The 54,802-nt window shown below is 60.0% G+C and carries 58 protein-coding genes and 6 pseudogenes (2 of these 64 only partly in view); 36 read left to right on the top strand and 28 right to left on the bottom strand.

Annotated features, from left to right (window positions below; all coding sequences use genetic code 11):
* The 3 genes and pseudogenes from GWE18_RS25225 to GWE18_RS25215 all read left to right on the top strand — a co-directional run.
* Positions 1-561, top strand: the 3' portion of a protein-coding gene (locus GWE18_RS25225; RefSeq protein WP_275188390.1) for an iron reductase. 138 nt of this gene lie to the left of the window's left edge; the window shows 561 of its 699 coding nt (coding positions 139-699); its start codon lies off the left edge, out of view; it ends in the stop codon at positions 559-561.
* Positions 558-1,334 (top strand): cytochrome c3 family protein, encoded by a 777-nt coding sequence (locus GWE18_RS25220; RefSeq protein WP_275188389.1) that lies wholly within the window; start codon positions 558-560, stop codon positions 1,332-1,334. Before GWE18_RS25225 ends, GWE18_RS25220 begins: the two co-directional genes overlap by 4 nt.
* A gap of 12 nt (positions 1,335-1,346) precedes the next feature.
* Positions 1,347-1,718: pseudogene (locus GWE18_RS25215) on the top strand (DUF411 domain-containing protein); the annotation flags it as partial.
* 1,189 nt (positions 1,719-2,907) lie between these two features.
* On the opposite strand, the gene GWE18_RS25210 reads toward GWE18_RS25215, so the two are convergent.
* Positions 2,908-3,108: a hypothetical protein gene (locus tag GWE18_RS25210; RefSeq protein WP_275188387.1), complete on the bottom strand. Its 201-nt coding sequence runs from the start codon at positions 3,106-3,108 to the stop codon at positions 2,908-2,910.
* 386 nt (positions 3,109-3,494) lie between these two features.
* Between GWE18_RS25210 and GWE18_RS25205 the strand changes: the two genes are divergently transcribed.
* From GWE18_RS25205 to GWE18_RS25180, 6 genes and pseudogenes are all read left to right on the top strand, one after another.
* The gene (locus GWE18_RS25205) at positions 3,495-4,358 is read left to right on the top strand and encodes a multicopper oxidase domain-containing protein (RefSeq protein WP_275188386.1); all 864 of its coding nucleotides are present in this window, start codon (positions 3,495-3,497) and stop codon (positions 4,356-4,358) included.
* 28 nt (positions 4,359-4,386) lie between these two features.
* Positions 4,387-4,877 (top strand): annotated as a pseudogene (locus tag GWE18_RS25200) (cupredoxin family protein).
* A 74-nt stretch (positions 4,878-4,951) separates the two neighbouring features.
* Positions 4,952-5,209: a copper-binding protein gene (locus GWE18_RS25195; RefSeq protein ID WP_275188433.1), complete on the top strand. Its 258-nt coding sequence runs from the start codon at positions 4,952-4,954 to the stop codon at positions 5,207-5,209.
* Positions 5,210-5,282: 73 nt separating this feature from the next.
* Complete coding sequence (locus tag GWE18_RS25190) at positions 5,283-5,885, top strand: sigma-70 family RNA polymerase sigma factor (RefSeq protein ID WP_275188385.1); 603 nt, start codon at positions 5,283-5,285, stop codon at positions 5,883-5,885.
* Between the two features lie 56 nt (positions 5,886-5,941).
* Entirely contained in the window at positions 5,942-6,490 is a 549-nt protein-coding gene (locus tag GWE18_RS25185; protein WP_275188384.1) for a hypothetical protein, read from the top strand.
* 468 nt (positions 6,491-6,958) lie between these two features.
* A pseudogene (locus GWE18_RS25180) lies at positions 6,959-7,138 on the top strand (NYN domain-containing protein); the annotation flags it as partial.
* A 662-nt stretch (positions 7,139-7,800) separates the two neighbouring features.
* Here the strand turns inward: GWE18_RS25180 and GWE18_RS25175 are convergent.
* Positions 7,801-8,037, bottom strand: a complete 237-nt coding sequence (locus tag GWE18_RS25175) for a hypothetical protein (protein ID WP_275188383.1) — start codon at positions 8,035-8,037, stop codon at positions 7,801-7,803.
* Positions 8,038-8,094: 57 nt separating this feature from the next.
* On the opposite strand from GWE18_RS25175, the gene GWE18_RS25170 reads away from it, so the two are divergent.
* From GWE18_RS25170 to GWE18_RS25160, 3 genes are all read left to right on the top strand, one after another.
* Positions 8,095-8,574: a formate/nitrite transporter family protein gene (locus GWE18_RS25170; protein ID WP_275188382.1), complete on the top strand. Its 480-nt coding sequence runs from the start codon at positions 8,095-8,097 to the stop codon at positions 8,572-8,574.
* Positions 8,575-9,432: 858 nt separating this feature from the next.
* Positions 9,433-9,603: a hypothetical protein gene (locus tag GWE18_RS25165; protein WP_275188381.1), complete on the top strand. Its 171-nt coding sequence runs from the start codon at positions 9,433-9,435 to the stop codon at positions 9,601-9,603.
* 141 nt (positions 9,604-9,744) lie between these two features.
* Positions 9,745-9,924 carry a DUF1858 domain-containing protein gene (locus GWE18_RS25160; RefSeq protein ID WP_275188380.1) on the top strand — a complete coding sequence of 60 codons (180 nt, stop codon included), beginning with the start codon at positions 9,745-9,747 and terminating at the stop codon, positions 9,922-9,924.
* Here GWE18_RS25160 and GWE18_RS25155 read toward each other — a convergent pair.
* Positions 9,921-10,643, bottom strand: a complete 723-nt coding sequence (locus GWE18_RS25155; protein WP_275188379.1) for a Crp/Fnr family transcriptional regulator — start codon at positions 10,641-10,643, stop codon at positions 9,921-9,923. The genes GWE18_RS25160 and GWE18_RS25155 overlap by 4 nt on opposite strands.
* A 36-nt stretch (positions 10,644-10,679) precedes the next feature.
* Between GWE18_RS25155 and GWE18_RS25150 the strand changes: the two genes are divergently transcribed.
* The 5 genes from GWE18_RS25150 to GWE18_RS25130 all read left to right on the top strand — a co-directional run bounded on the left by GWE18_RS25150 (position 10,680) and on the right by GWE18_RS25130 (position 15,175).
* Positions 10,680-11,228 carry a pseudoazurin gene (locus GWE18_RS25150; RefSeq protein WP_342804295.1) on the top strand — a complete coding sequence of 183 codons (549 nt, stop codon included), beginning with the start codon at positions 10,680-10,682 and terminating at the stop codon, positions 11,226-11,228.
* A gap of 591 nt (positions 11,229-11,819) precedes the next feature.
* Positions 11,820-12,998 carry an NnrS family protein gene (locus GWE18_RS25145; protein WP_275188378.1) on the top strand — a complete coding sequence of 393 codons (1,179 nt, stop codon included), beginning with the start codon at positions 11,820-11,822 and terminating at the stop codon, positions 12,996-12,998.
* 37 nt (positions 12,999-13,035) lie between these two features.
* Complete coding sequence (locus GWE18_RS25140; protein ID WP_342804294.1) at positions 13,036-14,343, top strand: hypothetical protein; 1,308 nt, start codon at positions 13,036-13,038, stop codon at positions 14,341-14,343.
* Between the two features lie 17 nt (positions 14,344-14,360).
* Positions 14,361-14,864, top strand: a complete 504-nt coding sequence (locus GWE18_RS25135) for a DUF2249 domain-containing protein (RefSeq protein ID WP_275188376.1) — start codon at positions 14,361-14,363, stop codon at positions 14,862-14,864.
* On the top strand, positions 14,861-15,175 hold the full coding sequence (locus tag GWE18_RS25130; protein WP_275188375.1) for a metal-sulfur cluster assembly factor: 315 nt from the start codon (positions 14,861-14,863) through the stop codon (positions 15,173-15,175). Before GWE18_RS25135 ends, GWE18_RS25130 begins: the two co-directional genes overlap by 4 nt.
* Before the next feature lie 108 nt (positions 15,176-15,283).
* Here GWE18_RS25130 and GWE18_RS25125 read toward each other — a convergent pair.
* Positions 15,284-15,484 (bottom strand): annotated as a pseudogene (locus GWE18_RS25125) (helix-turn-helix domain-containing protein); the annotation flags it as partial.
* A 22-nt stretch (positions 15,485-15,506) separates the two neighbouring features.
* Positions 15,507-15,827 carry a hypothetical protein gene (locus GWE18_RS25120; protein ID WP_275188374.1) on the bottom strand — a complete coding sequence of 107 codons (321 nt, stop codon included), beginning with the start codon at positions 15,825-15,827 and terminating at the stop codon, positions 15,507-15,509.
* A 112-nt stretch (positions 15,828-15,939) separates the two neighbouring features.
* On the opposite strand from GWE18_RS25120, the gene GWE18_RS25115 reads away from it, so the two are divergent.
* Complete coding sequence (locus tag GWE18_RS25115) at positions 15,940-16,395, top strand: pseudoazurin (RefSeq protein WP_275188373.1); 456 nt, start codon at positions 15,940-15,942, stop codon at positions 16,393-16,395.
* Positions 16,396-16,807: 412 nt separating this feature from the next.
* Here GWE18_RS25115 and GWE18_RS25110 read toward each other — a convergent pair whose 3' ends face one another.
* The 8 genes from GWE18_RS25110 to fixL form a co-directional block, all read right to left on the bottom strand.
* Positions 16,808-17,542, bottom strand: a complete 735-nt coding sequence (locus tag GWE18_RS25110) for a DUF6544 family protein (protein ID WP_275188372.1) — start codon at positions 17,540-17,542, stop codon at positions 16,808-16,810.
* A gap of 22 nt (positions 17,543-17,564) precedes the next feature.
* The gene (locus GWE18_RS25105) at positions 17,565-18,416 is read right to left on the bottom strand and encodes a copper chaperone PCu(A)C (protein ID WP_275188371.1); all 852 of its coding nucleotides are present in this window, start codon (positions 18,414-18,416) and stop codon (positions 17,565-17,567) included.
* A 120-nt stretch (positions 18,417-18,536) separates the two neighbouring features.
* Positions 18,537-19,103, bottom strand: a complete 567-nt coding sequence (locus GWE18_RS25100; RefSeq protein WP_275188431.1) for a LysE family translocator — start codon at positions 19,101-19,103, stop codon at positions 18,537-18,539.
* Between the two features lie 99 nt (positions 19,104-19,202).
* Positions 19,203-19,466, bottom strand: a complete 264-nt coding sequence (locus GWE18_RS25095) for a hypothetical protein (protein ID WP_275188370.1) — start codon at positions 19,464-19,466, stop codon at positions 19,203-19,205.
* Between the two features lie 35 nt (positions 19,467-19,501).
* Complete coding sequence (locus tag GWE18_RS25090) at positions 19,502-20,206, bottom strand: helix-turn-helix domain-containing protein (protein ID WP_275188369.1); 705 nt, start codon at positions 20,204-20,206, stop codon at positions 19,502-19,504.
* Positions 20,207-20,322: 116 nt separating this feature from the next.
* Positions 20,323-20,757 (bottom strand): response regulator, encoded by a 435-nt coding sequence (locus GWE18_RS25085; protein WP_275188368.1) that lies wholly within the window; start codon positions 20,755-20,757, stop codon positions 20,323-20,325.
* 43 nt (positions 20,758-20,800) lie between these two features.
* The gene (gene fixJ / locus GWE18_RS25080; protein WP_275188367.1) at positions 20,801-21,418 is read right to left on the bottom strand and encodes a response regulator FixJ; all 618 of its coding nucleotides are present in this window, start codon (positions 21,416-21,418) and stop codon (positions 20,801-20,803) included.
* Positions 21,402-22,940 carry a sensor protein FixL gene (fixL, locus tag GWE18_RS25075; RefSeq protein WP_275188366.1) on the bottom strand — a complete coding sequence of 513 codons (1,539 nt, stop codon included), beginning with the start codon at positions 22,938-22,940 and terminating at the stop codon, positions 21,402-21,404. The genes fixJ and fixL overlap by 17 nt, the downstream gene beginning before the upstream one ends.
* Before the next feature lie 274 nt (positions 22,941-23,214).
* Here fixL and GWE18_RS25070 point away from each other — a divergent pair, with 274 nt between their 5' ends.
* Together GWE18_RS25070 and GWE18_RS25065 are read left to right on the top strand one after the other, a co-directional pair.
* Positions 23,215-24,042, top strand: coding sequence for a universal stress protein (locus tag GWE18_RS25070; RefSeq protein WP_275188365.1), 828 nt, complete (start codon positions 23,215-23,217; stop codon positions 24,040-24,042).
* Between the two features lie 27 nt (positions 24,043-24,069).
* Positions 24,070-24,495 (top strand): CBS domain-containing protein, encoded by a 426-nt coding sequence (locus GWE18_RS25065; RefSeq protein ID WP_275188364.1) that lies wholly within the window; start codon positions 24,070-24,072, stop codon positions 24,493-24,495.
* A gap of 278 nt (positions 24,496-24,773) precedes the next feature.
* On the opposite strand, the gene GWE18_RS25060 is transcribed toward GWE18_RS25065, so the two are convergent.
* Positions 24,774-25,091, bottom strand: coding sequence for a cytochrome c (locus GWE18_RS25060; protein WP_275188363.1), 318 nt, complete (start codon positions 25,089-25,091; stop codon positions 24,774-24,776).
* A gap of 201 nt (positions 25,092-25,292) precedes the next feature.
* Here GWE18_RS25060 and GWE18_RS25055 point away from each other — a divergent pair, with 201 nt between their 5' ends.
* The 13 genes and pseudogenes from GWE18_RS25055 to adh all read left to right on the top strand — a co-directional run bounded on the left by GWE18_RS25055 (position 25,293) and on the right by adh (position 37,924).
* A complete protein-coding gene (locus GWE18_RS25055) occupies positions 25,293-26,012 on the top strand; it encodes a helix-turn-helix domain-containing protein (protein ID WP_275188430.1) in 720 nt (239 codons plus the stop codon).
* A 94-nt stretch (positions 26,013-26,106) separates the two neighbouring features.
* Positions 26,107-26,265, top strand: coding sequence for a hypothetical protein (locus tag GWE18_RS25050; RefSeq protein ID WP_275188362.1), 159 nt, complete (start codon positions 26,107-26,109; stop codon positions 26,263-26,265).
* Between the two features lie 199 nt (positions 26,266-26,464).
* Positions 26,465-26,914 (top strand): hypothetical protein, encoded by a 450-nt coding sequence (locus tag GWE18_RS25045; protein ID WP_275188361.1) that lies wholly within the window; start codon positions 26,465-26,467, stop codon positions 26,912-26,914.
* A 98-nt stretch (positions 26,915-27,012) separates the two neighbouring features.
* Positions 27,013-28,662, top strand: coding sequence for a cytochrome-c oxidase, cbb3-type subunit I (gene ccoN / locus GWE18_RS25040; protein WP_275188360.1), 1,650 nt, complete (start codon positions 27,013-27,015; stop codon positions 28,660-28,662).
* Positions 28,663-28,673: 11 nt separating this feature from the next.
* The gene (gene ccoO, locus GWE18_RS25035) at positions 28,674-29,408 is read left to right on the top strand and encodes a cytochrome-c oxidase, cbb3-type subunit II (RefSeq protein WP_275188359.1); all 735 of its coding nucleotides are present in this window, start codon (positions 28,674-28,676) and stop codon (positions 29,406-29,408) included.
* A 12-nt stretch (positions 29,409-29,420) separates the two neighbouring features.
* The gene (locus tag GWE18_RS25030; RefSeq protein WP_275188358.1) at positions 29,421-29,585 is read left to right on the top strand and encodes a cbb3-type cytochrome c oxidase subunit 3; all 165 of its coding nucleotides are present in this window, start codon (positions 29,421-29,423) and stop codon (positions 29,583-29,585) included.
* 7 nt (positions 29,586-29,592) lie between these two features.
* The gene (gene ccoP / locus GWE18_RS25025) at positions 29,593-30,465 is read left to right on the top strand and encodes a cytochrome-c oxidase, cbb3-type subunit III (RefSeq protein ID WP_275188357.1); all 873 of its coding nucleotides are present in this window, start codon (positions 29,593-29,595) and stop codon (positions 30,463-30,465) included.
* A 98-nt stretch (positions 30,466-30,563) separates the two neighbouring features.
* Positions 30,564-32,027: a cytochrome c oxidase accessory protein CcoG gene (gene ccoG, locus GWE18_RS25020; RefSeq protein WP_275188356.1), complete on the top strand. Its 1,464-nt coding sequence runs from the start codon at positions 30,564-30,566 to the stop codon at positions 32,025-32,027.
* A gap of 16 nt (positions 32,028-32,043) precedes the next feature.
* A complete protein-coding gene (locus GWE18_RS25015) occupies positions 32,044-32,541 on the top strand; it encodes a FixH family protein (RefSeq protein ID WP_275188355.1) in 498 nt (165 codons plus the stop codon).
* A 12-nt stretch (positions 32,542-32,553) separates the two neighbouring features.
* Complete coding sequence (locus tag GWE18_RS25010; RefSeq protein WP_275188354.1) at positions 32,554-34,746, top strand: heavy metal translocating P-type ATPase; 2,193 nt, start codon at positions 32,554-32,556, stop codon at positions 34,744-34,746.
* Positions 34,746-34,889: pseudogene (gene ccoS / locus GWE18_RS25005) on the top strand (cbb3-type cytochrome oxidase assembly protein CcoS); the annotation flags it as partial. The gene GWE18_RS25010 and the pseudogene ccoS, both read left to right, overlap by 1 nt.
* A gap of 353 nt (positions 34,890-35,242) precedes the next feature.
* Positions 35,243-36,223 carry a GAF domain-containing protein gene (locus GWE18_RS25000; protein ID WP_275188429.1) on the top strand — a complete coding sequence of 327 codons (981 nt, stop codon included), beginning with the start codon at positions 35,243-35,245 and terminating at the stop codon, positions 36,221-36,223.
* Between the two features lie 183 nt (positions 36,224-36,406).
* The gene (adh, locus tag GWE18_RS24995) at positions 36,407-37,924 is read left to right on the top strand and encodes an aldehyde dehydrogenase (RefSeq protein ID WP_275188353.1); all 1,518 of its coding nucleotides are present in this window, start codon (positions 36,407-36,409) and stop codon (positions 37,922-37,924) included.
* A gap of 166 nt (positions 37,925-38,090) precedes the next feature.
* Here adh and GWE18_RS24990 read toward each other — a convergent pair.
* The 10 genes and pseudogenes from GWE18_RS24990 to GWE18_RS24945 all read right to left on the bottom strand — a co-directional run.
* Positions 38,091-38,186: pseudogene (locus GWE18_RS24990) on the bottom strand (cytochrome c family protein); the annotation flags it as partial.
* A gap of 211 nt (positions 38,187-38,397) precedes the next feature.
* Positions 38,398-38,961 carry a hemerythrin domain-containing protein gene (locus GWE18_RS24985; RefSeq protein ID WP_275188352.1) on the bottom strand — a complete coding sequence of 188 codons (564 nt, stop codon included), beginning with the start codon at positions 38,959-38,961 and terminating at the stop codon, positions 38,398-38,400.
* 283 nt (positions 38,962-39,244) lie between these two features.
* Positions 39,245-39,697: a pyridoxamine 5'-phosphate oxidase family protein gene (locus tag GWE18_RS24980; RefSeq protein ID WP_275188351.1), complete on the bottom strand. Its 453-nt coding sequence runs from the start codon at positions 39,695-39,697 to the stop codon at positions 39,245-39,247.
* 213 nt (positions 39,698-39,910) lie between these two features.
* Positions 39,911-40,318 (bottom strand): EF-hand domain-containing protein, encoded by a 408-nt coding sequence (locus GWE18_RS24975; RefSeq protein ID WP_275188350.1) that lies wholly within the window; start codon positions 40,316-40,318, stop codon positions 39,911-39,913.
* 943 nt (positions 40,319-41,261) lie between these two features.
* Positions 41,262-42,614 (bottom strand): oxygen-independent coproporphyrinogen III oxidase, encoded by a 1,353-nt coding sequence (hemN, locus tag GWE18_RS24970; RefSeq protein ID WP_275188349.1) that lies wholly within the window; start codon positions 42,612-42,614, stop codon positions 41,262-41,264.
* A 111-nt stretch (positions 42,615-42,725) separates the two neighbouring features.
* Positions 42,726-43,442 carry a 3'-5' exonuclease gene (locus GWE18_RS24965; RefSeq protein ID WP_275188348.1) on the bottom strand — a complete coding sequence of 239 codons (717 nt, stop codon included), beginning with the start codon at positions 43,440-43,442 and terminating at the stop codon, positions 42,726-42,728.
* A complete protein-coding gene (locus tag GWE18_RS24960; protein ID WP_275188347.1) occupies positions 43,402-45,204 on the bottom strand; it encodes a putative nucleotidyltransferase substrate binding domain-containing protein in 1,803 nt (600 codons plus the stop codon). Before GWE18_RS24960 ends, GWE18_RS24965 begins: the two co-directional genes overlap by 41 nt.
* Before the next feature lie 105 nt (positions 45,205-45,309).
* Positions 45,310-47,253 (bottom strand): acetate--CoA ligase, encoded by a 1,944-nt coding sequence (gene acs / locus GWE18_RS24955; RefSeq protein WP_275188346.1) that lies wholly within the window; start codon positions 47,251-47,253, stop codon positions 45,310-45,312.
* A gap of 83 nt (positions 47,254-47,336) precedes the next feature.
* A complete protein-coding gene (locus GWE18_RS24950; RefSeq protein WP_275188345.1) occupies positions 47,337-49,031 on the bottom strand; it encodes a cation acetate symporter in 1,695 nt (564 codons plus the stop codon).
* 5 nt (positions 49,032-49,036) lie between these two features.
* Positions 49,037-49,336 carry a DUF485 domain-containing protein gene (locus GWE18_RS24945; RefSeq protein ID WP_275188344.1) on the bottom strand — a complete coding sequence of 100 codons (300 nt, stop codon included), beginning with the start codon at positions 49,334-49,336 and terminating at the stop codon, positions 49,037-49,039.
* Between the two features lie 67 nt (positions 49,337-49,403).
* On the opposite strand from GWE18_RS24945, the gene GWE18_RS24940 reads away from it, so the two are divergent.
* Positions 49,404-49,772: a hypothetical protein gene (locus GWE18_RS24940; protein WP_275188343.1), complete on the top strand. Its 369-nt coding sequence runs from the start codon at positions 49,404-49,406 to the stop codon at positions 49,770-49,772.
* Positions 49,773-49,833: 61 nt separating this feature from the next.
* On the opposite strand, the gene GWE18_RS24935 is transcribed toward GWE18_RS24940, so the two are convergent.
* On the bottom strand, positions 49,834-50,415 hold the full coding sequence (locus tag GWE18_RS24935; protein WP_275188342.1) for an adenylate kinase: 582 nt from the start codon (positions 50,413-50,415) through the stop codon (positions 49,834-49,836).
* A gap of 385 nt (positions 50,416-50,800) precedes the next feature.
* Between GWE18_RS24935 and GWE18_RS24930 the strand changes: the two genes are divergently transcribed.
* Entirely contained in the window at positions 50,801-51,097 is a 297-nt protein-coding gene (locus GWE18_RS24930) for a c-type cytochrome (RefSeq protein WP_275188428.1), read from the top strand.
* A 213-nt stretch (positions 51,098-51,310) separates the two neighbouring features.
* Here the strand turns inward: GWE18_RS24930 and GWE18_RS24925 are convergent, their stop codons facing one another.
* Positions 51,311-52,033, bottom strand: coding sequence for a CBS domain-containing protein (locus GWE18_RS24925; RefSeq protein ID WP_275188341.1), 723 nt, complete (start codon positions 52,031-52,033; stop codon positions 51,311-51,313).
* Between the two features lie 164 nt (positions 52,034-52,197).
* On the opposite strand from GWE18_RS24925, the gene GWE18_RS24920 reads away from it, so the two are divergent.
* A complete protein-coding gene (locus GWE18_RS24920; RefSeq protein WP_275188340.1) occupies positions 52,198-52,929 on the top strand; it encodes a CBS domain-containing protein in 732 nt (243 codons plus the stop codon).
* A gap of 484 nt (positions 52,930-53,413) precedes the next feature.
* Here GWE18_RS24920 and GWE18_RS24915 read toward each other — a convergent pair whose 3' ends face one another.
* Positions 53,414-54,619, bottom strand: a complete 1,206-nt coding sequence (locus tag GWE18_RS24915) for an acetate/propionate family kinase (protein WP_275188339.1) — start codon at positions 54,617-54,619, stop codon at positions 53,414-53,416.
* Positions 54,620-54,654: 35 nt separating this feature from the next.
* On the bottom strand, positions 54,655-54,802 hold the 3' end of the coding sequence (locus GWE18_RS24910) for a phosphoketolase family protein (protein ID WP_275188338.1). 2,267 nt of this gene lie beyond the right edge of the window; only the last 148 of its 2,415 coding nucleotides appear in the window; the start codon falls outside the window, past its right edge; the stop codon is at positions 54,655-54,657.

Here is a 54,802-nt window from a genome sequence, read left to right as displayed (position 1 = left end):
CTGATGCTTCTTCTCCTGATCTATCCGGTCGCGAAGTACAGCCGAAACTTCAAAGCCCTCGTCACTCGTGTCGTGTCGATGCGGGCGCTCTTGGGATTTCATGTGTACGCAGGTATCGCCGCATCGTTCCTTGCGCTCCTGCATACGGGGCACAAGTATCAGAGCCCGCTTGGAATTGCGCTGATCGCCAATTTGCTCGTCGTGGTCGTCACCGGATTTGTGGGGCGGTACTACTTGCCGCAGACCGCAGCCGAAATCCGGGAGCGGCAATCTCGCCTCGCTACACTGCGGTCTACCTACGACCGCATAGCGCTTATCATGTCCGCGCACGAAGCAGCCGACGCCGATGGTCCTCCCATAAGTGCGTCGCAGGAAGTACCGATATGGCAGCTCGTCGAGGGCATTTCGGATCTTGAATACGCGATCGGGTCTCAAGAGGCCGTCAAGAAGATCTTCATGCAGTGGATTGGCTTTCACGTGCTTGCGGCGATTGCGATGTACGCGCTCCTGGCGCTCCACGTTGCCGGCGAGGTCTACTACGGGCTTCGGTGGCTCACGTGAGCGTTCGGGCGTTCATCTACACGGTCTTTGTGACGCTCGCCATCGCGGGTGTGGCAGCGGTATCCGTCGGGTTATACACGGATGGTTCTCTGGCGGTTTCGGGTTGGACGGACGCAGTCCTTCCCGGGCCACTTTCCGAGAAGCACGCGTTTCTGTCCGACAAGTGCGAAACTTGTCATGCGCCCACGAAGGGTGTCGAAGCTGCCGCCTGTATCGCCTGTCACACGACGGCCGCTGCGGATCTTGGCAAACAGGCGACGGCATTTCATGCAACGAGCAAAGAGTGTCGCGGCTGCCATCTCGAACATGCGGGGCGCGTTCGTCCGACCAAGATGGATCACACTATGCTTTTGCGCAGTGGAGCGTTTCCGCAAGACCGAAACACCTCCGCGCGTGCAATCGCTGGGCAGATGGTCACTGATCTGAAGGAGTTTCTGGGCGTACCGAATTCTGTCGAAGCGGAAAAGGCCGGCCTTGACTGCGTCAGCTGTCATAGCAATCGAGAACCGCACCGCGGACTATTCGGGCGCGAATGCGGGAGCTGTCACGCGCTTGATTCGTGGAGAATTGCGCAGTTCCTGCATCCTTCGCCCACCTCCAAGGAATGTGCGCAATGCCATCAGGCGCCGCCAAGCCATTACATGCACCACTTCGTGATGATGGACCAAATGGTCACGGGGCAGAAGCATGCAAGTGTAAATCAGTGCTTTCTTTGCCACCGCACCGATTCTTTCAATGACATAAAAGGTATCGGTTGGCTCAAACACCATTGAGGAGAGGACACGATGCAGGGTCTGTCTGGGACGCTTCGACTTTCGCGCAGAATAGTTTGCGGTTGCATTCTCGGGATGGCTCTAGCGCCATTACCGCTTCGCGCGGCTGCAGGTATCTTGGTTCACAAGGATCCCAACTGCGGCTGTTGCGGCGCTTGGGCGAAGCACGTTGGCGCTGCGGGGTTCTCCGTCAAGATTGAAGAAACGAGTGATCTGGACGCGATTCGGAACCGTCTCGGCGTCCCCTCGGATCTGGCGGCCTGCCATACCGCGGAAGTCGGAGGTTACCTGGTGGAGGGACATGTGCCTGCAGTCGCGATAAGCAGGATGCTTGAGGAACGGCCGAGGGCTGCGGGCATCGCGGTTCCCGGGATGCCACCGGGATCACCTGGCATGGGCGGTAAACCCCAAGGATATCCGGTCATCGTGTTCGGTCCGAGCGGACGGCGCACCTATATGCAGTTCGTCGGCTCGGAAGAGGTCGGCTAAAAAGGTAGGATGCGGAGCAAGGACCCGGCAAGTCTGAGCCACCGCAGGCGAGCAAACGAGCCAGCATATGTGCTCTTTGCAAGCAGGTTCGCGCGCGACTTCTACGCCGTCGTGCCGACCTGCAATCCCATTCCAAATTTGCTGTTGAGCCCGGGTTGGCGGTTCGTACGTATCTTGAAAGGCGGAAACGCGCATCACCCGTGTCTGCGAGGAAAGTCGGCGATCACGGCTTTCACTCGGGACGGCTACTATCTGTTTGCGAACCGGCAGTTTGCTCTTGAGCTGGACAAGCCTATCCAGGGAGACTCCAACAGCTAACCTCGCACCACCCCCTAGTTCGATGGCCCGCCACGTACGCAATCGCAGCGCATTGCCGACAACGCTGACGGATGAAAGCGCCATGACCACCACTGCAATGATCGGCGACAACAATAGGCCGGACAGTGGATACAGGAGGGCCGCGCGGCCCGCGGATGGGACATCCTTTACCGGGACGCGACGTTGATTTTCATCAACTATGGCGAGCAGATTCGCTTCTAAAATCAAATTTCGGACGGCAAGTGGCGGCTCTGGGGCGGCGCCAAGGGTCACGAACACTGGCCCGCCAAGCGGGTGAGGGAACTATGCCGAAAGGGAATCGACTCCTCTATGTCTTGGTGCTGCTGCTTGCTTCAGCTTCCGCGATTGACGCTCACGCCGGCGTGAGCATCTCTGACCGGCGTTACTGGCCTAACGAGGCTCGGGGTAGCCCTGGGCAAGCGATCGAAAAGTATCCCCACTCATATGTATGCCCTCATATGTATACCCCGGAATTGGTCTTGCCGCCGAGCCACGGACTGTCCCCCATAGGAAGGCAAAGCGGGCCCGCTGAATGCCCAAGCTGAATGTCCAAAGCGGGAGTTGAGCGGGCGGTAATTCTATTGGCGGTGTGCTCCAACAGGAGTTATAGTTCGGTGCTCGGAATGACGGGAATGGGATGATTGGCTTCAGAAAGCCAGCGCGCAGATGGTGGGGATGGCTTGTCGCCATCACGTATCTGCTTGGGTCATTGACCCCGTCCCTGGCCGTCCCACTTCCGGCCGACCTAGCCGAAGTAGTGGCTCAGCGCGCTCACGGGGCCGATCACGCCCATGAGCACGCACAAAAGCATCAGCACAGCCACGACCACCAGCATAGCCATAGCGAGCATAAGCGCGGTCACGGTGATGCCAAAGTGGTGCTCCACTCCCATGATGGGGCCACCCCGGCGGCAGGTCACGCCGACCACGACCCTTACGATCAGCATGGCAATTGCTGTGGCTCCGTGCTGTGTTTTAGCGCCGTGTCTCCTCAAGCGCCTTCGCTCCTCCAGTTCGCACCTCTGCAATCCCGGTGCGACTCCAAGCCGGATTCGGTCCGCACGGTCGAAGCGCTCGGTCCGCTGTATCGGCCACCCATAGCCTGAAAGCACGTGAATTGATGGGCTGCTGCGCTCCGGATCGGGGCGCGAGTACTCGTACATCGGTGCTTCTCAGGGGATTTTTATGCTGGCGCAAATGGTGGCGAATGACGCCGCCGCATTGAATGCATTCACGAGAACAGGGTCCAGACGCGCGATCATCCAGCGCACGATCCTGATTGTTTTGGTCGGCCCATTTCTCGCCGGCTGTGCAACGACCGTACCTCTGGTGGGTGCAGATCCTGCAGATCCGGGAGCCAACCGCCCTTGCGAGCGCGAGCGTCGTGTCCGGGCGTGTTCAGGCAGCGAGCATTCCCGAAGCCCCCACGATGGACAAGGTGACGAGTCAACCGCCACTTTATCCGACAAGTGGACCGGAATATCGACCCGTCGTCACCCTGAACGGTTGGTCGCTGCCCTGGCGGATGAATGGAGATTGGAAGGAATTCCATCTGGTGGCCGAGCCAGTCGTGCGCGAATTCGCCGAAGGCATGAAGGCCCATCTGTGGGGTTACAACGGCCAATCGCCTGGCCCCACGATCGAGGCCGTCGAGGGCGACAAGGTGCGTATCTTCGTGACCAACAAGCTCCCGGAATACACGACCGTGCACTGGCACGGCATGATTCTGCCCTGCGGTATGGACGGCGTCGGTGGTCTGACGCAACCGCACATCAACCCGGGCAAGACCTTCCTCTACGAATTCGAACTCAAGCACAGTGGCACTTTCATGTACCACCCTCACGCGGACGAAATGGTTCAGATGGCGATGGGGATGATGGGGATGTTCGTGGTGCTGGCGATGGGTGAAATGGAAATGCCACTTCCGGACAACACGCTGCCCATGATGACCGGATCAGGACAGTTCGGGCCGATCGAAATGGGCGGCATGTTCACTGTCATGAAAATTCGGGAGGGGATGGCGCGCGACGATTACAGCGATCCGGGACCGTACACGTTCCCGAAGGGCACTGTTGCATATCAGATCGAAACTCCGGCTGAAGAGCCGTTGCGTCAAGACGGCTCACCGAGGAGCGAGAGCACTAAGAAAAATATGAAAGGGATGAAGAGCACGAAGAACAAGGGAGCACGAACATGAAACCACTTTGGAGAATGGAGGATTGGAAATGAACTACATCCACACGGTCGCAGCTACCTTGATGGCCTTGTCGATATCGACGGTGGCGTGGGCGAATCATGGTGATCACCACGAAGGCCATCTTCACGGCGATGAGCTATTTTCCGCGGGCGAGCAGGGAGATCCCAAAAGTCAGCTCGCATTGTTCAGATCACAATGCGCGAGTTCGACGGCAAGATGCTGTTCGTCCCGCAAGAGGTGAACGTGAAGAGGAACGAGCAAGTTAAGTTCGTCCTTCGGAACAACGGCGAACTTGACCACGAATTCATTCTCGCGACGACGGCCGAAAATCTCAAGCACGCGGAAGCGATGAAGAAGAGTCCTAGCATGGAGCACGACGACCCAAATGGGAAGCGGCTCGCACCGAGGAGCTCGGGAGAAATTCTCTGGAGATTCACAAAGGCCGGCGAGTTTGAATTCGCGTGCCTTATCCCAGGTCACCGCGATAGTGGCATGGTCGGCAAAGTCGTCGTGAAGTGAGCCGTTTTGAAGAAGGAAGTCTGAGATGACGAAGTCCAACCTGCGCGTCATGCTGCTCGCCGCAGTTATCCGCAATTGCTCCAGTAGTCGCCCTCGCGCAAGCGAATCTCGTCGCGGGCGAGGTGAAGAAGATCGACGAAGCAGCCGGCAAGATCACGCTGAAGCACGGACCAATCAAGAATCTGAACATGGATGAGGAGGAAATGACCATGGTGTTTCGGGTCGCCGATCCCGCCGTGCTGAAGCAGGTGAAGGCCGGCGATAAGGTTCAGTTCGAGGTCGAACGCCAGACAGGCGGCCTCACAGTCACGAAACTTCAGAAGGCCAAGTAGGCAGGCGGGCTTGGCGATGCCGCTCAGGTATCGCCAAGCCGGTCATGCCGAATATCGAGCCGGAGCAATTACCATGGCATTGGCGCAGGACAAAGAGCTGGTTTCGACGACCGTTTCACCAACGGCCTCGGAACGAGCGGTGCGAGCCGCCCTGGTCGATGGCTACGATCGGCTCCGGAACTATCTGCAGAAGCACTTTAGCGCACCGACCGAAGCGGAGGAGGTACTGCAAGCGTTCGTCTTGCGGGCATTGGAACGCTCGGCCACCATTCGCGATGCGGATTCGGTGCGCGGATGGCTTAGTCGAGTTCTTGCAACGACCATAGCTGACTTCCATCGGCAGACCTCGAAGAAAAGGGCGAGGGAAGTCGCGTTTGCAGTCGAGCTGTACGATCGACTCGCCGCCAATCAAGGCAGCGAATTGGACGGGGCGGCGTGCGAATGTATTTATGCTCACCTACCCTTGCTGAAGGCGGAACACGCCGAGGCTATCAGGAGGATCGATCTGGGCGGTGAGCCGAGGGAGACGGTTGCAGCCGAACTCGGCTTGACCGTGAATAACCTTACCGTGCGCCTCCATCGTGCGCGCCAGGCTTTGAAGGAGCGGCTCGAAGGCGCCTGCACGGATTGCGTAGAGGAGAGTTTCTTCGACTGTCGATGTGGCGACCTGCGGTAAAGATCCACCCTAAATCCGAACGCCCGCCATGTAGCCGCAGTGAAGATGGAAAGATCATGACTCTGTCGGAGATGTTACGGGTCGACTTATCCGATTGCCTGTCGGAACAATCGAAGGACAACAGAGCGCAGGATGCGCCTGGCGCACCAGGAATCTCTCCGACGTGGGCCAGCAGCGCCAAGGACGCGGTAGGTAGCTCGCTGGGGCCGGCTCGTCTCTGGTTCACGATCGGATACGGCATCATCAACGAGGTTTACTGGCCTCGGGTCGATCTGCCGCAGATACGAGATCTTGGGTTCATCGTGGCTGACGGGAATGGCTTCTGGTCGGAGGTGAAGCGCGGCGGCAAGTACTCGCTGAAGGCCATTGCGCCGGGGACGCCTGCCTTCGAAATCGACCATCGATCGTGCACAGAACTTCGATACGAACGATTTGATCTGCGTCAATCGCTCAACCCGCCTTCGTTGACCAGTTCGAGTTCGTCTGGTCCTTCCTCGGCCAACAGAGCTCGCACTCGCTACCCCATCCACTTCTCAGCGAACCCAAAAGCACGACGCATCTCCGATAGCACATCGGGACCGATGTGCGAGAGGAGACGATCGTGATCGCCCCATTAATTTTATAGCTCGAACGATCCTAGCCATGTGATGCCCGGATGAACGCTTCACAGTCCACGCTCAGCGTAATGTTTGACCTAGTTCAGCGTCTATTATTGGAAGCCGTAAGTGATCTAAGTGATCGCAGTGCTTCTTGTGCGAGGTCGTGGAGAAGAACAATGCAAAAACTCCTCTTAGGAATTCTAATTTCGTCATTGGCAGCTGCCTCGGTGACGCAATTCGCTATGGCTGCGGGGCATGCAAACCAGAAAGACCGCGCATCAACCTCCAAGAAGGAGCAGCTTGTTCGTCCAAACGCGGCAGCGGTGCGGACTCCTCATATGCCGAGTGAATGGGGTTCAGGTTAGGTGAAGCGAGACCAACGCCAGCGGGGCACTAGCCGTCCTCCCGATAAGGATTTGGCCGACGATCTATTTACACCCACATCCGATGTGACCCCCAAAGACTCGACGAAGCCGCCGCGGTGTGAGGTTGACGGTAGTTTCAACGATTTCAAGTCAGCCACCGATGATCGCAGACGAGCTGCGTCGACAGGCTGACGACTTCGTGGGCCTTGTGGACTACGCTCCAAGATCGGCCAGGGATCCGCCTGGCCGTACAGCAGATCCGCGCGAATCGCGACATCACACTCAGTGATGCTCGTCAAAGCGACTCAAGATGGGAGCGGTAATCAGTCGTACATCGTGCTTACGGAGCGGAAGTGAAGGAGAAGGATGACGTGAACGCGAACTCGGAGCGCTCAGGCGTGCGTCATGAGGCACTGCAAATCGCTGCAGGTGCAACGCTCGTGAACAAGCGAAGCATTGGTACGGCGTTCGCGCTACTACTACTTGCAGCCTGGCCAACTCTGGCTTGGGCAGGTTTAACGATTTCGGATCGGCGTTATTGGCCGAGCGAAGCTCGCGGTGGGTACTATGAAATTCCGATGCCCGGCTTGGTCAGCGAGCCGAAAATCATGCCCTTCCAAGTTCCTGACCATCCTCGCAAAGAGCCGCGAAGAAGACGTCGCTAATCTTTGCAGTCGAGCGGGATACAGCTAGAGCCCGAAGCGGTCGGCTTTGAAGTCGAAGTACGGTATGGCGTGGCAATATTTCATGGCGATGCGATTCCGAAAAGGTACCATCAGTATCGACGCCAATCTCGACGGAATATTACAGCACGTTTGAGCATGCCAGTTCTTGCGCCGCGTTACGGCAGAGCCTATGCCGCAGGCGTATGCTGCCGGTGTGTATCGTGGTAGAGATGAGATAACCAACCCGCGAGGCATGTACGACGCGGGTTGATATCGCATCCGATTGCTATTTCGGTCCTATGTGGTGGGGCTCCCGGGGGCCGCCGCTGTAGTGATGGCTGCCGCTGGGCTTTGCTTGTCCGGTGGTCGTGCCGACTTTTCTCTTGCCCATGTGGTGGGGAACCTCGCTCTTGGGTCCGCCGCTATAGTGGTGGCCACCGTCGGTCTTGGTGGTCTGGGCCATCGCTGGCATGGCGATCAGCGAAAGGGCCGTCGCAGCAATTAGCAGAGTGCGGGTCGTCATGTCTGTTCTCCGGGTTGAGGAAGCAGCCGCATAAGATCAGATTGGTTCAGTCCCACGTTGCGCCAGATCAATAAGCCGAACGCCGGCAGCTTGGTATGGAGGAGGTACAGTAACGTGGCTCCACCGAAGCCGCCACGCAATGACCCCTCACACAATCCTGCCCGATGGGCAGCGCGATGTGCGCCTGGACTTATTCAGGGGCTGGCCAATTGGCTCTGCTACAGCGCGCGCACGACGACCGACAAGATCCTAGCGATCGTCCTCCCGATCGCGGCGTTCTCGGCCGCGGGATTTGAGCATTCAATTGCCAACATGTATTTGCTCACCTTCGCGCTGCTGACAAAATTTTGGGCGGCGACCATGTTCTGGGGCCTGATTGGAAAGATCCCATCCGCCTTCCCGCACCTGACCGTGTTCGGCGCACTCATGAATCTCGTGTGGGTGACGATCGGCAATATGATCGGGTGTGTGGTGGTCGGTATCACCTACTGGTTCAGCTATCTGCGAAAACCCGAAAGCGGGAGCCCACGGGGCTGAGAGGTTACCGCCATGCTTCCTGTCAGGATATCGCCGCTTCAGTCGGTCGATTCTGAGTGGCGCGCCACTTAGAACTCACCTGTGATCATTTATGCTACTAATCGCGGAACGACTTGTTCTATCAATCGCAAGAATCGGGTGTTGCGTCTCCCCGCAACCACTTTCGTTATAACTCACTCACCGTTCCGGTCTAACCGCCGGGACGGGCTTAGATTTTCTTCCACGGCGGGCGGGCGGACTAACGCCTTGAACTGTCCTCACTGCGCCCTTTTGAGCGACCCGCTGCTGTAATGCTATAAGGGGTACGGGCTTTTCGGCTCCGGGGAATAGGCAGCGAAGCTGTTCGCTGGGATCGAACTGATCCCACCAGTACGGGATGGGACGTTGGTCACGGGGCGCGGCCGTCCTGGGCTTATTCAAACCATTGCTACAATCACGATACGACCATGACGTTTGATTCAAGCGGAGTCGCTGCGGAGATCAGTACGGGCTCAATTTGGGTTGCCGTCGATCATCTTCATCACCGGCCACCGCGACGGGTCCATTCTGGCCCAAAGCAGCAGCCGTCCGGTCATCCGCTATGTACTGGTCAAGCCCCATGTCGAGGACAGCTTTTCCTCCCCTATCTGGGACGCGATTAGCGACGAGCGACCGTCCGCCCCTGAAACGGCACCTCCGGGACTCTACGTAGGGGCTTGTCCCTAAGGCATGGAGCGGAATTGCCGAGTTTGTTTTGTTGCATTTACCAATAGGCCATCCGCCGCACAGGAGATGGCTCACATGCGTACCAAATCGTTACTGGCGGTAGGCCGCCCGCTTCCCTCAAGCACGAAGTCCAGTAATCCCTGGAGTTTGATCATGGCAATTTTCGACGGTGCTGACGTCAATCCTCCCCGGCTTGCTTCCGGCCATGAATATAAGAGGGCGATGCCATGGCTTCACGACGAAACGCCATTTGCATGCGAGTTCTGCGGTGATCTCGTTACGCTTGAGAAGGCGAAGCTTCAGGACGATGTGATGCCCCGATAAGGCTTGGAACGACTTGCTCAAACGCTTCAAGAAGCAAGCGAAAGTCGCCCATACTCCCTGAGTGACGGGAACAGCACTCGCGGCTTTGTCGCATCGGACTACGCTTGCTGCATGCGAATGAATGCAGTGCTTACCGCTGAAATGACCGTCGACGAGGTGATGCGTCGATGGCCGTCCACGATCTACATCTTTCTGGACTTTAGGATGCGATGCATCGGCTGCCCGCTCGCCGTCTTCCACTCGATCGACGAGGCTCGCGAGGAACACGACGTCGACGTGTTCCTGCCGCAGGTTCTGGGAGCCATTGAAGTGCCCGCCTAGGGGTCGCGCTTACGTATCTGGATAGCTTCCTGGCCCTCAGCGAGGCCGTGCAGCCGGTGCGCGTCGCGCAGAACGATGCGCTGCCTTCCGCCCTCGACCAGTCCCTGGCTCTCCCACGCACTGAGAATCCGGCTGACGGTATGCAAAGTCGTTCCAGTCATCTCGGCGACATCCTGTCGGCTGATAGGAAAGTCGATCTCGACCCCGGCGTCCACTTTCCGTCCTGCCTGCTTGGCAAGACGGAGCAGCGCATGCGCGACACGTTGCTCAACTTGTTCATTCGACATTTCCATGACGCGGGCCTGCGTATCCTGAAGGCGACTTCCCACAGTCTGGAGCGCGCTACTTGCGAGGCTTGGGTATTTGACGATCAGGCGGTGCCATGAAGACGATGGCCAGGCGAGCGCGATGCTGTCCACGGCGGCGACAGCCGTGGCCGGATAGTGCGTTAGGTTCATGGCCTGTGCGACCCCGAAGAGTTCGCCCGCCGAGACGTAGCGGACCACGGTCTGCTGCCCTTGAGGCGTGGTCTTCTCAACGCGAAGATGTCCGTGAAGCAGGATGAAGAAGCGATCTGCTTCCTTTCCCTGGTCGAAGACAGCGGTTCCTTTGGGGTATCTAATCGAACGGGCTTCGCGCAGCAGCTCGTCTTGCTCGGCGGGAGAAAGCCCCGCGAACATAGGAAGGTTGGCGACCAGCGATCGGTCGACTGCGGCCATTGATATCCTCGTTCCAACGCGCCCCGGAGAGTATCCGTGGTCGACGCAAGCCTCAACGGCTTGCCAGCTCTTAACCCAGGATTCCGAGCGGAACTTGAGCTGGCGCAATCTCCAACGCGCGCGATGGGTTACCTGTTGCATGGGAACCTGGCAGACACCGGGCGCAAGGAAACGGGAAGCATGACAAAGATGGCCATGATGGCCGCAGCCGCGGTGGTTTTGATCCTAACCGGGAGCGCTCGGGCAGCGGAGGTTGAAGTTAAGCTCCTCAACAAGGGAATCGATGGCGGAACGATGGCGTTCGAACCTGCCTTCGTGAAGATCGCACCCGGCGATACCGTGAAGTTCCGGTCCCCGGACAGAGGCCACGATGCCGAGTACATCAGGGGCATGCTTCCGGACGGTGCGACGCCCTTCGTCGGCAAGCACGGCCAGGACATTGCCGTTAAGTTCGAGCGGGAAGGCGTCTATGGCGTGAAGTGCCTTCCTCACTATGGCATATGCATGGTCGTGATGGTCGGTGCACCTGCTAAAGTCGATCAGGCTAAGGCCGTGCGGCAGGTCGGCAAGATCGCGTCGAAATGACAGGCCCCTAGCGCCAGCCTCTCCAGTGAGTCGGATGGACGAGCACTGCTTCGTTCGTCCAGACGTTCTACCAGACGCCCGATTTGCGTCGGCACGGGAAGCCAAGGCATCGATCCCGACTACGCGGACGTCGCCGAGCTCGCAATCGTCGGGGGCAAGCGCTATCGGAAGCCAGCCGTCGCGCGGAGCAGAGCTGCATCTTCTGCCACCGCAAGCCACGGGGCCGCATTGATCTGGCTCAATTACCGAGGCGCCTTCTCGTCGTTCGAGCAGCAGGAACAGCACGTCGACTTGCTCTCGGGCAAGACCGTGATTTGGGTTGCATCCTCAATGCGGCGGATAAGATCGCCGGTGATGGTCTCGAGAAGCTTCCGTTCGACGTTGCTTTCGCCCCGGTCCCGCCCCCGAAATCTCTCGAATATCCGCATGGCATTCTCCATTGATGAGGGATTTGAGAATGCGGATCTTGAGCGAGGCGATCTTTGTCGAGGATCAAACACCTAGGCGAAGGGTATTGCAATTTGTGCTCGGACAAAGAGCCGCCGGTAGTGCCCGTCTACGATCGCAGTCCACAGAACAGGAAATATGTCCATGGCGACGATGCAGAAACTGAGAGCCTATCGGGGACCAGCGCTGTTCTCGCACGGCTTCCGGCCGTTCTTCCTCTTCGGCGCGATCTACGCCGGCGCGATGGTTCCGCTGTGGCTCGCGGCGTTTTCTGGCGACGTTCGGATTCCGACGGCGATGGCCCCGCGTGACTGGCATGTGCATGAGATGCTGTTCGGATATGTGGGCGCGGTGATCGCAGGGTTTCTTCTGACGGCCGTTCCGAATTGGACGGGCCGCCTTCCCATCCAGGGCGGTCCGCTGGCGATCCTGTTCGCGACCTGGCTCGCAGGTAGATTGGCGACGACGTTCTCCGAATTTCTGGGGTGGCAAGTCACGCTTGCGGTCGATGCGGCTTTTCTGCTGCTTCTCGCGGCTGCTGCGGCCCGTGAGATCGTCGCCGGACGCAAGTGGAACAATCTGAAGGTGGTCGGCATCGTCTCACTGCTCGCGGTCGCCAACATCGCGTTTCATGTCGAAGGTCACTACTACGGCCTGGCAGATTATTCCGCGCGAGCCGGCGTTGCGCTCGTTGTCACCTTGGTCTGCGTCATCGGTGGACGGATCGTTCCAAGCTTTACGCGCAACTGGCTCGCGCGTCGCGAACCCGGGCGGCTGCCCGTTCCTTTCGCGCGTTTCGACGCGATCACGTTGGTTGTCGGTGTCTGTGCCATGGTCGCGTGGGTGGTGGCTCCTTCCGGACGCGCGGTCGCAGGCGCCCTCGGCGTCGCCGGATTGCTCCACCTCGTCCGGCTGGCCCGCTGGACCGGCCATCGCACGGTGTCGGACCGGCTCGTCCTGATCCTCCATGTTGCCTACGCGTTTGTGCCGGTCGGTTTCATTCTGTCGGCGCTGTCAGCTCTTGATCTCATCGTATCCGGAGCGGGCGTACACGCCTGGACCGGCGGCGCGATCGGTTCGATGACGATCGCCGTGATGACGCGCGCCTCGCTCGGTCACACGGGGCAAGCTCTTTCGGCGTCCGTAATCACCCAACTCATCTACGTATCGATCGTCGTCGCAGCAATAACGCGCGTATGCGCTGCTCTCGATCCGATCCATTCGATCCCGCTGCTGATGCTCTCCGGAACTGCGTGGGCAGGGGCCTTTATTGGCTTCGCGCTTGCCTACGCCCCGCTGCTTTGCCGCGCACGAAAGCTCTGAGACCCCCATGATCGGCGCCAGTATATCACGATGGACAATGAGCTACTTTGCGACCGCGGTTGCATGGCTGTTCGTCGCGCTGGCAATGATGGTAGCGGGCATGGGCTTTCCCGCTGCCGACCTCACATCGCCTGATACCCTCGTCCTGGTGCACGTGATGTGCGTTGGATGGCTCAGTTTGGCTATGTGCGGCGCGCTCTTCCAGTTCCTGCCTGTCCTCGTCGCGAAGCCCTTGTTTTCGGAGAGGTGGGCGTTGCCGGCTCTGGGCCTCCTGTGCGCGGGTCTCGCTTCGCTGCTCGCGGGCTTCCTAGTATTGGGAGGCCGGCTGCCCGCCTGGCTCTGGCTGCTTCCGGTGGGCGCAGTACTGCTCGCTGTCGGGCTTGGCTTGATCGTCGTCGATCTCGGACTGACCGCGTGGCAGCGGCCGACGGGGCCGGCGCGCTTTGTCCTCGTCGGCTTGGCCTCGCTTTGTGCCACTATCGCTTTAGGCGCGGTCTTCACGTTTGCGCTTGCGGGGTGGGGGGGATCGACCGGAGAGACCATTTTGGCCGGGGGCGTCCCTCTGCACGCGATCGCCGGTCTCGGCGGCTGGCTGACGTTAACGGCCATGGGCGTCAGCTACCGGCTGTTGTCCATGTTCATGCTCTCGCCGGATGTCGACGACCGGACCAGCGGTACGACCTTGATGGTGGGCTCGCTCGCCGTCACCGTCACGGTGGTCGGCGGGCTCCTCGCGGTATGGCTCTCTTCCGGGTTGAACGCCGTGCTGTCGATTGCCGCCGTCCTGGGCGTGGCGGCGGCTGCTCTATACGGGCGCGATGTGCTCGGCATTTTCCGCGGTCGCCAGCGGCGGCGGCTTGAACTCAACACGCGGATGGCGACGTTGTCCTTCGCAAGCCTCGCCGGGACCGCGTTTCTATGTGCCGCGCTCTTCCTGACCGCAGACTTTCCCGCGCATGTCGGGGCGCTGGTCTTCCTCGCCGTCTTTGGTTGGCTGTCTGGTCTGATCCTTGCCAAGCTCTACAAGATCGTTGCGTTCCTAACTTGGCTCGAGACCTACGGTCCCGTGATGGGACGGACTCCCACGCCTCGCGTTCAAGATCTCGTCGCAGAGGGGAAGGCATCGAAGTGGTTCGTGATCTACTACACGGCAGTCTGGGCCGGAACGCTTATGCTGCTAATGGGACAACCGCAGGCATTCCGAGCTGCCGCTTTGGCGATGGCCGTCGGCGTCGTCGGCATCGTCCGCGAAGTGATCCGGACGCGGCGGCTTGCGTATGTCGCGATCCCATTGCGCTTGCCGGGCGGCGCTCGCGCGCCTCATCTGCTGTTTGCCAGCAAATAGAAGCGAAAGGAAGAAATATGACCGAATATGTCGACGTCGACGTCCGTCCGATCTTACGCGCAGGTGGCGAACCGTTCTCGGTCATCATGTCCGCGCTCGAAAGCCTCGAGCCTGGGCAGGGGCTTCGCCTCTACGCGACGTTCAAGCCGGTCCCCCTGTTCGCCGTCATGGGGGACAAGGGATTCGTGCACTCCGAGCGGGCTCTCGACGCCGGCGAGTGGGAAGTCCTGTTCACGCCGGCGGCGAAGCAGCAGACGGCCGCTCCGATCGCCACGCCGACGTTCGACAATTGGCCGCAGCCCACTGTCAAGCTCGACAATCGCGACCTCGATCCTCCGGAGCCCATGGTTAGAATCCTCGCGGCCGCCGAGAAACTGGAGCCCGGCGAGACCCTTTCGGCGCTGCTGCGTCGCGAGCCGGTATTCCTGTTCCCTCAGCTTGAGAAGCGTGGGTATCACTGGCTCGGCGGCTTCACGCCAGACGGTGCAACCTATCAACTTACCGTCAGGGCACCGTCATGACAGGCGAGCTGGTCGACCTGATTCGCGACGCGATGCGCGTTGTGATCGATCCCGAGCTCGGTCACAACATCGTCGATCTCGGCTTCGTCTACGATATCTCGATCGTCGACGACGCAGTCGGCATTACGATGACGGCAACTAGCCCGGGTTGCCCCGCGACTGGTTTCCTGAAAGACGGTGTGGTGAACAGTGTCTCACGGGTGCCGGGCGTCGGCTCGGTCGACGTCGAAATGACGTTCGATCCACCCTGGACTCCGGAACGCATCGCACCGGTCGTCCGAGCCTCGCTTGGTTTCGCCGCAGTCAACTGACCCCGGGACGACATGGCAGTCACGATCGTGATCAATCGCGCGCGGACTCGCGTGAGGGGCGCTGCGCGATCGTCGTCAAGCAGCCGGCGTATCGTCGCGGAACACCAGCGCGATCCGCAACAGCCGCACGATCGAGATGTTGCCCTTGCCCGCCTCTATCAGGGCAACATAGCGCTCCGACATGCCGGACAAGCGCGCGAGTTCCCGCCGCGACATGCCGCGCAGCGCGCGCGCTTCGCGGACCCGACACCCGAGCTGCGCGAGAAACTCGCTTTCGTGAGGCAGGCGCCCGTCCTCGTCATAGGGCATCGCCCGGTGGGACCGGGGTGCTTCAGTGTCGATTAAACTCTCGCTGCGCGCCACGCTCCACCCCTTTCGCATCGTCATGATCGCGAAACGAATGGCCGACGCATTGATCGTGATCAAACGTCCGGATTTTCTGCGCGCTGCCGCACCGCGAGCAGCGCCTAGCACCGCCCGCCGAATGGCACGTCCGTTGATCACGGCTTGCACCGGGTTTCAGCGACAGCTCGCTGGCACGCTTTTTGTCGACGACCACGATGGCGCGGTCGAGCGAGACCATCGGACTTTCCGGATGCCGTGCCCGGAAACGGCGGGAAATGAGAACTTCTGGCGCGAACACATCATACATCGCGGAAATCGACCATAAGATTGCGTTAGGACAATTTCCCACGGGCCGCCGGGAATTAGATGTTTGCGCATGGGGTCCGCTTGGCGACCCAACCGATCCACAGGAGATCAGAATGCGTAGACGTTTGTTGGCGGCCTTGGCTCTCGCGGCCGTGGCAATGGCCGGTGGCGCGATGGCGGCCGAGGTCGAGGTCAAGATGCTTAATAGGGGAACCGAAGGCGTGATGGTCTTCGAACCGGCCCTGGTTAAGATCGCGCCGGGCGATACCGTCAAATTCGTGTCAACCGACAAGGGTCATAATGCCGAGACCATCAAGGGCATGCTGCCGGACGGCGGAACGTCCTTCGTCGGCAAGATGGGCGAAGATGTTGCAGTCAAATTTGATCAGGCCGGGATCTATGGCGTCAAATGCGCGCCGCATTACGGCATGGGCATGGTGGCGATGGTCGTGGTGGGAGCGCCGGCCAATGAAGAGCAGGCCAAAGCGGTGCCCCAGGTCGGAAAGGCCAAACAGGTATTCGCTACCCTGTTCGAAAGGCTCGCCAGCAACAAGACGGCCGCCAGGTAACTGCCGAAGAAACGACGGATGGAGAAGGAAGGCGGACCCTTGGGGCCGCTTCCCCGCTTTAGCGTGCGGTGGGGAGCTCCGCATTGCTCGAGCAATGGTCGCAGCACGTGCCAGTTCAAGGGGTGCGTCGGCGCGAGTCGCGGGGCATTTTCCGAATCGTTCCGGGTGTCGATCGACATGAATCCGAAAGTTTTGGCCGCTCAAACAAGCGCATCGTGTTGCCTCCTTTGCTGAGCTTCCGCATCGATGCCGCGATGGCCGTCGTCATCGCGCCAAGGCAAAGAAGCTCAGGCCTGCTTGGCTATAATGCTTGGAACGGCCAGATCCGATCCAAAGTGGAGACAAACTCATCTCCATCGCGCGTGCCGGCATCGCTTGCGCCGCAGCGTTCCTCGGATTTGCCTCGGCATGTTCAGTGGCGTTCTCGTCGGTGTGCCGGTTCAAAAGCCGGGATCTCGTCCGTCTCCCAGCTCGTTATTTCCCCCTGCCACACGTTGACCAGACCTCCGTCCAGAACCCAGCCGACCTCGCCCTTGAATGGAAGCCAGCGCCCCCGATGGTTCCTGTAGTCTGAAAAGTTACCCAGCCATGGCCGCTCGACGAAGCCGCCATCTTCCTTGCGGGGTCGGTTGGGGGTAAACACCGAGCCAATCCGGCCTTCCTCATCGAGCGTGATACCCAGTACGCACCTGACATCGCGGTGCTGCACGGCGACGTGTAGCGAATTGCCATTGGCGCTCCATTGCAGCAACGCGTTCTGCAGTATGGCGTCCGGAGCCCAAGCGAGTTCGGCGAGGTAGCGCAAGAGTTGTCCTTTGAGGAGCGCAGCGGCATCATCCAGCTTCGTGCCGGCCAGCCGAACGCACCCGAGAAGCCGGACCTCCGACGTCGTACTACCCCGTTGCAAAGCGTCAATCACGGTAATGCAGCCGGCGGGACCGGTCGATGCGCGCCATTCGAAGCCCGGTCGTCTCAATTGAATGGTTTGCTCTGCTGAAAACTTCATGCGGCGAGCCCCGGGCCCGCTGCGCATCGTGCCATGCTGCGTCAGCCTGACCGCGGCGCCGTCCGTGCGCGCGCCCAGACGGTTCGCGAGATCGAGCACGGGCTGCGGCACCCAACTCGGACGTGTTGCCAAGGTGTCCATGGGTGGGTCCGCCAGCCTTGGTTCACCGGATCAGGATCGGAGCCTCGATATTCACTGCATCGGTAGCCGACAGCCTGATGCCGAGATCGAGCGACCAGCGCCCGGATTGCAGCGCGTCCATCTGCACCATCCACTTGTCATCGCCGACATGTTCGGCGATCGCCGTCACCGGTGCGATGCCCTTGTCCGGATTGGCGAGCGTCACCGATACGCCCAGAGCCGTGGTGAGCGGTCGCTCGTCGTCATCTTCCAGCTGGATGGTGATCTCGACCGGACCGGCTCGGCCCGGAGATACCGTGATGTTGGCCATTGCCTTGCTGTTACAGAAATGCGCGAAGAAGGGCTCGTCAGGATCATCGGCGGCTACGGCGGGTGAGCGCTTCAGCGCCGCCTCGACCCTGGTCAGGGGATCCGGCGCGCGACCGCCGATGCCTTGGACCGCAAACGGTACGCTCACGTGGCCGGCCTGCTCGAACGCCAGCGATACTGCGACCTGCTCGCCTTCCGTAAGCGGCGCTGCTAGACCGATCAACATCAGATGCCGACCGCCAGGCTCGAACTTCACGGTTTTGCCGGCGTCGATGAACAGCCCACCGTCGATCGGGCGCATGGTCATGATGCCCTTGTCGAGGGCCATTTCGTGAATTTCGACTTTTCTCGCGGCATTGGTCGAGGCGGACAACAGGCGATCGGGCAACGATCCCTTGTTCTCGATGCTGAGATATCCGCCCGCAACTTGCGCACCTCCCGGTGTGGCACGGCTCCAGGCTTTCGTGATGACGAGATTGCCCACGGTGACTTCGGCATGCGCGGCCGCTGTAAGCAAAATCCAGCAGGCGAGGCCACAAGCCAATCCGATCGTTGCATATCTCATGATACTTTCTCCGGTGCGCAGGTCTCGCGCGTTATGCGTCAGAATGGATCGAGGTCGCGGTTTCAGCTTTGAGCAAGCGCAAGAATCACGGTGAAGTTTCGAGAGAGGTGTCGGGGCGCGTCAGCGGCGGCCGCTCACGAACAGCCAGACGGCAATAGCGAGAAGCAGGACGGCAAAAAAATTACCCGCCATTTCACGCCGTCGCGGTGCTGCGAAGAACGCCTGCAGCCCGCCGGCCAGCACCACGATCAGGCTATGCACGAGTGTGGCGACGCCGACATAGATGGAAACCAGAATCGCCAGTTCGTGTGCCGAAGGCGGACCTTGGATGAATTCGGGGAGCACGGCAATGAAGAAAAGTGCCGCCTTCGGGTTCAGAAGATTGGTGACCAACCCACGACGGAAATGGGTGAAGTGAGATGATTGGTTGTGCGGTACGGCCTCGATCGGTTGCCTGGCTTCCCTCCAACTATCAAGCGCGAGCCAGCACAGGTATAGCGCGCCGGCCCAGCGAAGACTTTCGTAGAAAACGCGACTGTTCAGCAGCAGCGATCCGCCGCCGAGCCCGACCGCGATGCCCAGAATCGCCAGTCCAAGGGCGACGCCAAGCACGGCGGAGAACCCGGCAAGGCGGCCATGACTGGCGCCGAGCACAGCCAGATACGCCATGTTCGGTCCTGGCGTCATTTCGATGATGAGCGACGTCAGAACGAATGCAGGAAGCGGCGAATTTAGCGACGCGCCGCCCGCCGCAAGCTCCAGGATTCGATCCATGACGCGGTCAGTTCATGGTGCGACGCGGTTCCGGGTGTGGTTGATGGGCGCGGGCGAATGGCTCGATGGACGTCCGAATTCAGGTTGGCTGCCCGCCAGATGCATCACCTCGACGCAGTCGGCGTTCAGGCGCTCGTTGTCGACGAGCCGTTCCGCCTGCACCAGCGCTTGGGACGGGCCGTCGGATTGGACGTCGACCGAGCGCTGGAGGCACTTGAAACTATGGCCGTCCGAATTCAGAAGATGCTTGTAGAAGGAGACGCGGTAACTGTCCATCTTGTCCTCCGGTCCTTCCGCACGGTGTCGCGCTCTCAGGCGTCCATATCGGCCAGCCGCTGGCGATTGCGCAGCACGATTTGACGGGCGCTCGAAAACACCAGGATGCCCTGGCCGCTGAGCTGTGAAAGTGTCCGCGACACGGTTTCGAGCGTCAGACCGAGATAATCGCCGATATCGCGGCGGCACATCGGCAGCGCCATCATGCCGGCCTTGGCGAGCCGCCGATCCATTTCCAGCAGGAAAGTGGCAACCTTTTCTATTGCAGTCTTGCGACCGAGAAGCAGCATATGATCTTCGGCGTGCCGGAGATCGCGTGCGGTCATGGTCCAGAGACTATGGGCAACCTGAACATTCGATCCCGCGGCGGCTTCGAGACTGCGACGCTTCACTAGGCGTACGGTGGTATCTGCGATGGCTTCGGCGGTCAGGCGATGCGTCGAACCGGCATCGAGACCGAACACATCACCGGGCAGATGAAACGCGCCGATCTGGCGCCGTCCGTCGTTTAGAAGCTTGTAGGTACGAACCGCACCGCGGATCACCTGATAGACATATTCGGAAGGCTCGCCTTCGCCGTAAACTTCCTCGTCTTTCCGGTAGGAAAATTCGGTGGCGATTACGCCTGCACAGCTGGCGATCACGCCGAACTGGTCGATGGCCGGGGCAGCCGGGGTGCGCGGGGCGGTGAAAACCTTGGTTGCCGGGACTGCGGGGGTGGTGATCGTCTGGGTGAGCATTTTGCCATCTCCTCGATGCGGGATGGCTTGGTGTAGTGGTGTTTTTTGCGGCCCGATATTTCGGTCGATATCCTAAGGGCATTCCCTTACGGGGTTTTACGGAGGCGGCCCGTGCTCTAAGCGTGACTTGCCGCCGGGCGGTTATTGATCGCGTTTCGGACGCAATCGACCAGATTCATTCCCAGGTTCGGCTTCAAAAGTACCTGCCGAACCCCGGCCGAGCCCGCCTTGGCCGAAATGTTTTCGTCCGGATATCCCGTGATCAGGACGATCGGCGTACGCACGTCGAGGCCCCGCAGCCGGTGGGCCAGCTCCAGGCCGTCGATCTCCGACATTTTGTAGTCCACGACAAGGCAATCCGCCCGGTGCCGCGTTGACGAGCCAAGCAGGGCGGTGCCGCTGCGGAAGGTGCGGACATCGAAACCCTCTGTCTCCAGGAGAAATCGCAACGATGCCCGAACGTCGTAATCATCATCAACGACGTAAACCATCGATTTCCTGGGAGCAGGGCCGGTCCCGGTCCCGTTAGAGCTGTCGCGGCTGTTGGTCATTCCGGCAAGATAGCCGGCTCCGTCATCTCCGAATTGACTTGGCTCAATCTTCGATGAATCCAGCCCGGATCGCGAACCGGACCAGTTCAGAAAGGTTACCGGCCTGCATCTTGGTCATGACGTTCGCCCGATAGACTTCCACCGTGCGAGGGCTGATATCGTATTCCCTGGCGATCGTCTTGTTCGATTGCCCCGTTACCAGCCCCTGCATCACCTGGCGTTCGCGTTGGGTGAGGCTGGCTACCCGCGCAGCCAGATCGGCGGACAGCGCCTCACTTTTCGAGCCGCTTTCGTTTTCCGCGAGGGCGGTCTCGATCATTCCGATCAGTCGGTCGTCCTCGAATGGCTTTTCGAGAAAATCGAGCGCCCCGAGTTTCATTGCTTCGACGGCCAGCGGCACGTCGCCATGACCGGTCATGACGATCACGGGAAGCTTTCGCTCCCCCGAATTCAGCTGACGCAGCAGCTCAATGCCATCAATCCCTGGCATGCGCACGTCCGTGACCACACAGCCGGCGTCCAGGCTTGCGAGCTCGTCCAGAAAAACCTGGGCGGAATCAAAGAGACGCACGTTGAAGCCGGCAGATCCCAGCAGGAAATCCAGCGAGTCGCGCATCGCCGGGTCGTCGTCGATGACATAGACTTTAGCGCTCTGCGGCATCGATCAGATCCTTGGTGGGTGAGGCGGGCAGGGTGAAGCGGAACGTCGCACCCCCTGACTTGTTTGTCTCAGCCCACATCCGGCCACCATGGGTTTCGATGATCGTGCGGCTGATCGAAAGCCCGACGCCCATGCCGGTTTCCTTCGTGGTGAAAAACGGTTGAAACAGGTTCGCAAGGGCATCGCCAGCGAATCCAGCTCCGGTGTCCGAAACGGCTATTTCAATCATATCATCTGCGGCCCTGGTGTTTGAGGCAATCAGCTCGCGGTGCGTCGAAGGGGCCATCGCTTCCAGCGCATTTCGGAACAGGTTGACCAGGACCTGCTGAATCTGGACCCTGTCGGCAAGCACCAAATCGCACGACGGATCCAGGTTGAAGCGGAGAAACACGCCCTGTTCGCGGGCGCCGGTGAGTCCGAGCGCGCCGGCCTCTTCGACCATCTTCGAAAGACTCTCGACGCGCTTCTCGGACGCGTCGCGCCCGACGAAGTTGCGCAATCGCCGGATGATATCGCCGGCGCGGATCGCCTGCTCCGCGGCACGATCGAGAGCAGCCTCGATCTTTGGCGCGTTGGCGTCGGTGCTGCCGGCCAGCAGGCGGCGCGATCCTTTCATGTAATTGCTGATCGCCGACAAAGGCTGATTGAGCTCGTGGGCGAGGGCGGAAGCCATCTCGCCCATCGCGCTGAGGCGTGAGACGTGGACCAGTTCGGATTGTAGTTCCTGCAACCGTGCCTGGGTCTGCTGCTGCTCCGTAAGGTCGCGGACAAAGCCCGTAAAGTAGGGCTTCCCGCCCGACTGCATCTCGCCGATAGTGAGATGCATCGGAAACGTGGTGCCGTCCTTGCGCATGCCGGTCACGATGCGGCCAATGCCGATGATGCGTCGTTCACCTGTCTTCAGGTATCGGGCGATGTATCCGTCATGACGGCCGCGATCCGGCTCCGGCATCAACTCGCTGATGTTTCTTCCGATCGCCTCAGATTCGGTGTAGCCAAATTGACGCTCGGCAGCGCTGGAGAAGAACTGCATGATGCCATGCTCATTGATCACGATCATCGCATCCGGGATCGTATCGAGGATCGAGCGAAAGTGACTCTCGCGAGTCCTAACTGCGTCCTCGAGGCGTTTCTCACGGTCGATATCGATCATGACGCCGCTGAGCCGCGCAGGGCCGCCATCGGGACCATTGACGACAGCGCCGAGCGCACGCACCCAGCGACCGTCATCCGACTGGGGCAACCGGTACTGAACGTCGAAATTGCAGCCGGTGTCGATCGACTGCTGCACGGCCTTGGTCGTGTGGTCACGCTCCTGCGAGTCCAGAAGGGAAAGGAAAAGCTCGTAATCGACAGCCGTATCCGGCGCGACGCCGAACAGCTTTCGGGTGGTGCTGGACCAGTCCAGCCTCCGGGTTGAAAAATCCAGACCCCAGGTGCCGACGCCCGATCCCTCGGCACCGCTGCGCACGTTCTCGTCAAGTGGGTCCTGATTCCGAAACGGTCGGTCGACGTCGATCATGCTTCGCTTTCGAGAGGCTTCTTTGCGCGCCAGATATCGCATCCAATCGAGCCGGTGAAAAGTAAGCGCGACGAAATTATTACTAGCATCTATCTCATTGAAATAGAAAGGATATTTGCGCGGATTGCGCAGGGTCGAGCGCGTCGCCGGTAAAGCGTCTGTTAGACCCGAAGGTTCTTGATCTAGGTCAGTTTCGATCCGCAGCCGGCCTTTAGGATGCAGCTTCGTGGCAGGAAGCTCATACAGCATTCCGCCCCAAGGCGTGGAGCAGGTAATGGACTACAAAACTGTCATGGTCGGTCTGGCGTTGGACCGCCCCAACGATGCCTGCCTCAGGGTGGCCGGAGATATCGCCGAACGATTCGGGGCGCGCGTTGTCGGCGTGGCCGCATCGGACCTCAGGCCACCGATGTATTTCGCCGAAGGCGACTTTGCGCAAAAGCCGCTCGACGAGGAGGCAACGGCAATCCAAAAACGATTATCGGAGCTCGAGGCGGAGTTTCGCGCTGCCGTCGAGAAGCGGGTGGCGTCGGTGGAGTGGCGTTCCGCCCGCGCGCTGCCGGTGCCGTACATGCTGCAGCAGGCGAGAGCCGCCGATATCATCGTGGTCGGCGCGCGAGCGGAAACCATGGTCGATCCCAGCGCGGCTCCGGATCCGAGCGATTTGGTGATGCGGGCCGGCCGTCCGCTCATAGTCGTGCCGCCCGCCGTGCAGTGGCTGGATCTGAGAAGCGTGCTGGTCGCCTGGAAGGACGTGCGTGAAGCGCGCCGGGCCGTTTTCGACGCGCTGCCGATCCTGGCCGCAGCAAAAGAGGTCACGATTGCGGAAATTCCCGAACCGGACACCCATCGCGCCGATGCGGTGTCGCGGGTTGCTGACGTTGCAGCGTGGCTGCGCAGCCATGGGATCGCGGCCCACACAACCGTTCCCGAACGGGCCGGCGGTGTCAACGAACAACTCGAGAATATCGCTGCCAATGTCGGCGCCGGAGCCGTCATTGCCGGCGCCTATGGCCACTCGCGCTTCCGCGAATGGGTGCTCAGTGGCGTGACGCACCACCTTGCAACTGAACCGCGCCGTTGCGCGTTTCTGTCTCGTTAAGAAACTTGACGATGACGAGGAGCCGCCATGCATAGATTTCTCGAAGCCTCCGCCGGGCAATACATGACGCGCATAGTCAAGACGGTCGCGCGCGAGACCACCATGCGCGAACTGCAGCGAATGTTCGACGCCGACAATTTCAACTGTTACCCGGTCCGCGATGGCGACGACGTCGTCGGAATCGTAAGCCAATTCGACTTTCTGAAGTGCTTTGCGTTCAACCCCGGGCGCATGGTTCCAGCCTACGACGACTTGTTGTCCCGAATGGTCGCCGACGTCATGACGCCAGAATTCATCTATGTAGACCCGGAAACGAAGCTGGCCCGGGTATTGCAGCTGATGGTGGACCACCGGATGAAGAGCATCCCGGTGTTGGATGCCGAACAGCGGCTGGTGGGAATCATCGCACGCGCAGACATCATGCGTGCGCTGGCCAGCTGTGCGCGCGGGTAGGCTGCCATCAATCGCGGCTGCAGCTAACTGGCCTTTGCCATTTAAGATTCGATCTCAAGGGCAGGGGGCGGCTGGACCTGATGCAGATGATCATCGAGTCAGCAGAGCATCCTTATGCCAAGAAGCTCTCCTTTTCGATACGCAATCTAACGTCCCCGTCGGGATGCGTGTTTGATTCATCGTAAGTGGCTGGATTTGTCTGTCAGGATTGCAGTTGTGGACGCAGCTGAAAGTGCTGACGGCGATGACGAGCCCACGCCTGCTTGGCTCAGGTTCGTTTATTCGAGGGTCTTCAGATAGGCCAGCAGGTCGCCAATCTGATCGGGCTCGAGCTGGAACGCCGGCATGGTCGGATGGCCGGTCGAGATGCCCTCAGCCAAGGCCTCTGCAAGGGTCTCAATCGGGTACCGCTTGTGCAGCGTCCGTAACGGCGGCGCGATCTTGAGCGGGCTCGGCGAAACCTTGTCGACCGAATGACACTTCGCGCAATTGTTCAGCGCGAAGGTTTTGCCGCGCTGCTCTTGAGGCGAAGCCGCCGCTACCGGCGTCAAGGTGATGAGCGTAAGCGCCAGCGGCACCAAAATACGTCCAATCATTGCAGCATAAACTCCATGGAAGCCGCCGTTTCTCCCAACCCGGAATCTCACAATGGAAGATTTAATCGGCGGCGAATTTGATCTGGATCAATCAGCTGGTGCTGGATCCGCTAGAATGAATTATATCTCCGATGGCCTTTGAGCAGCCTGCCATGACCGGGAGATATGGCGGTCGATCTGGCGCTCGAACGGGCAGTGGCAATGATACGAACCATCTCTCCGAATCCAAACCGCGCAAATTTCGGCCGCTGCTCGGCCTGTAACGTTCGGTCGCTGAGCATCTGCGGCGCGCTCGATCAGGCCGATCTCGCGGAGTTCGAGCGGATCGCTCGCCACATTCACGTCACCTCTAACGAGGCGCTCTTCACCGCAGGGCAGATCGCTCATTCTGTCCACAATCTCACTGCGGGCATCGCGCGCCTGTATAAATTGTTGCCGGACGGACGGCGTCAGATCATCGGCTTTGCGCTGCCGGGCGATTTTCTCGGCACAGCGCCGTCCGATCGCTACGGCTATTCGGCGGATGCGATTGGTTCCGTGTCGGTGTGCCGCCTCTCCAGGGAAGCGTTCACGCACTTCATCGCGCAGCGGCCACACTTTCTGCTCCGAATCAACGAGTTCGCGGCCCGTGAACTCATGCTGGCTCAAGAGCAGATGCTGCTATTGGGTCGGCGCACCGCGGAGGAGAAAATCGCGTCCTTTCTCGTCGGCTGGCGGGAACGTCTGGCCCATATCGGCGACGAACGGCAGACCATCGCGCTGCCCATGAGCCGCCAGGATATCGCGGATCATCTGGGGCTGACGATTGAAACCGTCAGCCGAACGCTGACGCGGTTCGAGCGCGAAAAGATGCTCGTCATCGTCGCCGGCGGCGTCCGTCTGCTGGACGCAACCCGGGCCACGGCGATGGCCGCAGCTTGAAAATTCCGGCGCTACCGCGATCAAAATTGACTCAAATCAAAGCCCGAATGAAGGCGCGCGGGCATGCTTCCTCCCTCACAGGAGGTCAGCACCAATGCCAGTCGATTCGTTGATTGTTGTCGTCTGCGTCGTCGCGATGTTCGTGGTATTTGGCGCGGTGCTGTTCTGGGGTGACATGCAGACTCGTCCCAAGGGCCCAGCAGTCCAGCGCCAGGCGCCGGGCGTTCTGAGACCGGCCATTTCCCCGGCGTGATCATCTACACGAAGAAGGTGCTGTGTGAACGGTGTCATCCGCCGTTACGACCGATTGCAGGTACCGCGCTCTACGTCCCATCCGACCGCCGGCGCGATTCAGCAAGGCTGTGTATCGAACGCTCCCATTTTTGATCCAGGTCAACGCCGAGATGATCGGTATTCGCTTTGATGGGATGCCCAAATAGCGAGGTATTCCAATGACCGTTTCTAAAAGCGTGGAGAGAGCACCGCGGATGATCAGGTGGGTAAAAGCCATCGCATCCAAATTCGTTGGCACCAGCGAACCTTGTCTTGATGACAAGGAATTCGAGCAGATCGCGAGGGATCTGAATCTTTCGGTATCCGAGCTTCATGCGCTGTCGAGAAAGGATGACTCCTCGGCCGACCTTTTGAACCAGCGCCTCGAGGAGTGTGGCCTCTCGGCGACTGGGTTGAGAGACCGCCATCCTGAAGTGCTTCGGGATCTGCAGCGGGTTTGCGGAAACTGCACGTCGACAAGAAGGTGCGCCAACGAGTTCAAGCAGGGCGCCTCGCAGGCAAGCCGGGACGATTACTGCCCGAACACGCATACTCTGCAAGCGCTCAAGCACGAGAACTTGGAGACCAGCGGACAAGAGTTGGCGCCGATTGGCCCGTCTTGCTGTTGAAAACGCCTCTCGTCGGGTCCTCGACTTTGACCTCGATCAAGCGGACCAAGGTCAAACCGTGATCCATGGCAGTGGCACCTCCAGAAAAGAAGCCGAGCATGAGCGAATCAAATACCTCGAAATCGATGACACACGGCGAAGCCGGTCTGATGCTGGTCTTCTCAATATCCGCGCTGCTGTGCCTGTTCGCGGCGGCCAAGGCGTTGGATACGGCCTTTGCCTTCCATGCGTCGCTGGCCTCCGCTGCCAGCCTGTGGGCGGTCTTTGCGATTGTGAATCGGTATTTCGACCGCCCAGCATCCCTACCAGCGCGGGAAATCAACGGTCGGCCCAATTACAATATGGGCCCGATCAAATTCTCGGCGGCGATGTCGGTATTCTGGGGCATCGCCGGATTTGCGGTCGGACTGTTGATCGCCGCGCAGCTTGCCTGGCCCGCGCTGAATTTCGACCTGCAATGGACCAGCTTTGGCCGGCTGCGACCGCTGCATACGTCAGCGGTGATCTTTGCCTTCGGCGGCAACGTGCTGATCGCGACCTCGTTCTACGTCGTACAGAAGACATGCCGCACTCGCCTGGCCGGCGATCTCGCGCCCTGGTTCGTTGTCATCGGTTACAATGTCTTTATCCTGATCGCGGGCACCGGCTATCTGCTCGGCGTGACTCAATCCAAGGAATATGCCGAGCCGGAGTGGTACGCGGATCTGTGGTTGACCATCGTCTGGGTGGTCTATCTGCTGGTTTTCCTGGTGACCATTATCAAGCGCAAAGAGCCGCATATCTTCGTCGCCAACTGGTTCTATCTGGCCTTCATCGTCACTATCGCCGTGCTTCATCTCGGCAACAATCCGGCACTACCCGTGTCGGTGTTCGGCTCGAAGTCCTACATCGCATGGGGCGGCGTCCAGGACGCCATGTTCCAGTGGTGGTACGGGCATAACGCGGTCGGCTTCTTCCTGACCGCCGGCTTCCTCGCCATCATGTACTACTTCATTCCCAAGCGTGCGGAGCGACCCGTCTATTCGTACCGGCTGTCGATCATCCATTTCTGGGCGATTATCTTTCTCTACATCTGGGCCGGTCCGCATCATCTCCACTACACCGCGCTGCCGGATTGGGCGCAGACACTCGGCATGACGTTTTCCATCATGCTGTGGATGCCTTCCTGGGGCGGCATGATCAACGGATTGATGACGCTGTCCGGTGCTTGGGACAAGCTACGCACCGATCCGGTGCTCCGGATGCTCGTTGTGTCGGTCGCCTTCTACGGCATGGCCACGTTCGAAGGCCCGCTGATGTCGATCAAGGTGGTGAACTCACTCAGCCACTACACCGACTGGACGATCGGCCACGTTCATGCAGGTGCTTTGGGCTGGGTCGGTTTCGTTTCGTTCGGCGCGCTGTACTGCCTGGTCCCCTGGTTGTGGGATCGCAAGGGTCTTTACAGCCTGAAGCTGGTCAACTGGCACTTCTGGATCGCGACCATCGGGATCGTGCTCTACATCTCGGCGATGTGGGTGTCGGGAATCCTGCAGGGCCTGATGTGGCGCGCCTACACCTCGCTCGGCTTCCTCGAATATTCCTTCATCGAAACCGTGGAGGCCATGCATCCCTTCTACATCATCCGCGCCGCGGGCGGAGCGCTGTTCCTGATTGGGTCGCTGATCATGGCCTACAATCTCTGGATGACGGTGCGCTTGGGCGAGGCGGAAGTGCAGTCGCCCGTCGCTCTTCAGCCGGCGGAATGAGGAACGCTTAAATGTCTTTCTGGACACGGCACCAAATTGTCGAAAAGAACTCGATCGTCCTGGTCGCGGGAATTCTCGTCGTGATCGCCATCGGCGGTCTCGTCGAGATCACCCCGCTGTTCTATCTCAAGAGCACGATCGAGAAGGTCGACGGCGTCAGGCCGTACACGCCGCTCGAGCTCGCCGGCCGCAACGTCTACGTTCGCGAGGGCTGCTATCTCTGCCACTCGCAGATGGTCCGGCCGCTGCGGGACGAAGTCGAGCGGTACGGCCATTACTCGCTCGCGGCCGAGAGCATGTACGACCATCCATTCCAGTGGGGATCCAAACGTACCGGTCCCGATCTCGCCCGCGTCGGCGGCAAATACTCCGATGAATGGCATGTGACGCATCTGGCCAATCCACGCGCGATCGTGCCGCAATCGGTCATGCCCGGTTATGCCTTCCTGTCGCGGACCGAAGTCGATGAGGCAGGCCTCGCGGCCCATCTGCGGACCAACCGCAGCGTCGGTGTACCCTATACGGACGAACAGGTTGCCAACGCCGTCGCCGATCTCAAGGCACAGGCCGATCCCGAGAATGCCGGCGTGGATGCGTTCACCAAACGTTATCCGAAGGCTTCTGCGCGCAACTTTGACGGCAAGCCGGGGGCACCGACGGAAATGGATGCGCTTGTCGCGTATCTGCAGATGCTCGGGACGCTGGTCGACTTCAAACTTTACAACGAAAAAGCAAATCTTCGCTGAGAAGGCAGAACGATGAAAGCAATTCTCACTGTCCACAATATCGCATCGGACTTCGTCACGTCGTTCTGGACGCCGGTCTTCGTCGGAATCTTTATCGCCATCGTGACCTACGCCCTTTGGCCGCGCAACAAAGCTGCCTTCGATGAAGCGGCAAAAATGCCTTTGCGCGAGGAGTGACGCGATCATGACTGAACACAGCGATATCGATCGCGTTTCCGGTAGGTCGACCACGGGTCACGAGTGGGATAGCATCAAGGAGCTCAACACGCCGCTGCCGCGCTGGTGGGTGATCACCTTCTACGCGACCATTCTCTGGGCGATCGGCTACTGGATTGTGTATCCGGCGTGGCCATTGCTGTGGAGCCATACGACCGGGATTTGGAATTACTCGACCCGTGCGGAGGTCGCCACCGAACTCGCCAACTTGCAAAAGGTTCGCGGCGACAAGATGGTAGCGCTCGGTGCGGCGCCGCTGGCAGAGATCGCAAAGGATCCAGCCTTGCTCGCGCTGGCCCGCGCCAGCGGCAAGACGGTGTTTGGCGACAACTGCGCACCATGCCACGGCACCGGCGGCGCCGGCGCCAAAGGTTATCCCAATCTCAACGACGACGAATGGCTGTGGGGCGGCAGCCTCGATCAGATCATGCAGACGATCCAGTTTGGCGCCCGCTCGGGTCATCCGAAGGCCCACGAGAGCGCCATGCTGGCCTTCGGCAAGGAAGGAGTCCTCAAGAAAGATCAGATTGTGACCGTCGCCAATTACGTCCGCTCCCTGTCGGGCCTGCCGACGAGCCCCGGGTACGACGCATCTGCCGGCGCGAAGATCTTCGCGGACAACTGCACCTCGTGCCATGGCGACAATGGTAAGGGGAATCAGGAGCTCGGCGCGCCTGATCTCACCGACAAGATCTGGCTCTACGGCTCAGATGAGGTGACGCTGGTCGAGACGATCAGCAACGGCCGCGCTGGCGTCATGCCCGCCTGGGTTGGTCGCCTCGATCCTTCCACGATCAAGGCTCTGACGGTTTACGTTCACTCGCTCGGCGGAGGCAAATAGCTGCCGGGCGGGCAAGTCGCGGTCCTGTTTGAGCTGCATCAAACGCGTTCTCGGAGCGGGGTCTACAGTGAACTCCTGAAGCGAGATCAACCCCAGCGATGAACAAGCCCGTGAATCCGACCGAACTGCAGTTTGACGACGATGGGCCGCTTTATGTGTCCCAGAAGAAGGTCTACCCGCAGAGCGTTTCCGGGACCTTCCGTCGCACCAAATGGGGCCTGATGGCATTCTGCCTCGGCGTCTATTATCTGCTGCCGTTCGTGCGCTGGAACCGCGGATTGGGCGCACCGGACCAAGCGGTGCTGGTCGATCTGCCGAACAGCCGCTTCTATTTCTTCTTCATCGAGCTGTGGCCGCAGGAAGTCTATTACTTCACCGGCCTGCTGATTGTCGCGGCACTCACGCTGTTCCTGATGAATGCGGTCGGTGGCCGCATCTGGTGCGGCTATCTCTGCCCGCAGACGGTCTGGACCGATCTGTTCTATGCCGTCGAGCGGTGGGTCGAGGGTGACCGTCGCGAGCGCATGCGCAAGGATGCCGCCAAGGGCACGATGAAGCTCGAGCGCTTCGCCGAACTCATGCTGAAGCATTCGATCTGGCTGATGATCGCCTGGTGGACGGGCGGCGCCTGGGTGCTCTATTTCAACGACGCGCCGACGCTGGTGTGGCAGCTCATCACCTTCCAGGCGCCGATGATCGCCTATATCTGGATCGGCATCCTGACGGCCACGACCTACGTCTTCGCAGGCTGGATGCGCGAGCAGGTCTGCGTCTACATGTGTCCGTGGCCACGCATTCAGGCCGCACTCACCGACGAATGGGCGCTTAACGTCGCCTACAAGTATGATCGCGGCGAGGCACGTACGTCGCTGAAGAAGGCCAGCGAGCTGCGCGCCCTCGGCGAACCGGTCGGCGATTGCATCGATTGCTATCAATGCGTCGCCGTGTGTCCGACCGGTATCGATATCCGTGATGGATCGCAACTCGACTGCATCCAGTGCGGCCTCTGCATCGATGCTTGCGACAACGTCATGACCAAGATCGGCCGGGAAACCCGCTTGATCGGCTACGACAATGACATCAACATTCACCGGCGCGAGGCCGGCAAGCCGCCGATCTATCGCATCGTGCGGCCGCGCACCATCACCTACGCCGCGATGATCCTGGCCGTCGGTGCGATCATGCTCTATGCCCTGCTGACCCGATCGCTACTCGATATCAACGTGCTGCACGACCGCAATCCGGTCGCGGTGAAGCTCGCCGACGGATCGGTCCGCAACGCCTACACCGTCCGCCTCCTGAACAAGCGCGGCTTCGATCGCGTCATCGCGATCGACATCGATGGCCCGGTTAACGCGACGCTGCATGTCGTCGGCGCCGATTCCGTAACGAAGGACAGGCCGATGATTATCCTGGCGCGAGACACGACCACCGAATTGCGGCTTCTGGTGACGGCGCCAGCGGAAAACAATCCCGCGAAATCCATTCCCGTGCATTTCCGCGTCACCGATATCGGGCTGGGCGAGGTCACCGCGGCCACCGATCATTTCGTGTCGCCATGAAATCTGGAGCATTCACATGAGCAGAGCGCAACCGCCAAAGCCTCTGACCGGACGCAAGGTGTTTCTGATGTTGGTGGCGTTCTTTGGCGTCGTGATTGCGGTCAACATGGTCATGATGCGCATGGCGATCCAGACCTTGCCGGGCACCGAGGTCGACAGTGCCTACAGCGCCAGCCTCGCCTATGAGAAGGAAATCGCGACCGCCCGCGACCAGAGCGCGCGCAACTGGAAGGTCGATGCGCATGTCGAACGCAGCGGGCAGGGTGGCGCGACGCTGCAGGTCGAGGCGCGTGACAAGGATGGCCGGCCGATGTCCGGCCTGAAGTTTCACGGCCGGTTCGAGCGGCCGACCGATCGGCGGGCTGATCTTCCGGTGGCGCTCGCCGAAGTGGGGATAGGAATCTATCGCGGAAGCGCCGCGGCTATCGCTCCCGGTCAATGGGATCTGGTGCTCGAAGGTGCTGCGGCTGGGCAGCGACTGTTCCTGTCCAGGAATCGCGTGCTGTTGAACTAGGAAAACTACGTCATGCAAGCAACGCGAGACTTTTCACACTATGTCCGCCATCTCGGATCGGGCCTGTCGCATATCGACCTGGCGGTGGAGGGCGTTAGTTGCGCCGGCTGCATGTCGAAGATCGAGCGCGGCCTCTCCGCGCTTCCGGACGTGACGCTGGCGCGCGTCAACCTGACCGACCGCCGCGTGGCGTTGGAATGGAAGGAGGGCGCGCTCGACCCCTCCCGTTTCATCGACCGACTGGCCGAGCTTGGGTACAAGGCTTATCCGTTCGAGCCGGTTCGCGCCGAAGCGGTGGAGACCGAGCAGGCGAGTTTCCTACTGCGCTGCCTCGGTGTCGCCGCCTTTGGTGCAATGAACGTGATGATGCTGTCGATCCCCGTTTGGTCCGGCAACGTGAGCGATATGATTCCGGAACAGCGCGATTTCTTCCACTGGCTGTCGGCGCTGATCGCTCTGCCCGCGGTGGCCTATTCAGGGCAGCCGTTCTTCAGGTCCGCCTTGCGCGCGTTGCGGGCACGCAGCACCAATATGGATGTGCCAATCAGCATCGGTATCGTGCTGGCGCTCGCGATGTCGGTAGCGGAAACGATACACCACGCCGAACATGCCTATTTCGACGCGGCGCTGATGCTGCTCGCCTTCCTGTTGGCCGGGCGTTACCTCGATCAGAACATGCGCCGCAAGACGCGCGCGGTCGCTGGAAACCTGGCCGCACTGAAGGCGGAAACCGCGACGAAGTTCGTCGGCGCCGACGAAATCAGCGTCGTTCCGATTGCTGCGGTGCAGGCCGGCGACATCGTCCTGCTGCGCCCGGGCGAGCGATCCGCCGTCGACGGCTCCGTGATCGAGGGACAGTCCAAAATCGACCAGAGCCTGATCACCGGAGAAACCTTGCCGGTGAAGGCGGAGCCGGGCACCGCCGTCTATGCGGGAACGCTCAATCTTTCCGGCGCATTGCGGGTGCGGGTAGCAGCGGCGTCCGAAGGCACACTGCTGGCGGAGATCAGCGGGCTGCTCGACAACGCCGTGCAGGCGCGATCCCGATACGTGCAACTCGCCGACCGGGCGTCGCGGCTCTATGCCCCCGTCGTGCATACGGCGGCGCTCTTGACCATGCTGGGCTGGGCGGCTTACGGCGCGACCTGGCACGACGCCATCGTCACCGCGATATCGGTTCTCATCATCACCTGCCCCTGTGCGCTCGGACTGGCGATCCCGGCGGTGCAGACCGTGGTATCGGGCGCCATGTTCCAGACCGGCGTGCTGCTCAATTCCGGCGACGCTATCGAGCGGCTGGCCGTCGTCGACCGCGTCGTGTTCGACAAGACCGGTACGCTGACTTTGCCGGAGCTCGATGTCTCGAATGCCGCTGATGTTCCGCAAGAGGTGTTTGAACTCGCCGGGCGGCTTGCGCTGGCCAGCCATCATCCCGTCGCTGCCGCGGTGGCGCGGGCGGCCGGGGCAAGGACGCCGTTGTCCGGGATCGAGGAAACCGCAGGCCAGGGCGTGCGTGGCTTCGTCAACGGGCTCGAAGTCCGGCTGGGCAGGCCATCGTTCTGCGGCGCGGACCAGATCGCCAACGAGATCCTTTGGCGGGATCCCGAAGCTTCTGTCGTCGCCTTCCGTCACGGCGAGACGCGGCACGTCTTCGCGGTGCGTCAGCGTCTGCGTCCCGATGCAGCCGGCGCCATTGCTGCTCTCGTCAAGGCCGGCATCGCGGTCGAGATATTGTCAGGCGATCGCGAGCCCGCCGTACGCCACGCAGCGCAATCGCTTGGAATTCATGAATGGCGCGCCGGCGTGACGCCGGCCGGCAAGATTGCCCGCATCGATGAGTTGAAGCAGCAGGGCTTCAAGGTATTGATGGTAGGCGATGGCATGAACGATGCGCCGGCGCTGGCGGCGGCGCACGTCTCGATGTCGCCGGTCAGCGCCACCCACCTGAGTCAGGCTACCGCCGATCTGGTGTTCCTCGGCGACCGTCTCGCGCCCGTCGTCGCTGCGATCGGCTTCTCCCGTAAGGCGTTGCGCCTGATGCGGCAAAATCTGTGGCTGGCCGCAGGCTACAATCTCTTTGCCGTGCCGCTCGCGATTGCAGGTCTGGCAACGCCATTGGTTGCGGCCGCGGCGATGTCGGGTTCGTCGCTGCTGGTGATTTTGAACGCGCTGCGCGCGCATCGCGGCGCGACGGAGTTCGATTGATGGAAGTCCTGGTATTTCTCGTGCCTCTGGCGCTGGCGCTCGGTCTCATCGGCCTGATGGGATTCCTCTGGTCGCTCAAGAACGGCCAATACGAAGACCTCGAAGGGGCAGGCTGGCGGGCGATTGCCGATGACGAGCCTGCTTCAGGGAGCCCGGCCCCTGAGCGTGAGTTGATGGCTTCATTATTAAGCGGAGAACGCGTCGAAACAGCATCTTCGGATGCGTGCCCCGCGTCGGGTCGTCCGCTATAGTCCCGAATCCAGACTGGTTTATCGCAATGCCTGACGGCTCTGCCACCGCCCATCACTATCGCCCGAAGCTGACCGACGCGAGGATTTCGATCATCGGAAATGCCCGAACTGCGTCGGCCGCACCATGCGCCTGACGCGCGTTGCTTTTGAAGGTTCGGATCAGGTCCCGACGCCCAGGTTGACCCAGATCAAATTCGCTATACCGGATACCGATAACCTTCGTGGCGGAGGACGACATGGGAGGGATGAAAGAACATCGCCTCGCTCATCACGCGGACCGCGTTCAGGCCGCGATCGGGGCCGGCCAGGCGGCAAAATCCGCGTTGGTTGCATCTTGGCGACGCTCTTCCCGATTGCATCAGCTCGATCCTTCGGGCACCCGGCCGCCCCTACGGCTAACGGAACCCGAGCTGCAGCAGATGATCGAAAGAGTTGGGCCGTTAATTCGCGCTGCCCAGTCTGCGATGGACCGGCTTTATCAAGCCGTAGGCGCCGTCGGCTGCTGCGTGCTGTTGGCCGGTCGCGACGGCGTACCTGTCGATCGTCGCGGTGCTCCAGCCGACGATGCCACATTTGAGTCATGGGGGCTGTGGACCGGCTCGCGATGGAGCGAGGAGCACGAGGGCACCAACGGCATTGGCACCTGCCTGGTCGAACAGCGCGGGCTGACCATCGCTCGCGATCAGCATTTCTTCACCCGCAACACGCTTTTGAGCTGCACCGCTGTCCCGGTCTACGATCATCATGCTAGGCTCGCCGGCGTGCTCGATGTCTCCTCCTGCCGGTCCGACCTTACCGATACCTTCGCGAGCCTGATCGCGCTTGCCGCAACGGAGGCCGCCCGGCGTATCGAAGCCGATCTGTTCCGCGCTGCATTTGGTAAGGCCCGAATCGTGCTGACGCCCTCGAGCGAAGGCCATGGCGGCGGGTTGCTGGCCGTAGACGCCGACGATCTCGTCATCGGCGCCACGCGGTCTGCGCGGGCGGCTCTGGGCATCGCGGTAGATCGTATGATAGAGCCGACGCCTACCGGCGATCTTCTGGGCGACGCCACTCGCGACAAGTTTGGCGATGTTCAACGCGGCGTTCTGCAGCGCGCCCTGGTGCGCAGCCACGGAAACGTATCGGCCGCCGCTAAGACGCTAGGCGTCAGTCGCGCCACCCTTCATCGCAAGCTGAAGCGTTTCGAAATCAACTCGACTGAAATTGATTGCCACCACCGATGACTGTCGCAGATTTGCGACAGATCGCTGCGGCGAACTCAAGCCCCCCACCTGACATCCGCCGGATTTCCCGACATGGTCGAAGGACGTCGCTCCCCGTAGCAAGCAGGCATCGATCAACTCGGTTGCAGGTTTCCCGAACGGCACAGCGGCGAAATGATGCAACACAAACAGCGGGAGTGAATCATGAACAAGCCTGAATTTCTCACGACGTCGAAAAATCCCTTCGCCGAGCGCTATGACAATTTCATCGGCGGCAAGTGGGTCGCGCCCCGGTCGGGCAAGTATTTCGACAATGCCTCGCCGGTGACCGGTCAAGTGGTTTGCAAGATCGCGCGCTCCGACGCACAGGACATTGAAGCCGCGCTCGACGCGGCACACGCGGCCAAGGACGCCTGGGGTCGCACCAGCGTCGTCGAACGCGCCATTATCCTCAACCGCATCGCGGACCGGATGGAAGCCAATCTCGAAAAGTTGGCGATCGCCGAAACCTGGGACAACGGCAAGCCGATCCGCGAAACCCGAGCCGCCGACCTGCCGCTGGCAATCGACCACTTCCGCTATTTCGCCGGCGTGGTGCGCGGCCAGGAAGGCAGCCTCGCGGAAATCGATCAGGACACCGTAGCTTATCACTTCCACGAGCCGCTCGGCGTGGTCGGCCAGATCATTCCCTGGAACTTCCCGCTGCTGATGGCGTGCTGGAAGATGGCGCCGGCGCTGGCGGCGGGCAATTGCGTCGTGCTGAAGCCGGCCGAACAGACGCCGGCCTCCATTATGGTCTGGATCGAACTGGTCGGCGATCTCTTGCCGCCGGGAGTCCTCAATATCGTCAACGGCTTTGGCCTCGAGGCCGGCAAGCCGCTGGCATCGAGCCCGCGGATCTCCAAGATCGCCTTCACCGGCGAGACCTCGACAGGGCGGCTGATCATGCAATATGCCAGCCAGAACCTTATTCCGGTCACGCTCGAACTGGGCGGCAAATCGCCGAACATCTTCTTCCAGGATGTCACCGCCGAGGATGACGATTTCTTCGACAAAGCGATTGAAGGCTTTGTCATGTTCGCGCTGAACCAGGGTGAGGTCTGCACGTGTCCGAGCCGGGCGCTCGTCCATGAATCGATCTATGAGCGCTTCATGGCACGCGCACTGAACCGCGTCGCCGCGATCAAGCAGGGCGACCCGCGCAATCCCGCCACCATGATCGGTGCCCAAGCTTCGAACGAGCAGATGGAAAAAATTCTTTCCTATATCGACATCGGAAAGCAGGAGGGCGCCCAACTGCTGACAGGCGGAGCTCGCGCCGACCTCGGCGGCGATCTCGCCGGCGGCTTCTACATCCAGCCGACCGTATTCCACGGCAACAATAAGATGCGGATCTTCCAGGAGGAGATCTTCGGTCCCGTGGTGTCGGTGACGACCTTCAAGACCGATGATGAGGCGCTGGCGATTGCCAACGACACGCTGTACGGTCTAGGCGCAGGCGTCTGGAGCCGCGACGCCAATCGCTGCTACCGGTTTGGGCGCGCGATCCAGGCCGGGCGGGTCTGGACCAATTGCTACCATGCCTATCCAGCCCATGCAGCGTTCGGCGGCTACAAACAGTCGGGCATCGGTCGCGAGACTCACAAGATGATGCTCGACCACTATCAGCAGACCAAGAATCTTCTGGTCAGCTATAGTGCGAAGAAGCTCGGCTTCTTCTGAGCCCTATGCAGGTGGCGGCGCGGGATGGAAGCGAAGGCTTCCGCCCGTGTCCTCCTCCACGAAATCGCTTCACTTATCGAATTTGCGATGCGGCACTTGCGGATTTGTGTTAAGATGGCGCCGCCGCTCCCGCGACTGCAAGCCAGTTTGTGAGGCGTGGGAGCAGCTACTTCTTCTTTCCGTCAGTGTCGAACTGTTTGAGGAATGCGATCAGATCGTTGGTCTTCTGCTTGTCCTTCAATCCGACATAGATCGTCTTGGTGCCGCCGGCGGTCGTCGACCTCATGGAGGGCGCTCCGCGAGAGACGGCCGGCGCTCGCACGCCCTCGCTCCAGCACTTGCTTTGGACACCAATGGCGATTCCGACAGCCCTGATTGCCAACTCGAGTGGAAACGAGGCGATCCGAAGGGCTCAAGATCGCGAAGTAGATTCAGAAAGAGCCGTGCATCGCACAGTGTGGATGAAAGCTCGACTAGTGTCGTTCGGCTTCAGCCTCTTGCTCCAACTGCAAGATGCGCGCTCGCAGCGCGTCGAACGTCTCTTCGGCCGCCTCGCTAAACAGTGGATCCTCATGGCTGGTCAGCGCCGAGGCGATCTCCGTCCAATCCTGAGGCTCTAAAGCCTTAAGGGCGGCAGGAAAGAAATCACGATCTTCCATCATGATGTGACGCCGCTCGTACTCTATGAAATCGCGAACGATGTGACCCACATTTTGCCGAAGGATTTCACGATCCGCGAGTACACTGTCGACCGCCTGAACGACGCGGCGCAAACGCTCAGCCCCTTTTTGGTGCTCAAGCGCGAGGTTGCCGACCTTTGCAGCCGCAGCGGGATCACGAATTCTTAGCTTGGCAAAGACCAAGTCTTCCTGGGGATGATGGTACACCTCCGGATAAAGTTCGAAATAGCTGATAATCCCGCGAACAACCTCGTAGTCGGGACGGTCACCGCGATCGAAAATCTCTAGTTCGTGCTCAAGGACAGCGAGCAGCATCTCAATATTGCGATGCTCTCGGGATAAACGCTCAATGATCATCACAGCCTCCGATGAACTATTGAGAAGCCAATAAACTAACCTGAAAACCGATCTCAGCATTTGTGCTAGATCAAACCCGGGCCTCTTTGCGGCGCAGTAGGCTGGTGGCGGGCGACGAGCCACTCCTTGAGATGGTTCGGACGCGCGCGCTGCTCATCGGTTTGGCCGCGCTCGCAGAGCCCGCGCTGACTGCTGACCTGGCTACCATCAATTGGTCCAAAGTTCCTGTGCGGTAGCCGCAGTCAATGACGAGCTCGGCTCGATCGGTGCCCCGGAAGTGTCTTCAGCAGGCGACGAGGTCGGTGTGCCCAAATCCCTTGGAGTAGTCGAGCACAGAGATGACTGTCGGTGTCAGGCGGAAGATGCGGACTTCGGAAGGTTTCGGTATCGGTAGGTCGACCCCCTTTTGGTCCGGGTACCGCGACATCAGGAGCCCTATGGCCTTTTCGGCTTCGGCAGGGTCGGCCACGACGTTTGCCCGCGCCGCCATGGATAGTCCAGTGATGTCCATCACCTGCGTGGGATCGTCATCGATGGCCAGTGACACGCGGTCGTCGCGCGCCAGATTCGACGCTTTCTGGCTATCTGGGCCGCATAGGAAATAGATCGCAAAGCCGTCGTTTGCATATCCCACAGTGGTGACCTGCGGCCACCCGTCCGGCCGGAGCGTCGCAATTCTCATGGTGCGGTGTTGATCCAGGAGCGCAAGAATTTTCCGCCGGAATAACTCATCCATCGATCGCCTCCACGTCAGCAACAATTGCAATCCTAGCACCGATCGAATGGGCGCCTTTGAGGAATCTCAACGTTACTTGAGTGGCACTTGCCATCAGTGCCAGTCTTCGCACTTTGTGGAAGGTTCTTGTCAGAAAGACCTCGACCGAAACGTCATGCGGCGTTCCGCTTCAGCGGCAGAGTTCGGCGGCGTGGAAGGGATCGACCGAGCTTCCTACTGCTGCGGAACCGATCTCCTAGTCCCGTGCATAAACGCTTGCATCTCCTCCTGCGTGAGCCGTCCATCCTTGTTGCTGTCCATCGCCTTGAAAATTCGCTCGTGAGCCACCTGAAACTCCGTCAATGAGATGGTCCCGTCGCCATCGCCGTCCATCAGAGCGAACATCATACGCAACATAATCGGAGGCCCCATAGCGCCCCCACCCATCATGCCGCGGCCCATCATGCCTCCTCCCATCGTACCTCCTTGCCCAATCGTGCCGGCCCCTTCGTGGCCCATGGGATGGGATTGTTCTTTTTGCTGACCTGGCTGAGACGTCATTCGGTCCTGTGCAATCGCACCGACGGCACCATACGCCAGAATGAGAGCAGATGTCGTGAGTCCTAGAACGCGCGTGTACATATCGAACCTCCTCCGAAAACACGTCCCCCATCCGATTAATTCCGCACGACTGATATCGATCCTCTGGTCTCGGTTTCATCCAGGGCAGCCGCCGCTTGGCCTTGCTCAGCATCAGCAAGGTAAGCCTTCCGCAGAGGCCCGCAACCGTTGCCTCCCACAGCCATCCACTCACCATGACAAGACAAAGCAGATTTCCAGAGCCGTAAAATCTATCCCACTCAACACCGAATCTCATTGACTTGGATCAAAAAGGGCGATCGGACTCTTGACACCGACCGATGGGTGTCGGCGGGTCGACCCGCGGCCGGCAGTTTAGGCTAGGGCGAAGTTGTCGGGGCTTGGTCCGGCACCGTTCACGAAAAATGCTTCGAAGTTTGCGCCTCGACAAGGAAGGCGGCGCGTCTTCCTTCTATCGTGACCCTCAACCAAAAAGAAAGCGTCGCGGCGAGGAGACAGGAAGGGAGAGCTTGCTGAGGTCCAGCGACTTCACGCACGAGAACTCGGCAGATATGTTGTGGTTCCCTTATGTCCATCCACGCTTCGATCGGCGGCTATAATCGGCGGGCCTTAACAGTGGTGGCTACGCTCAGCATCGTGACGAATTCGTCAGAGCCCGGCCACAAGTCCACTCGAGGCCAGTTTAGACAGGTGCCCTGCGACGCCTGATGGAGGGAGGAAGCATCGCTATGCCTTCGGATTTTGATCATCGGAAATGCCCGAACTGCGCTGGCCGCACCATGCGCCTAACGCGCATCGAGCCACACAGTCCTGACCGTGAAGACGGATACGAGCGGCATGTTTACCGCTGCGCGGAGTGTGCGAACGTCAGCCGGTTCGTCTTCGAGGTGTCGCCGACGCAACGAACGGCAGCCCTCGGATAATTGTCGCCAGATCTCATCGGTTGGAGCTTTTTGAAGGGGCATTGTACGCAAAAGCTCGAACCTCAAACGGCTCGACTGTGTGCGCCGGGGGTGCGCGCCAGGTGCGCGTCGAAGGTCGACGCCACGCTGCGCACCAGAAACCTTGTCTCCTCGTTTACCTTCAGGACGTCGCTCTCCATGCTGACCACACCGTCATCCAGCAGTCGCCCGAACCGATCTTGGTCAACCACGGCAGCTTCCGGATTTCGGCCGTGGCTGTGCGATACGCGACGAAGATCAACGGCGAAATCGCACATGATCCGCTCGATGATGTCGGCGCGAAATCTGTCGTCCTCGGTAAAAGAATAGCCCTTCACTGTGGCCAAACGACCTTCCGCAATGCGCTGCAGATAGTCGCGTGTCGGGACGGCGTTCTGAACGAAGCCTTGCGGCAGACTTCCTATCGCGCTGGCGCCGAGGCCGATGAGGACGTCGCTGCCATCGTCGGTGTAGCCCTGAAAATTCCTTCTGAGCCGCCCCTCTCGCTGCGCGAGGACCATGCCGTCGGTCGGCAAGGCGAAGTGATCCAATCCGATGCGGACATACCCGGCAGATTCGAGCGCGTCGGCGATTGCCTCGGACTGCAAATGACGCTCCAGGCTGTCGGGAAGGACGGCCTCGTCGATCTTGCGCTGATGCTTCTTGAACGAAGGTACATGAGCATATCCGAAGACGGAGAATCGATCGGGGCGCAATTCAACGCAGCGTGCCACTGTCGACAGGCACGAATCCACCGTCTGATGTGGAAGTCCATAGATTAGATCGAAATTGATTCCGCGTACTCCGACCTGCCGGAGCCGGCGTACAGCGGTCGCCGTCTGTTCGAAGCTCTGAACACGGTTGATGGCGCGCTGCACCTTCGGATCGAAGCTCTGAACGCCGAGGCTGGCGCGAGTGACGCCGCAGTAGCCCAAAGCCTGCGTCATCGGCTCGCTCAGGGTCCGGGGATCGATCTCGACGGCGATTTCGGCCTCCGGGACGACGAAGTAGGAATGCCGCAGCGCGCCGATCAGATCCACGAAGAGTTCGGGCGACATGATTGTAGGAGTTCCGCCGCCGAAGTGAATGTGCGTGACCCGCGCGCGATGCCGAAGGCCATCTGCTACCAACTGAGCTTCGCTGCGAAGGGCCGCAGCGTACACCGCAATCGGCTCGTTCCGTCGGGTGACGGATGTGTGGCAACCGCAGTACCAGCACATGGAGCGACAGAATGGGACGTGCAGATACAGCGACATCGACCGGCGGGGGCCGAGGGCTTCAAGCCAATTGCGATAAGCATTCTCGTTGACAGCCGACGAAAAATGCGGGGCGGTGGGATAGCTGGTGTAACGCGGCAGGCGCTCCTGACCGTAGCATGTCGCAAGTTCCGCTCGCATATTCTCGCCCTTTGCGTCGGTGGGCGGTAGAATAGCCGCATGTAGCCGGACAGAACTTTGCGCTATCTCAACCTCAAGAACGAAAGCGGATGGCGGACCTCGCGGGATCGTCTACCCGCCCATCGGATTGAAGATGGCGCCCCTGGTGCGGGGGCGCGCGATGCGCACGCCTCGGTCTTTCATGTCACGCAATTCAACATACATCATTGCCGACATCAGTGCGTCGTTGAAGGCGTCGTGTTGGGCGAGAGCCGGGATGCCGAGATCTTTGAGGATCGCGGCAAACGACAGATCGATGGTCGTGTTTGGTGGCGCATCGCCATACTTGCGTTCGTAGTAAAGTTTGGAGATCTCGATGCGTGGGTTGGGTAACTCGATTCCAATGAGGGTAAGGATGTACTTGTCTAGCATGGCGATATCGAAATCGACATAATACCCGACCAACGGACGTCCACCGATGAAATGCAGAAACGCCGGGAGCGTCGTCCAGATCAGCGAACCCTGCGCGACGTCGATCTGGCGCTGGCGATGCACCTTGATCGCTTCGGCCTGCATGAGGGCGTCGGGGCGCAGGACCGCCTGGAAACGCTCGCTGGTCAGTATCCGGTTGCCCCGAATTTTGATCGCTGCAATTGTGATGACGTCGTCGGTGCGTACATTCAGCCCTGTCGTCTCGCAATCGATCGCGACAGCCTCATCAGCCGGTCCCGGCTTAAACATGAACCGGTACGACTGATCGCTGATCGAGGCTTGATGGAAAAGGCGTTTGAGCGCGCGGGGGATCACGTCAGAACATGCCGAGGTTGAAGTGGTGTCGAACGAGCTCACGAAACTGTTTCACTACCTGAAAGGCGTCGCGCAGCAGGTCGCGTTCCATACTGGAAAGCGATGATGGCCGCACGAGCGTTCCGGAGGTGCCGGCCGATGCCGCCAGCTGCCCGTCCAGTCTGAGCATCAACAGGAACTGGAATGTCTGGCTCAGTTCGCGGGCGAAGCTGGCTTGCAGCACACCGATGTCGCGTAGTCGCGCGATGCGCTTGTCGGTGGCAGTCTCCAGCAAGCCATGCTCGATCGCGAGACTGCGGATGCCATGAACGATCGGAAAAATACCACCCTTCTTGAGGTCCAGCGCGTCGCCCTTACCCTCGGACGTAATTAGCTTGTTAAACAGACCGATCGGTGTAGGAAAAGCGTCCACAGCGCGCGCGAAATGAGCAAGATAAGCCTGCTCGCCATGTATCAGGTCGATCAACGTTGTCTTGGCCTTGGTCAGCAGCCGTTCGTCACCAGCGACGGCGCACGCGTCGTAGAAGATGGCCACATTCATGTGGGCGCTTTCGTCGGGCAGGGCCACCCAGCGACGGAAATCCGCGAGATAATCGGAGAACGGCTTTGACCAGGCTGAGTTGCGCACCATCACGTTGCCAGGGCAGGGCGGGAAACCGAAGTCGGCCAACGCGGTTGAAAAATCGGTCCGGAAGGTGTCCAACGTCGCCTTGTCGACCGGGCCAGCCAGGATCAGGCCGTTGTCCTGATCGGTGCGCACCGTCTGCTCGCCGCGGCCTTCGCTCCCCATGACGACGAGACAGCCGCTTGTGCGGATCTCGCTGGGCGCGACCATTTCGAATAGCCTGGACAGCAGGCGCCGATTGAGATCGGAGACGACCTCACCAATTACCTCAACCCGGACCCCTTGGCGGCGCAGCGTGCGCACCTGCGCGGAGATCTCGCGAGCGGCAACTGCCAACTCATCTTCGCTTGAGGCGCGATCAATGCGGCCGGCGACGATCTGCGCACTGCCGGCGAGAAACCCCAGCAGGTCGATATCTTCCAGAATGCCGACATAGCGCTCGCCGTCGTGTACCGCGAGGCGGCGTTTATTGTGTTTGGTCATCAGCACGAGGGCCGAGGACACGAAATCATCCGGCCTTAGCGTAACGACCTCAAAATGTGCAAACTCACGCACGGGCGTTTCGATCCGCTGGCGTCGCAGCACCACCGCCTTGGACAGGTTCATGCCGGTGATTATGCCGATCCGTTCGCCGTCACGAACGAACAGGGCATTGCTGCCGATCTCGCGCATCAGGTGGCCGGCGGCTTCGATGGTATCGCTGGCGTTGATGAATACGGGAGGATGCAGAAACAGCTCGGAGACCCGCGCGCGCATCAGCGAGCCGTAGCGCCGCTCCTCTTCGTCGCGGGCGAGCTCATCCAGCTTGTGCGAAATCTCGCGGTAGAAGAACGAGGCAAACCGCGGATTGCTCTGGATCAACCCGAGGGTCACGTGTTTGGGACAGGTGTAGCAGAGCGTCTCCTCACGCGCCACGAATGCGTGGCCGCTTTTGCCGTGAACGAGGGCGCGGCTGTCGAAACTGTCCTTGGGGCCGAGCAGCGCCTGCAGATCGGCGCCGTCGCGCTCTTCGACGGTGCCCTTGATGACCACGAACAGTTCGCTGGCGGGCGCATTCTGCGCGATGATGGTTTCGCCCGGGCGAAAGTAAGCGATGTCCAGTGCCGCACGCAGGGTCTCGACCTCCTGCGATGTCAAGCGGTCGAAAGGCGGGTTGGTGGCATCGAAGACGTTGGGCATTGACATTCCCCGACCAGATCCCGGCGAGCCGGGAATTGGGTGCGGTATCGCCGCCGCTAACGCGGCGCTCGCCAACCGTGGCGTGCCCACGCAGCCGCTGCCCGCCTACGGGTTGGCCTTGCGGCTCTCAATCAGATCGTGGACCACGCTGGGATCCGCAAGGGTGGAAGTGTCACCGAGGCTGCCGAACTCGCTTTCGGCGACCTTGCGCAGGATGCGTCGCATGATCTTGCCCGATCGCGTCTTCGGCAGGCCGGGCGCGAACTGAATGACGTCCGGCGACGCGATCGGGCCGATCTCCTTGCGGACGTGGGCCACCAACTCCTTGCGCAGCGCATCGGACGGTGTTTTCCCCGCCATCAGGGTCACGTAGGCATAGATACCCTGGCCCTTAAGGTCGTGCGCGTAGCCAACGACGGCCGCCTCCGAGACGCTCTCGTGTGCAACGAGTGCGCTCTCGACCTCCGCCGTGCCCATACGATGGCCCGACACGTTGATGACGTCGTCGACCCGACCAGTAATCCAGTAATAGCCGTCGCCGTCGCGCCTGCAGCCGTCGCCGGTGAAGTACTTGTTGGGATAAGTCGAAAAGTAGGTTTCCTCAAAACGTTTGTGGTCGCCATAGACCGTACGCATCTGGCCGGGCCAGGAATCGGCAATCACCAGATTGCCTTCGCAGGCGCCTTCGAGCACATGACCGGCGGAATCGACGATCTCGGGCCGCAAGCCGAAGAAGGGGCGTCCAGCCGAGCCGGGCTTCAAGTCCGTTGCGCCAGGCAGCGGCGTAATCAGAATACCGCCGGTCTCGGTCTGCCACCAGGTGTCAACAATCGGGCAGCGTCCCTCGCCGACGACGCGGTGATACCATTCCCAGGCCTCGGGATTGATCGGCTCGCCGACCGAACCGAGCAGTTTCAGCGTCTTGCGGCTGGTTCCCTTCACCGGCTCCTCGCCCGCTGCCATGAGCGAGCGGATGGCAGTCGGCGCGGTATAGAAAATATTGACCTTGTGCTTATCGACGACATCCCAGAAGCGCGAGATCGAGGGATAGGTCGGAACACCTTCGAACATCAGGGTCGTCGCGCCGTTGGCGAGCGGCCCATAGACGATGTAGCTGTGCCCCGTCACCCAGCCGACATCGGCCGTGCACCAGTAGATATCGCCATCGTGATAGTCGAAGACGTATTGATGCGTCATCGAGGCAAAGACCAGATAGCCGCCCGTGGAATGCAACACGCCCTTGGGCTTGCCGGTTGAGCCCGATGTGTAGAGGATGAACAATGGGTCTTCGGCCTTCATCTCCTGAGCCTTGCATTCGGCGGTGACCTTGGCCGCTTCCTCATGATACCAGAAATCGCGCCCGGAAATCATCTGCACTTGCCCGCCGGTGCGCTTGACCACGATGATCGCCGCGACGGCGCCTGGAATTTTGTTGGCGGCCTCGTCGGCATTGACCTTAAGCGGCACCTTCTTGCCGGCGCGCAGGCCCTCGTCCGCCGTGATCAGTATCTTGGAGTTGCCGCCCTCGATGCGGCCGGCTAGCGCTTCCGGTGAGAAGCCGCCAAAGACAATTGAGTGCACCGCGCCGATCCGGGCGCAGGCGAGCATCGCGTAGGCGGCCTCGGGAATCATGGGCAGATAGATCGTGACCGTGTCGCCTTTCTTGACGCCGTGTGCTTTCAGCACATTGGCAAAGCGACATACGTCATCGTGCAGCTGCCGATAGGTGATGCTTCTGGACTCCTTGGGATCGTCACCTTCCCAAATGATGGCGACCTGGTCGGCGCGCTTGGCCAGATGGCGGTCGATGCAGTTGAGTGAGGCATTGGTGGTGCCGTCGGCGAACCATTCGATCGAGACATTGCCAGGCGCAAATGACGTGCGCTTCACCCGCGTATAGGGCTTGATCCAATCGATGCGCTTGCCGTGGTCGCCCCAGAAGCCTTCCGGCTCGCGCACTGACTGGGCGTACATGTCACGATACTTGGCATCATCGACATGGGCCCGCGCCGGCCAGTCTTCAGGAACCTTGTAGAGCATTTCCGACATCTTCCGCTCCCTGCGTTGTCGGGACAAGCCCGTTTGCAATATCTCAGCTCAAGCAGCCGGGCTGACGTACCCGAAGCGCGGCTTCAGTGCGTGACAGCCCCGGCCGCGCCAATGCCGGTCTGGCAGCGCACATATTGCGCGTCGAATCCGCTGCGGTCGGCCCTCGCCCGGGCGCTGCGGTCCAAGACCGAAAACAGCCAAATGCCGGCAAATGCGAGGGTGATCGAGAACAGCGCCGGATTATCGAGCGGGACGGGCGCCGACCCCTTGGGGTTGCCGAGCGTTGCTTCCCACACGGCCGGTGACAGGATGACGCCAACGACGGCGCTGATCAAACCGAGGAAACCGCCGATCATTGCCCCCCGCGTGGTCAGACCTTTCCAGAAGATCGACATGACCAGCACGGGGAAATTGCATGACGCTGCGATTGCGAAGGCAAGTCCGACCATGAAGGCGACATTCTGGTTCTCGAAGATGATGCCCAGGATGATCGCCAGCACGCCCAGGAACAGTGTCGCAATCTTCGAGACACGGATTTCGTCCTGCTCATCGGCCGTCCCGCCCTTGATCACCATAGCGTAGATGTCATGGCTGATCGACGAGGCACCAGCGAGCGCCAGGCCCGATACCACCGCGAGGATGGTGGCGAACGCCACGGCTGAGATGAAGCCGAGGAACACGTTGCCGCCAACGGCGTCGGCAAGATGTATCGCCGCCATATTTGAGCCGCCCTTGATAGCTGCGATCCCGCTCTTGGTCTTTTCCAGAATGCTCGCATCAAGAAAGGCCGTATCAGTCGAGACCAGCACGATGGCGCCGAAGCCGATGATGAAGGTCAGGATATAGAAGTAGCCGATGAAGCCGGTCGCATAAAACACGGACTTGCGCGCAGCTTTGGCGTCCTTCACCGTGAAGAAGCGCATCAAGATGTGTGGGAGCCCCGCCGTACCGAACATTAGGGCCAAGCCTAGGGAGATCGCCGACAGCGGATTGGAGATCAGGCTACCCGGCTCCATGATCGCCGTCTTCTTGGGATGCACCTCCGTTGCCTTGGCAAACAGCGCTTCGGGGCTGAAGCCGAATTTGTACAGGACCGCGCCGGCCATGAATGTTGCACCCAACAACAGCAGCACGGCCTTGATGATCTGTACCCAGGTCGTTGCTTTCATGCCGCCGAATGTCACGTAGATCATCATCAGGCCGCCGACCAGGACGACGGCCATCCAATAGTCAAGACCGAACAGCAGCTGGATCAACTTGCCGGCGCCGACCATCTGCGCGATCAGGTAGAAGGCGACGGTGACCAGCGAGCCGCAGGCTGCGAGAATACGGATCTCGGTCTGCCCGAGCCGGAACGAGGTAACGTCAGCAAATGTGAACTTGCCAAGATTACGTAGCTGCTCGGCGATCAGAAACGTGACGATGGGCCAGCCGACCAGCCATCCTACCGAGTAGATGAGGCCATCGTATCCGGAGGTATAAACCAGGCCCGAGATGCCGAGGAACGAGGCCGCCGACATGTAATCTCCCGCGATCGCGAGGCCGTTCTGGAAACCGGTGATGCCGCCGCCGGCAGAGTAGAAATCCGCGGCCGAAGCTGTCTGTTTTGCTGCCCAATAAGTGATGCCGAGGGTTAGGGCGACGAAGGCGACGAACATGCCGATGGCGACTGAATTTAACGACTGCTTGGTGCCGCCGTCGATGGCCCCGGCCGCAAGCGCGAGCGTGGGCAGGCTGGCAAACATTGCTATCGCGAGTACAAAGGAGAGCTTTTTCATGGCCGCTATCTCTCGATGATTCGACGGATCAGGGTGTCGTATGCGGAATTGGCCTTGCTGACATAGATGCCCGTGAGCACGAACGCCGACACAATGACGAACAGGCCGATCGGAATACCGATGGTTGTCACGCCCGCGCCCAGCCGGATGCCAAGGAATTTTGGCGCATAGGCGACCAGCAGGATGAAGCCGAAGTAGATGACCAACATGATCAGCGACAGCGTCCAACCGAGGGACGACCGTCGGCGCACCAGCTCCTGGTAGTTGGGATCCTGTTTGATCTTTTCGTGGCTGTTTCCATCCATCTTGGTCCTCCCGAAAATTCGCGGATTTTGGAAGACCATAGAGAAGGAACGGGCACGACAGCTTGATGTGGATCAATCGATCTTCACATGGCTCGGATACAGGAGAGCCGATCCGGCATTTCTTGATGCCCGCTACAAGGAGACATTGGGCGCATCACCACCTCACGACGTGCCGTTTGCGGTCTATCGGCGGATCGCACGGCCTCACACATTCGGGGCACACGCGGTCAGCTGCATCGGCAAGTTGTCGCGCAATCTCTTCCATCAGAACTGCATGATCCCACCCAGTGCCGTCGCTCTTGACGAGATTTCTGGCACGATAAAAGGCATGGGTCTCGGCGGCATCGTCACCGATGCGTATAGTCACGTTCGGATGGAAAGGGCAAACCGCTGTAGCCCGCGTCGTCAACAGCGCATGTCGCACGGCCAACTGTAGATTGTCGGCGCTGGCGTCTACTGACATCAGAGCCTCCCGTTTCAACGTGAATCTGTCGCGTTCATGCGACGAGCGCTTCGAAGAGCGAGGTCGCTACCTTATTTACTGGTTGTAAGCCGTCGATGCTCTTGAGAATTCCCTTCGCTCGATAATAGTCGGCGAGCGGTGCAGTTTGCCTGCGGTATTCATCCAGGCGGATTCTCAATGCGCCTTCCGTGTCGTCCACTCTTGCAGTCTGTCCGTTAGTCGTGGCTTCTTTTGCTCGATTGAGAATGCGACCTAACAAGACTTCTTCATCCACCTTCAACTCAACCACGCAGTCGAGATTGAGCCCGTTCGTCAGCAGGATGTCATCAAGCGCCGCGGCCTGAGCAATGGTGCGAGGAAATCCGTCGAGTATGAATCCGTTCTTCGCATCAGGCCGAAGAATGCGCTCAGCTACTACGGCCACTACAAGCTCGTCCGGTACAAGCTCACCACGTTCCATCATCGCCTTGGCTTTTCTCCCAATCGGAGTTTCTGCCGACACGGCGGCGCGCAGCATATCGCCGGTGGACAATTCCGGAATTCCTAACCGTTGAGCCAATCGTGTCGCCTGAGTTCCCTTCCCGGACCCGGGCGGTCCCAATAGAACAATCCTCATTTTGTATTGTCTCCTCCCTCGATCGCGGTAACTGAACTTCACTGGCTCAAAAAGGGCGTCGAATTGACCATCGTGGCCGGGCGCCGCGGCCGAACGGGCCAAGCCTAGTTGGAGCCCCAAACGAAAATCGCCGGGGCTCCTGCCAACTCCTGAGCTGCCCGCGTCGAGCGGTCGGCACCCTCTCTGGGCAGTTCGGCGGTGACGTTAGTGACATTATTGCCCTCGCTAAACGCCGCATTGAGCGATATCAAAAGGTTCGTCGACGTGACCTGACGAACGACGCCGTACGGACCCAAGAGGTGATCGAATGAGAGGATTGCGATACCAATCGTTTCTTCTGTACATCCAACGAATTTGCCCCAGGCGAATCAATCCGGACCAGGGCATGCTTCTTATAGCTGTTATGATCGGTTTGACCCTATCGCCGGCGATGGGGGCCGATGCGGATCATGGTGCGGAACTCGCAAAACGTTGGTGCGCTTCCTGTCACGTCGTCAGCAGTGATCAGAAGCAGGCAAGCGCAGATGTCCCCCCGTTCGCCGCATTAGCTCAGAGATCGGATTTCAGCGCAGAGAAACTGGCGTTCTTTCTGCTAGAGCCGCATCCCAAGATGCCGAACTATCCGCTCAGCCGAAACGAAGCAGGCGATATCGCCGCCTATATCGGATCGCTACGAAAGTGAGGCGCATCCAGCGCCACCCCGCGCCATGTTCTCAATCGCGCCGAGACTAACGGTTCCGTTTCGACTGACTTAGCTGCGCTGGACCGAACACGCAGCCGAAGCCGAGAAAAGGTCATGCATTCACCTGGCGCAAGTCCGATTTCCGAAAGCCAACTATGGTGGGTAAGCAGTCCAACCACCGGCATGCTCGTGCTTGGTCGATAACCTTATCGCTTAACTTGCTGCCTTCATGTCCTCTGGCGATTCCATGTAAAAGCCCGAATAACTATCGACGAAACAGAGATGGTCATGGACCTCCTTGACCCCGGCGGTATTCTCCGCTGCAACAATCGCCGCTCGTCGCGAGTGCTCATCGATAACGAGCCCATGCAAATGCGCGACCCCATGCCGGACCGTGACCTGGAATCCAATCGGCCGCCAATTGGTCGCGTAGACCTCCCGAGTGATGCGGTTGCGGATATGGTCATCATCGGTGGTAGGATCTGGAATCTCGCGTGCCATACTGGCGACGGCTTGAAGGATATTCGATCGCGTGACAATGCCGACGAGCGATTTGGCGCGCATCACGGGTAGCCGCTTGATGTCGTGTTTCTCCATAAGACGCACGAGTTCGTCAAGAGGCGCATTGTCTTCCACCATAATCGGATCGCGCGTCATCACGTCCTCTACCTTGCGTCCATGTTCATGGACGAAGTCACCAGCGACCCGACCGGGACCGACGAATATTTCAAGCCAGTTCGGCCGCTTGCGCTCGGTGTCAATCTCTTTGCGATGAAGGAAATCGCTCTGAGACACGATACCCAGCAGCGTCCCATCGGAATCCAACACTGGGAGGCCGCTGATATGGCAACGCAGCATGATGTTTGCTGCATCCACGATCGTCGTGTACGGAGTGACGGTAATCACGTCCTTCGTCATAATCTGGTGAGCTCGCATGAGAGATCTCCTTCAGTATCAGTATTTTCTGATCTTACCGCTATCGCTCCAAAGGATGTTGATCTCGCTCAACTTTAAGCGGCGGCCTGGTGGTCTCCTTGACGTGTATCAATCGTGAGATGCGCATCTCGAATAGCATTCCGATTGGAACAGGAGGCATCGAAATGCGCGCGCATCAGGTCATGACCCGCAAGGTGATATCGGTAAAGGTCGATACACCTATCATCGAAGCTGCAAGGCTGATGCTGCAACATCATGTCAGCGGCCTTCCGGTGGTCGACGACACGGGCGGGCTTCTCGGAATTATCTCTGAAAGCGATTTCATGCGCCGCAGTGAAATCGGCACGCAAGGGCCGTGCATTCGGTGGCTGGACTTCCTGATGGGGCCGGGAAAATCTGCCGTGGAGTTCGTGCGCGAGAGCGGCCGCAAGGTGGGCGAGATCATGACACGGGACGCTCTCTTCACCGCGACGGAAGACATGCCACTTGATGAACTCGTAGGATTGATGGGACGTCAGAATGTAAAGCGTTTGCTCGTTGTTCGCGCGGACAAGCTAGTCGGGATTGTGACGCGTTCGGACCTGCTACGAGCCGTCGCAAGTCTTGCTCGGGATGTCCCGGATCCAACTGCCGATGACGATCACATTCGCAAGCGCGTGATCTCGTCAATCGAGAAAAACGAATGGCAACCGGCCCAGCTTGGGGTCGCCGTGCGGGACGGAATTGTTAACCTAAGCGGCATGATCACTGACGAGCGCTTTCGTCAAGCGACGATCGTGGCGGCTGAGAACGTTGCCGGCGTCAAGCTGGTTCACGACCATCTCTACTTTCTCGACACCGTGTCCGGGATTTCATTCCGCTCGCCGGAAGATGAGGGTTGGTCAAAGGCCAGCTAATGCAGTGACGGGGACGAGGTAATTATAGTGAGCGAGATGTTGCGTGACCGCGCGGAAGAACTTTTACGAAATGGTCGCGGGGATCAAAAATTATGTAAGGTCAAATTGCTTAGAAGCGAGTTGGAGACAAGCGCTGCACCTGGGTGCGGTTCTGTTCAGGACAACGATACAGAGATGTTCGTCTTTGGCCGGTTGATGGTGGCTAAGCCGACGCGCAGGTGTCTTGCTGTGCTCGAGTCCAAGAGCCCCGACCGATCCTGATCGGTGCTCCGTCCTTCATGTCAAAATAATAGGACTGCATTGGTCACTCTCAGGGATAGGAAATGAGGCACGCGTACACCCCCAGACTCGCAGAGTCGGAGGGCATCCGCAAATCGAGCGTCCAGGGACGTCGGCTCCGAACCTACAGCCGCCAACTTCCCTTACGCAGACTGAGATTAACGAAAGCCGCGGCGAACAAGCTTGTCCTACATCAATCAAATGCCTAGATGGGCGACCTGTGAGTATTCTGATGCGGCGGGCGCAACATCTCCGAGCAATGGCGGGCAATCATGGTTTCCTCGCTCGTAGGAATGACGCGGACATCCACCCTGCTGTTCGCAGCGCTGATGCATTCGCTCGCCTGATCATTCGCCGAACGGTTGACCTGCACTCCCAGCCATTGCAACCGTTCGCATATTTGCTGCCTTATCTCGGCGCTGTGCTCGCCGACACCGCCAGTGAAAACCAGGCATTCCAGACCGCCCAATGTGCTGGCCATCGCGGCGACGTCCCTAGCGACGCGAAACGTGAATAGCTCGATAGCCTCGGCAGCTCGCGGATCATCGCTGGCGAGCAAGACACGCATGTCGGCGGAAAGGCCGGAGACGCCAAGCAATCCGGATTCCTGATAAAGCACCCGCTCAAGTTCATTGAGTGACATGCCGCGCTGCTGAAGGTACAGCAGCACGCCAGGATCGATGGTGCCACCGCGCGTGCCCATCATCAATCCGTCAAGCGGAGTGAGGCCCATGGTGGTATCGAGGCTTCGGCCGTTGCGCATAGCGCAAAGGCTGGCTCCGTTGCCGAGATGCGCCGCTACGGTGCGCATGCCGGCCAGGTTCGACGAGGTCTTGGCCAAGCAGTTGGCGATGAATTCAAAGGAAAGTCCGTGAAAGCCGTAGCGGCGGATGCCCATCTCTTCGAATCGCCTCGGGATAGCAAAGCGGCTGACGGGTGGCACGAGGGCATGATGGAAAGCGGTGTCGAAGCAGGCAATTTGTGTGAGGCCGGGCTGCAGCGACCTGATGGCCCGCATCGGCGACAAGCAGCGCGGCTGGTGCAAAGGCGCAAGCGGCGTCAGGGCGGCCATCGCGTCGATGGTGTTGTCGGTGACTTCGGCTGGACCGTCGAAATCGCGTCCGCCGTGAACGACGCGATGCCCGACGGCGGCTAACGTGCCGCCGGCGAGATAGTCATTGCTCCAATTCAGGATATCGGCGAGCAGGGTATCGCCGTTATTGTCGGCTGGTGCGCCTCGCCTCTCGAACAAGTGATTACCGGCGGCGTCGGTCACGGTGAAGCCTGGCTTGGTCCCGTGTTCGTCGAGCAGACTTTTGCAGAGCAAGCGCGGCTCAGTCCTCGAAATATCGAACAATCCAAATTTGATGCTGGAGGAGCCGGCATTCAGGACCAAGACTGCGTCGCACATCATCGATATTCCTGACATGGCAGGCGAGGCAATCGTCAGTCCCCGCCTGGGGCCGAAGCTTGCCCAGCCGCGCTGCTTGGCCAGACCCAGTTACGAACTTGCGGCATGTCTTCGCCGTGTTCGCGGACGTAGTGCGAATGTTCGATCAATGCATCGCGAAACTGCTGCTTGATATGGGCAGCA

Origin of the sequence: Bradyrhizobium sp. CSA112 (assembly GCF_029051645.1) — a bacterium.
In the GTDB taxonomy this organism is placed as follows: domain Bacteria; phylum Pseudomonadota; class Alphaproteobacteria; order Rhizobiales; family Xanthobacteraceae; genus Bradyrhizobium.
The sequence above is the reverse complement of the archived record's forward strand: the minus strand, read 5'-3'. Positions and strand labels throughout refer to the sequence as shown.

Excerpts from the sequence above, each read along its gene's own strand:
- GWE18_RS25110 (WP_275188372.1), bottom strand. The coding sequence starts at position 17,542 with ATGGACACCTTGGCAACACGTCCGAGTTGGGTGCCGCAGCCCGTGCTC.
- GWE18_RS24945 (WP_275188344.1), bottom strand. The coding sequence starts at position 49,336 with ATGGATGGAAACAGCCACGAAAAGATCAAACAGGATCCCAACTACCAG.
- GWE18_RS25115 (WP_275188373.1), top strand. The coding sequence starts at position 15,940 with ATGCGTAGACGTTTGTTGGCGGCCTTGGCTCTCGCGGCCGTGGCAATG.
- GWE18_RS25130 (WP_275188375.1), top strand. The coding sequence starts at position 14,861 with ATGACAGGCGAGCTGGTCGACCTGATTCGCGACGCGATGCGCGTTGTG.
- GWE18_RS24985 (WP_275188352.1), bottom strand. The coding sequence starts at position 38,961 with ATGATCATTGAGCGTTTATCCCGAGAGCATCGCAATATTGAGATGCTG.
- GWE18_RS24980 (WP_275188351.1), bottom strand. The coding sequence starts at position 39,697 with ATGGATGAGTTATTCCGGCGGAAAATTCTTGCGCTCCTGGATCAACAC.
- GWE18_RS25065 (WP_275188364.1), top strand. The coding sequence starts at position 24,070 with ATGCATAGATTTCTCGAAGCCTCCGCCGGGCAATACATGACGCGCATA.
- acs (WP_275188346.1), bottom strand. The coding sequence starts at position 47,253 with ATGTCGGAAATGCTCTACAAGGTTCCTGAAGACTGGCCGGCGCGGGCC.
- GWE18_RS25050 (WP_275188362.1), top strand. The coding sequence starts at position 26,107 with ATGCCAGTCGATTCGTTGATTGTTGTCGTCTGCGTCGTCGCGATGTTC.
- GWE18_RS24920 (WP_275188340.1), top strand. The coding sequence starts at position 52,198 with ATGCGCGCGCATCAGGTCATGACCCGCAAGGTGATATCGGTAAAGGTC.
- GWE18_RS25055 (WP_275188430.1), top strand. The coding sequence starts at position 25,293 with ATGATACGAACCATCTCTCCGAATCCAAACCGCGCAAATTTCGGCCGC.
- GWE18_RS25070 (WP_275188365.1), top strand. The coding sequence starts at position 23,215 with ATGGACTACAAAACTGTCATGGTCGGTCTGGCGTTGGACCGCCCCAAC.
- GWE18_RS25030 (WP_275188358.1), top strand. The coding sequence starts at position 29,421 with ATGAAAGCAATTCTCACTGTCCACAATATCGCATCGGACTTCGTCACG.
- GWE18_RS25145 (WP_275188378.1), top strand. The coding sequence starts at position 11,820 with ATGGCGACGATGCAGAAACTGAGAGCCTATCGGGGACCAGCGCTGTTC.
- fixJ (WP_275188367.1), bottom strand. The coding sequence starts at position 21,418 with ATGCCGCAGAGCGCTAAAGTCTATGTCATCGACGACGACCCGGCGATG.
- GWE18_RS25135 (WP_275188376.1), top strand. The coding sequence starts at position 14,361 with ATGACCGAATATGTCGACGTCGACGTCCGTCCGATCTTACGCGCAGGT.
- GWE18_RS25105 (WP_275188371.1), bottom strand. The coding sequence starts at position 18,416 with ATGAGATATGCAACGATCGGATTGGCTTGTGGCCTCGCCTGCTGGATT.
- GWE18_RS25155 (WP_275188379.1), bottom strand. The coding sequence starts at position 10,643 with ATGGCCGCAGTCGACCGATCGCTGGTCGCCAACCTTCCTATGTTCGCG.
- GWE18_RS25015 (WP_275188355.1), top strand. The coding sequence starts at position 32,044 with ATGAGCAGAGCGCAACCGCCAAAGCCTCTGACCGGACGCAAGGTGTTT.
- hemN (WP_275188349.1), bottom strand. The coding sequence starts at position 42,614 with ATGCGAGCGGAACTTGCGACATGCTACGGTCAGGAGCGCCTGCCGCGT.
- ccoN (WP_275188360.1), top strand. The coding sequence starts at position 27,013 with ATGAGCGAATCAAATACCTCGAAATCGATGACACACGGCGAAGCCGGT.
- GWE18_RS25045 (WP_275188361.1), top strand. The coding sequence starts at position 26,465 with ATGACCGTTTCTAAAAGCGTGGAGAGAGCACCGCGGATGATCAGGTGG.
- GWE18_RS25140 (WP_342804294.1), top strand. The coding sequence starts at position 13,036 with ATGAGCTACTTTGCGACCGCGGTTGCATGGCTGTTCGTCGCGCTGGCA.
- GWE18_RS25095 (WP_275188370.1), bottom strand. The coding sequence starts at position 19,466 with ATGGACAGTTACCGCGTCTCCTTCTACAAGCATCTTCTGAATTCGGAC.
- GWE18_RS24935 (WP_275188342.1), bottom strand. The coding sequence starts at position 50,415 with ATGAGGATTGTTCTATTGGGACCGCCCGGGTCCGGGAAGGGAACTCAG.
- ccoG (WP_275188356.1), top strand. The coding sequence starts at position 30,564 with ATGAACAAGCCCGTGAATCCGACCGAACTGCAGTTTGACGACGATGGG.
- GWE18_RS25060 (WP_275188363.1), bottom strand. The coding sequence starts at position 25,091 with ATGATTGGACGTATTTTGGTGCCGCTGGCGCTTACGCTCATCACCTTG.
- GWE18_RS25210 (WP_275188387.1), bottom strand. The coding sequence starts at position 3,108 with ATGCTGATCGTAAGGGTCGTGGTCGGCGTGACCTGCCGCCGGGGTGGC.
- GWE18_RS24930 (WP_275188428.1), top strand. The coding sequence starts at position 50,801 with ATGCTTCTTATAGCTGTTATGATCGGTTTGACCCTATCGCCGGCGATG.
- GWE18_RS24960 (WP_275188347.1), bottom strand. The coding sequence starts at position 45,204 with ATGCCCAACGTCTTCGATGCCACCAACCCGCCTTTCGACCGCTTGACA.
- GWE18_RS25010 (WP_275188354.1), top strand. The coding sequence starts at position 32,554 with ATGCAAGCAACGCGAGACTTTTCACACTATGTCCGCCATCTCGGATCG.
- GWE18_RS24915 (WP_275188339.1), bottom strand. The coding sequence starts at position 54,619 with ATGTGCGACGCAGTCTTGGTCCTGAATGCCGGCTCCTCCAGCATCAAA.
- GWE18_RS25100 (WP_275188431.1), bottom strand. The coding sequence starts at position 19,103 with ATGACGCCAGGACCGAACATGGCGTATCTGGCTGTGCTCGGCGCCAGT.
- GWE18_RS24975 (WP_275188350.1), bottom strand. The coding sequence starts at position 40,318 with ATGTACACGCGCGTTCTAGGACTCACGACATCTGCTCTCATTCTGGCG.
- GWE18_RS25160 (WP_275188380.1), top strand. The coding sequence starts at position 9,745 with ATGACCGTCGACGAGGTGATGCGTCGATGGCCGTCCACGATCTACATC.
- GWE18_RS25090 (WP_275188369.1), bottom strand. The coding sequence starts at position 20,206 with ATGCTCACCCAGACGATCACCACCCCCGCAGTCCCGGCAACCAAGGTT.
- ccoP (WP_275188357.1), top strand. The coding sequence starts at position 29,593 with ATGACTGAACACAGCGATATCGATCGCGTTTCCGGTAGGTCGACCACG.
- adh (WP_275188353.1), top strand. The coding sequence starts at position 36,407 with ATGAACAAGCCTGAATTTCTCACGACGTCGAAAAATCCCTTCGCCGAG.
- GWE18_RS25175 (WP_275188383.1), bottom strand. The coding sequence starts at position 8,037 with ATGACGACCCGCACTCTGCTAATTGCTGCGACGGCCCTTTCGCTGATC.
- fixL (WP_275188366.1), bottom strand. The coding sequence starts at position 22,940 with ATGATCGACGTCGACCGACCGTTTCGGAATCAGGACCCACTTGACGAG.
- GWE18_RS25000 (WP_275188429.1), top strand. The coding sequence starts at position 35,243 with ATGAAAGAACATCGCCTCGCTCATCACGCGGACCGCGTTCAGGCCGCG.
- GWE18_RS24950 (WP_275188345.1), bottom strand. The coding sequence starts at position 49,031 with ATGAAAAAGCTCTCCTTTGTACTCGCGATAGCAATGTTTGCCAGCCTG.
- GWE18_RS25165 (WP_275188381.1), top strand. The coding sequence starts at position 9,433 with ATGGCAATTTTCGACGGTGCTGACGTCAATCCTCCCCGGCTTGCTTCC.
- ccoO (WP_275188359.1), top strand. The coding sequence starts at position 28,674 with ATGTCTTTCTGGACACGGCACCAAATTGTCGAAAAGAACTCGATCGTC.
- GWE18_RS25185 (WP_275188384.1), top strand. The coding sequence starts at position 5,942 with ATGACTCTGTCGGAGATGTTACGGGTCGACTTATCCGATTGCCTGTCG.
- GWE18_RS25190 (WP_275188385.1), top strand. The coding sequence starts at position 5,283 with ATGGCATTGGCGCAGGACAAAGAGCTGGTTTCGACGACCGTTTCACCA.
- GWE18_RS25085 (WP_275188368.1), bottom strand. The coding sequence starts at position 20,757 with ATGACCAACAGCCGCGACAGCTCTAACGGGACCGGGACCGGCCCTGCT.
- GWE18_RS25120 (WP_275188374.1), bottom strand. The coding sequence starts at position 15,827 with ATGTATGATGTGTTCGCGCCAGAAGTTCTCATTTCCCGCCGTTTCCGG.
- GWE18_RS24925 (WP_275188341.1), bottom strand. The coding sequence starts at position 52,033 with ATGCGAGCTCACCAGATTATGACGAAGGACGTGATTACCGTCACTCCG.